This window comes from Fastidiosibacter lacustris, from assembly GCF_003428155.1.
Lineage (GTDB): Bacteria > Pseudomonadota > Gammaproteobacteria > Francisellales > Francisellaceae > Caedibacter > Caedibacter lacustris.
This window is the reverse complement of the sequence record NZ_QLIR01000013.1, coordinates 1-49,916: the sequence shown is the minus strand read 5'-3', so window position 1 is coordinate 49,916 and position 49,916 is coordinate 1. Positions and strand designations below refer to the sequence as shown.

General features: G+C 36.5%; 50 protein-coding genes and 1 pseudogene. 25 read left to right on the top strand and 26 right to left on the bottom strand.

What is annotated here, in order from left to right:
- Window positions 1–209: 209 nt before the first annotated feature.
- On the bottom strand, window positions 210–563 hold the full coding sequence (locus DNJ77_RS07140; protein WP_116964308.1) for a hypothetical protein: 354 nt from the start codon (window positions 561–563) through the stop codon (window positions 210–212).
- A 92-nt stretch (window positions 564–655) separates the two neighbouring features.
- Window positions 656–1,081: pseudogene (locus tag DNJ77_RS10105) on the bottom strand (glycosyltransferase family 2 protein).
- Window positions 1,082–1,175: 94 nt separating this feature from the next.
- On the opposite strand from DNJ77_RS10105, the gene DNJ77_RS07125 reads away from it, so the two are divergent.
- The 4 genes from DNJ77_RS07125 to DNJ77_RS07110 all read left to right on the top strand — a co-directional run bounded on the left by DNJ77_RS07125 (window position 1,176) and on the right by DNJ77_RS07110 (window position 5,348).
- Window positions 1,176–2,429 carry an O-antigen ligase family protein gene (locus DNJ77_RS07125; protein WP_116964305.1) on the top strand — a complete coding sequence of 418 codons (1,254 nt, stop codon included), beginning with the start codon at window positions 1,176–1,178 and terminating at the stop codon, window positions 2,427–2,429.
- A gap of 74 nt (window positions 2,430–2,503) precedes the next feature.
- Complete coding sequence (gene murC / locus DNJ77_RS07120) at window positions 2,504–3,898, top strand: UDP-N-acetylmuramate--L-alanine ligase (RefSeq protein ID WP_116964304.1); 1,395 nt, start codon at window positions 2,504–2,506, stop codon at window positions 3,896–3,898.
- The gene (gene rsmI, locus DNJ77_RS07115; protein ID WP_116964303.1) at window positions 3,895–4,776 is read left to right on the top strand and encodes a 16S rRNA (cytidine(1402)-2'-O)-methyltransferase; all 882 of its coding nucleotides are present in this window, start codon (window positions 3,895–3,897) and stop codon (window positions 4,774–4,776) included. The genes murC and rsmI overlap by 4 nt, the downstream gene beginning before the upstream one ends.
- 5 nt (window positions 4,777–4,781) lie before the next feature.
- On the top strand, window positions 4,782–5,348 hold the full coding sequence (locus DNJ77_RS07110) for a YqeG family HAD IIIA-type phosphatase (RefSeq protein WP_116964302.1): 567 nt from the start codon (window positions 4,782–4,784) through the stop codon (window positions 5,346–5,348).
- Between the two features lie 41 nt (window positions 5,349–5,389).
- Here the strand turns inward: DNJ77_RS07110 and hemC are convergent, their stop codons facing one another.
- Window positions 5,390–6,310 carry a hydroxymethylbilane synthase gene (gene hemC / locus DNJ77_RS07105; protein WP_116964301.1) on the bottom strand — a complete coding sequence of 307 codons (921 nt, stop codon included), beginning with the start codon at window positions 6,308–6,310 and terminating at the stop codon, window positions 5,390–5,392.
- Window positions 6,294–6,977: an alpha/beta hydrolase gene (locus tag DNJ77_RS07100; protein ID WP_116964300.1), complete on the bottom strand. Its 684-nt coding sequence runs from the start codon at window positions 6,975–6,977 to the stop codon at window positions 6,294–6,296. Before DNJ77_RS07100 ends, hemC begins: the two co-directional genes overlap by 17 nt.
- A 212-nt stretch (window positions 6,978–7,189) precedes the next feature.
- Here DNJ77_RS07100 and DNJ77_RS07095 point away from each other — a divergent pair, with 212 nt between their 5' ends.
- On the top strand, window positions 7,190–7,768 hold the full coding sequence (locus DNJ77_RS07095) for a LemA family protein (protein ID WP_116964299.1): 579 nt from the start codon (window positions 7,190–7,192) through the stop codon (window positions 7,766–7,768).
- Between the two features lie 4 nt (window positions 7,769–7,772).
- A complete protein-coding gene (gene htpX, locus DNJ77_RS07090) occupies window positions 7,773–8,834 on the top strand; it encodes a zinc metalloprotease HtpX (RefSeq protein WP_116964298.1) in 1,062 nt (353 codons plus the stop codon).
- A 4-nt stretch (window positions 8,835–8,838) separates the two neighbouring features.
- Here htpX and DNJ77_RS07085 read toward each other — a convergent pair whose 3' ends face one another.
- Both DNJ77_RS07085 and DNJ77_RS07080 read right to left on the bottom strand, forming a co-directional pair.
- Window positions 8,839–9,498 carry a 4'-phosphopantetheinyl transferase family protein gene (locus tag DNJ77_RS07085; RefSeq protein WP_116964297.1) on the bottom strand — a complete coding sequence of 220 codons (660 nt, stop codon included), beginning with the start codon at window positions 9,496–9,498 and terminating at the stop codon, window positions 8,839–8,841.
- On the bottom strand, window positions 9,491–9,880 hold the full coding sequence (locus DNJ77_RS07080; RefSeq protein WP_204723376.1) for a hypothetical protein: 390 nt from the start codon (window positions 9,878–9,880) through the stop codon (window positions 9,491–9,493). The genes DNJ77_RS07085 and DNJ77_RS07080 overlap by 8 nt, the downstream gene beginning before the upstream one ends.
- A gap of 242 nt (window positions 9,881–10,122) precedes the next feature.
- On the opposite strand from DNJ77_RS07080, the gene lpxC reads away from it, so the two are divergent.
- Complete coding sequence (gene lpxC / locus DNJ77_RS07075) at window positions 10,123–10,983, top strand: UDP-3-O-acyl-N-acetylglucosamine deacetylase (RefSeq protein WP_116964296.1); 861 nt, start codon at window positions 10,123–10,125, stop codon at window positions 10,981–10,983.
- A 97-nt stretch (window positions 10,984–11,080) separates the two neighbouring features.
- Here lpxC and DNJ77_RS07070 read toward each other — a convergent pair whose 3' ends face one another.
- Entirely contained in the window at window positions 11,081–11,440 is a 360-nt protein-coding gene (locus DNJ77_RS07070; RefSeq protein WP_116964295.1) for a DMT family protein, read from the bottom strand.
- A gap of 499 nt (window positions 11,441–11,939) precedes the next feature.
- On the opposite strand from DNJ77_RS07070, the gene DNJ77_RS07065 reads away from it, so the two are divergent.
- The 3 genes from DNJ77_RS07065 to DNJ77_RS07055 all read left to right on the top strand — a co-directional run bounded on the left by DNJ77_RS07065 (window position 11,940) and on the right by DNJ77_RS07055 (window position 12,970).
- Window positions 11,940–12,206, top strand: coding sequence for a type II toxin-antitoxin system RelB/DinJ family antitoxin (locus tag DNJ77_RS07065; protein WP_116964294.1), 267 nt, complete (start codon window positions 11,940–11,942; stop codon window positions 12,204–12,206).
- On the top strand, window positions 12,193–12,474 hold the full coding sequence (locus tag DNJ77_RS07060) for a type II toxin-antitoxin system YafQ family toxin (RefSeq protein ID WP_116964293.1): 282 nt from the start codon (window positions 12,193–12,195) through the stop codon (window positions 12,472–12,474). Before DNJ77_RS07065 ends, DNJ77_RS07060 begins: the two co-directional genes overlap by 14 nt.
- Before the next feature lie 85 nt (window positions 12,475–12,559).
- The gene (locus DNJ77_RS07055) at window positions 12,560–12,970 is read left to right on the top strand and encodes a hypothetical protein (protein ID WP_116964292.1); all 411 of its coding nucleotides are present in this window, start codon (window positions 12,560–12,562) and stop codon (window positions 12,968–12,970) included.
- A gap of 8 nt (window positions 12,971–12,978) precedes the next feature.
- Here the strand turns inward: DNJ77_RS07055 and DNJ77_RS07050 are convergent, their stop codons facing one another.
- The 8 genes from DNJ77_RS07050 to DNJ77_RS07020 form a co-directional block, all read right to left on the bottom strand.
- A complete protein-coding gene (locus tag DNJ77_RS07050) occupies window positions 12,979–15,429 on the bottom strand; it encodes a conjugal transfer protein TraG N-terminal domain-containing protein (RefSeq protein ID WP_157966637.1) in 2,451 nt (816 codons plus the stop codon).
- A gap of 160 nt (window positions 15,430–15,589) precedes the next feature.
- Window positions 15,590–16,756 carry a M20 metallopeptidase family protein gene (locus tag DNJ77_RS07045; protein WP_116964290.1) on the bottom strand — a complete coding sequence of 389 codons (1,167 nt, stop codon included), beginning with the start codon at window positions 16,754–16,756 and terminating at the stop codon, window positions 15,590–15,592.
- A 10-nt stretch (window positions 16,757–16,766) separates the two neighbouring features.
- On the bottom strand, window positions 16,767–17,963 hold the full coding sequence (locus DNJ77_RS07040; protein WP_116964289.1) for a cation:proton antiporter: 1,197 nt from the start codon (window positions 17,961–17,963) through the stop codon (window positions 16,767–16,769).
- A gap of 156 nt (window positions 17,964–18,119) precedes the next feature.
- Complete coding sequence (gene lolA, locus DNJ77_RS07035; RefSeq protein WP_116964288.1) at window positions 18,120–18,782, bottom strand: outer membrane lipoprotein periplasmic chaperone LolA; 663 nt, start codon at window positions 18,780–18,782, stop codon at window positions 18,120–18,122.
- 2 nt (window positions 18,783–18,784) lie between these two features.
- Window positions 18,785–21,280, bottom strand: coding sequence for a DNA translocase FtsK (locus tag DNJ77_RS07030; protein WP_420810629.1), 2,496 nt, complete (start codon window positions 21,278–21,280; stop codon window positions 18,785–18,787).
- Between the two features lie 117 nt (window positions 21,281–21,397).
- On the bottom strand, window positions 21,398–21,526 hold the full coding sequence (locus DNJ77_RS10165; protein WP_275667774.1) for a hypothetical protein: 129 nt from the start codon (window positions 21,524–21,526) through the stop codon (window positions 21,398–21,400).
- Between the two features lie 132 nt (window positions 21,527–21,658).
- Window positions 21,659–22,018: an IS1-like element transposase gene (locus DNJ77_RS07025; RefSeq protein WP_116964286.1), complete on the bottom strand. Its 360-nt coding sequence runs from the start codon at window positions 22,016–22,018 to the stop codon at window positions 21,659–21,661.
- A gap of 84 nt (window positions 22,019–22,102) precedes the next feature.
- On the bottom strand, window positions 22,103–22,357 hold the full coding sequence (locus tag DNJ77_RS07020; protein ID WP_157966635.1) for a helix-turn-helix domain-containing protein: 255 nt from the start codon (window positions 22,355–22,357) through the stop codon (window positions 22,103–22,105).
- 256 nt (window positions 22,358–22,613) lie between these two features.
- On the opposite strand from DNJ77_RS07020, the gene uvrB reads away from it, so the two are divergent.
- Entirely contained in the window at window positions 22,614–24,632 is a 2,019-nt protein-coding gene (gene uvrB / locus DNJ77_RS07015; RefSeq protein ID WP_116964284.1) for an excinuclease ABC subunit UvrB, read from the top strand.
- A gap of 534 nt (window positions 24,633–25,166) precedes the next feature.
- On the opposite strand, the gene DNJ77_RS07005 is transcribed toward uvrB, so the two are convergent.
- Window positions 25,167–26,438: a citrate synthase gene (locus DNJ77_RS07005; protein ID WP_116964282.1), complete on the bottom strand. Its 1,272-nt coding sequence runs from the start codon at window positions 26,436–26,438 to the stop codon at window positions 25,167–25,169.
- 349 nt (window positions 26,439–26,787) lie between these two features.
- Here DNJ77_RS07005 and DNJ77_RS07000 point away from each other — a divergent pair, with 349 nt between their 5' ends.
- From DNJ77_RS07000 to DNJ77_RS06955, 10 genes are all read left to right on the top strand, one after another.
- Window positions 26,788–27,171, top strand: a complete 384-nt coding sequence (locus DNJ77_RS07000; protein ID WP_157966634.1) for a hypothetical protein — start codon at window positions 26,788–26,790, stop codon at window positions 27,169–27,171.
- Between the two features lie 6 nt (window positions 27,172–27,177).
- Window positions 27,178–27,798 carry a phosphoribosylanthranilate isomerase gene (locus DNJ77_RS06995; protein WP_116964280.1) on the top strand — a complete coding sequence of 207 codons (621 nt, stop codon included), beginning with the start codon at window positions 27,178–27,180 and terminating at the stop codon, window positions 27,796–27,798.
- Window positions 27,799–27,806: 8 nt separating this feature from the next.
- Entirely contained in the window at window positions 27,807–28,154 is a 348-nt protein-coding gene (locus DNJ77_RS06990) for an ApeI family dehydratase (protein ID WP_116964279.1), read from the top strand.
- Complete coding sequence (locus tag DNJ77_RS06985; RefSeq protein WP_116964278.1) at window positions 28,151–28,897, top strand: glycosyltransferase family 2 protein; 747 nt, start codon at window positions 28,151–28,153, stop codon at window positions 28,895–28,897. The genes DNJ77_RS06990 and DNJ77_RS06985 overlap by 4 nt, the downstream gene beginning before the upstream one ends.
- Window positions 28,887–29,834 (top strand): LpxL/LpxP family acyltransferase, encoded by a 948-nt coding sequence (locus tag DNJ77_RS06980; protein WP_116964277.1) that lies wholly within the window; start codon window positions 28,887–28,889, stop codon window positions 29,832–29,834. The genes DNJ77_RS06985 and DNJ77_RS06980 overlap by 11 nt, the downstream gene beginning before the upstream one ends.
- Window positions 29,824–30,243 carry an acyl-CoA thioesterase gene (locus DNJ77_RS06975; RefSeq protein WP_192877946.1) on the top strand — a complete coding sequence of 140 codons (420 nt, stop codon included), beginning with the start codon at window positions 29,824–29,826 and terminating at the stop codon, window positions 30,241–30,243. The genes DNJ77_RS06980 and DNJ77_RS06975 overlap by 11 nt, the downstream gene beginning before the upstream one ends.
- A 1-nt stretch (window position 30,244) precedes the next feature.
- Window positions 30,245–30,874 (top strand): outer membrane lipoprotein carrier protein LolA, encoded by a 630-nt coding sequence (locus DNJ77_RS06970; RefSeq protein ID WP_116964276.1) that lies wholly within the window; start codon window positions 30,245–30,247, stop codon window positions 30,872–30,874.
- A 78-nt stretch (window positions 30,875–30,952) separates the two neighbouring features.
- The gene (locus DNJ77_RS06965) at window positions 30,953–31,468 is read left to right on the top strand and encodes a hypothetical protein (protein ID WP_116964275.1); all 516 of its coding nucleotides are present in this window, start codon (window positions 30,953–30,955) and stop codon (window positions 31,466–31,468) included.
- 134 nt (window positions 31,469–31,602) lie between these two features.
- Complete coding sequence (pilB, locus tag DNJ77_RS06960; RefSeq protein WP_192877945.1) at window positions 31,603–33,309, top strand: type IV-A pilus assembly ATPase PilB; 1,707 nt, start codon at window positions 31,603–31,605, stop codon at window positions 33,307–33,309.
- A 33-nt stretch (window positions 33,310–33,342) separates the two neighbouring features.
- Window positions 33,343–34,557, top strand: coding sequence for a type II secretion system F family protein (locus DNJ77_RS06955; RefSeq protein ID WP_116964274.1), 1,215 nt, complete (start codon window positions 33,343–33,345; stop codon window positions 34,555–34,557).
- A gap of 22 nt (window positions 34,558–34,579) precedes the next feature.
- Here DNJ77_RS06955 and DNJ77_RS06950 read toward each other — a convergent pair whose 3' ends face one another.
- On the bottom strand, window positions 34,580–35,380 hold the full coding sequence (locus DNJ77_RS06950; RefSeq protein ID WP_204723375.1) for a M15 family metallopeptidase: 801 nt from the start codon (window positions 35,378–35,380) through the stop codon (window positions 34,580–34,582).
- Between the two features lie 335 nt (window positions 35,381–35,715).
- Between DNJ77_RS06950 and DNJ77_RS06945 the strand changes: the two genes are divergently transcribed.
- Together DNJ77_RS06945 and DNJ77_RS06940 are read left to right on the top strand one after the other, a co-directional pair.
- Window positions 35,716–35,967 (top strand): hypothetical protein, encoded by a 252-nt coding sequence (locus tag DNJ77_RS06945; RefSeq protein ID WP_116964273.1) that lies wholly within the window; start codon window positions 35,716–35,718, stop codon window positions 35,965–35,967.
- 36 nt (window positions 35,968–36,003) lie between these two features.
- Entirely contained in the window at window positions 36,004–37,746 is a 1,743-nt protein-coding gene (locus DNJ77_RS06940; RefSeq protein ID WP_116964272.1) for a proline--tRNA ligase, read from the top strand.
- Between the two features lie 6 nt (window positions 37,747–37,752).
- On the opposite strand, the gene DNJ77_RS06935 is transcribed toward DNJ77_RS06940, so the two are convergent.
- The 4 genes from DNJ77_RS06935 to gpmI all read right to left on the bottom strand — a co-directional run bounded on the left by DNJ77_RS06935 (window position 37,753) and on the right by gpmI (window position 42,040).
- Window positions 37,753–38,169, bottom strand: a complete 417-nt coding sequence (locus tag DNJ77_RS06935) for an acyl-CoA thioesterase (protein WP_116964271.1) — start codon at window positions 38,167–38,169, stop codon at window positions 37,753–37,755.
- 211 nt (window positions 38,170–38,380) lie between these two features.
- Window positions 38,381–39,013, bottom strand: a complete 633-nt coding sequence (locus DNJ77_RS06930; protein ID WP_239986770.1) for a flavodoxin family protein — start codon at window positions 39,011–39,013, stop codon at window positions 38,381–38,383.
- A 192-nt stretch (window positions 39,014–39,205) separates the two neighbouring features.
- A complete protein-coding gene (gene serS, locus DNJ77_RS06925; RefSeq protein WP_116964270.1) occupies window positions 39,206–40,483 on the bottom strand; it encodes a serine--tRNA ligase in 1,278 nt (425 codons plus the stop codon).
- Between the two features lie 15 nt (window positions 40,484–40,498).
- Window positions 40,499–42,040 (bottom strand): 2,3-bisphosphoglycerate-independent phosphoglycerate mutase, encoded by a 1,542-nt coding sequence (gpmI, locus tag DNJ77_RS06920; RefSeq protein WP_157966633.1) that lies wholly within the window; start codon window positions 42,038–42,040, stop codon window positions 40,499–40,501.
- A 198-nt stretch (window positions 42,041–42,238) separates the two neighbouring features.
- Here gpmI and DNJ77_RS06915 point away from each other — a divergent pair, with 198 nt between their 5' ends.
- On the top strand, window positions 42,239–43,096 hold the full coding sequence (locus DNJ77_RS06915; protein ID WP_116964269.1) for an FKBP-type peptidyl-prolyl cis-trans isomerase N-terminal domain-containing protein: 858 nt from the start codon (window positions 42,239–42,241) through the stop codon (window positions 43,094–43,096).
- A 63-nt stretch (window positions 43,097–43,159) separates the two neighbouring features.
- On the top strand, window positions 43,160–43,927 hold the full coding sequence (locus DNJ77_RS06910) for an exodeoxyribonuclease III (RefSeq protein ID WP_116964309.1): 768 nt from the start codon (window positions 43,160–43,162) through the stop codon (window positions 43,925–43,927).
- Window positions 43,928–44,042: 115 nt separating this feature from the next.
- Here the strand turns inward: DNJ77_RS06910 and DNJ77_RS06905 are convergent, their stop codons facing one another.
- From DNJ77_RS06905 to DNJ77_RS06885, 5 genes are all read right to left on the bottom strand, one after another.
- Complete coding sequence (locus DNJ77_RS06905) at window positions 44,043–45,059, bottom strand: bifunctional UDP-4-keto-pentose/UDP-xylose synthase (protein WP_116964268.1); 1,017 nt, start codon at window positions 45,057–45,059, stop codon at window positions 44,043–44,045.
- Between the two features lie 39 nt (window positions 45,060–45,098).
- Window positions 45,099–46,082, bottom strand: a complete 984-nt coding sequence (locus DNJ77_RS06900; RefSeq protein WP_116964267.1) for a glycosyltransferase — start codon at window positions 46,080–46,082, stop codon at window positions 45,099–45,101.
- An 18-nt stretch (window positions 46,083–46,100) separates the two neighbouring features.
- Window positions 46,101–47,252 (bottom strand): DegT/DnrJ/EryC1/StrS family aminotransferase, encoded by a 1,152-nt coding sequence (locus DNJ77_RS06895; RefSeq protein ID WP_116964266.1) that lies wholly within the window; start codon window positions 47,250–47,252, stop codon window positions 46,101–46,103.
- Window positions 47,253–47,296: 44 nt separating this feature from the next.
- Window positions 47,297–47,668, bottom strand: coding sequence for an EamA family transporter (locus DNJ77_RS06890; protein WP_116964265.1), 372 nt, complete (start codon window positions 47,666–47,668; stop codon window positions 47,297–47,299).
- A gap of 937 nt (window positions 47,669–48,605) precedes the next feature.
- Entirely contained in the window at window positions 48,606–49,580 is a 975-nt protein-coding gene (locus DNJ77_RS06885) for a KpsF/GutQ family sugar-phosphate isomerase (protein ID WP_116964264.1), read from the bottom strand.
- Window positions 49,581–49,916: the final 336 nt, after the last annotated feature.

Genomic DNA, 49,916 nt, shown 5'->3' with positions numbered 1-49,916 from the left:
GATGAATTTATTATTAGTATCCAACATGAGGTTGCTCCTGTTTTTGATTTATTTTGTTTCACGTTTATCAAAACAGGCAACCTCATCTAAGTCAAGATGAATGTCAGATTATATCTAGACTAATACAATTAAAATTTATTTATAAAAACTTATCTCCTTGTTCACTGGTGTTAAAACTTAGGATCATACATTATAAAAATTTACTGTCATCACTTTAACTCGTAGCACAAAACACGTGGTATTAACTTAAGCATACTAGGATTTCTACACAGCATTTGCCAAAACAATGTTCGCGCAGCACTTTTATTCTTTAACCGATAATAAGCAAACAAAAGTGACTTAGCATAATGCTCCCACGCAAGACGACTCTCCCTCAGAAAAGATGCGTTTTTAGTGAGTATCTTTTGATAACTAAATACTCCCTTTGTGGCACTAAACTGCCTACTCAAGCTCACTATTGATGTGTCAATATATACATCTATCAAAATTTTCTCTATTGGAGCATATTGAGCCCCAACGCCGAGCATTCTAAGTAAAAGGTCAATATCTTCTGCTATAGTCATCTCTATATCTAGTAGCCAATCTGCTCAAATAAGCTTTTTTTAACCATAAACCCCAAGTTATTCGACCAATAATTAAGCATTGGGACGTCGTATTACCCAAGTTTCTCGGGTAACTTATAAATAAACTGCTCTATCTTATACAAATTACCATCTTTATAGAGTTTATTTTGTTTTCCACACCATAAAAAATCAAGATTTCTATGTTTTTGCAAATACAAATCACATTCGCTAAGATACGAAGAACGTAATTCATCATCGTCCAAAAAGGCAATATACTCACCTTTAGCAGCTTTTATACCAGTATTTCTTGCTGCAGAAACACCTTGGTTAGTTAAATAGCGGATATAGTGAATTCTCCTATCTATCAAGCACTAAATATAATCCTCATATGCTTCATTTGACGCATCATCAACAATAATAATTTCATATGGTTCATTATATGTTTGTTGTAATGCGCTATGTAGTGAACGTTTAAGCAAATCTAATCTGTTAAAGCTTGTGATGATAATAGAAAACATATACTAAATTAAATTTGTGTGAGTTTTGGCTGTAATTATAACGCTTTCTAAGTATATAATCCCCTATGTTTTTATGCCAAACAAGGAATAAATCTTGCGAGTTAATAGTAACACGATTACACGCACTAATCTAACGGATAAAATTTACTTTACCTTGGTCTTTTTTTTAGGTATATCAATCTCCATATCCACGGCTTTAACCAGTGTATTTGCAGTAGCTTTATTGCTTACATTTAGTTTAAGTGGCGATTATAATTCAAAATTAAAACTCATTAAACGTTTTTATATTTGGCCTTCACTTACTTTTATTTTGCTTGCCTTTATAAGCTGCTTTTATTCCAGTATCCCTTTTACTGAAGCGTTAACATGGGTTGGGAAGTTCTATAAATTACTGATTGTTTGGGTAGTGGCTTATGTTTGTTATAAGAACCCTCAGATAATCAATAAGTTGCTATTAGCATTTTTTATCGGTGTTGTTTTTAATGTCGTTGCTATCTTTATAAACTATTACTTTTTAAATCCTGAAAATGCGATTGTTTTTAGTGGAGCCACGTTCCCTGCTGCACAATCACACTTTGTCACAGGATTTATTTTTGCTGTTGCCGCCTTTATGCTATTTTCAATGGCTTTGACCTGTCAAAATAAAAAGAAACGTATCTTTTTTATAATTCTTGGCGTTATTATTATTTGTGCGGAGCTTGGACTTAACACAAGTCGAACTGGATATTTAATTGAATTCTCAGTTCTTGCTATAGGTTTTTTAATGAAGTTTCGCTGGAAAGGAGTACTTGCTGCTATTGTTATTGTCCCTAGTATTTTTATCGCTTTTTACCATTTCTCACCTAGCTTCAAAATGCGTGTTACTGAAGCTTATAACAGCACAATCAACTATTACAATGGAACTGAGACTGAAACATCAGCAGGAATCCGTCTAGGTTTTTACCACACTGCCTTGGGTATTTTTGAACATAAACCTCAGCGTATTTTCTATGGATGTGGAACAGGCGAACAAACTCAATGTAGTATGCACTTTATTAATTCTGAAATCTCACAAGAAGATAAAAAATACTATCAAGTCATTAATAACCCACATAATCAATATATATACTTTGCAATACAATCTGGCATTTGGGCATTAGCCCTTTTTGTTTGGTTGTTAATAGCAGCATTTTACTACGCTAAAGATTTACCAATTATGATGCGAAATAACACTCGCATATTTATTATTGCTTTTGCGGTTGGTTGTTTAGTTAACTCTTGGATATTAGATATTGGTCCTGGCTTTATCTTTAGCTTTTTACTACCAGTGTTATTTGCACAACGCTATCAAAACAAGATTCAATCATAAACGCCAAATCTCCCCAATCTTTTTAATCAAACTTATATTAAGATAGTCGTCAATTTTAAATATTGACTACGATCATGAATATTATAAATACCTCCCATATAAAACCACATTACCATTTCATTGGCATTGGCGGCATTGGTATGTCGGCTTTGGCAATTTTTTGCTTACAAAAAGGTTATAGCGTATCTGGTTCAGATGTTCAGTCCTCAGAGATTACAGAAAAGCTCATTCAATTAGGGGCAAAAATTCATATCGAGCATCACGCTGATCACCTTATTCATGCAGATGCAGTTATTTATACATCTGCAATGACAAAAGATAATCCCGAATATCAACAGGCAATTGCCAAAGGGATGAAAGTTTATCATCGTGCTGAATTTTTAGCGTTTCTAATAAAGAACTACTCAGAAATTATCGCTATCACTGGAACACATGGTAAAACAACAATCACGAGTTTAATTGCTCATATTATGTCGGAAGCTGAATTAAATCCAAGTTATCTTATTGGTGGTATTGCTCATAATCTTAAATATCATGCGTACGCTAGCAATTCACCCTTTGTAACCATAGAAGCAGATGAGAGTGATGCTTCATTTCTTAAACTCAATGTCAAACATTTGATTATCAGTAATGTTGATTTAGATCACATGCAAACCTATGATCATAAAATAGATGAACTCATCAATAGCTTTGCACAATTTGCGACACGTGACACCATAAGTGGTGAGATCCTTATAGGTAGCGATACTGAAAATGCTAAGCGTCTAATCAACAAAATCTCATTTATAAAGCCGCAAGTGCGCCATTATGGCTTTAATCCAAACATGGATATTTATGCTTTAAATTATCGGCAACTTAACCAACAAACCATTTTTGATATCTGTTATCAAGGTCAATTGATTCAAGATTTTCGTTTACGACTTCCAGGGAAACACAATGTTGAAAATGCACTTGCAGCGATTGCTCTATGCTTAAAGCTTAATATTAGCCTTGGAATCATAAAAAAAGCACTTACAAGTTTTACAGGCATCTATCGTCGTTTTGACCATTATGAACACACTTTAAACCATAAACAAGTCGATATTATTGATGATTATGGACATCATCCAGTTGAGATTAATAGCACACTTGAAGCTATTGAGAAACGTTTTCCTAACAGACGATTAGTTCATGTATATCAACCACATCGCTACACTCGTACTCGTGATTTATTTGATGATTTTATTGACTGCTTAGCTACAGCAGATATTGTTATCTTGATGAGCACCTATGCGGCAAGTGAAGCTACTATTGAAGGTGCTGGAGCGCATGATTTATTTAATGCCCTTTGCAAGAAGCATAAACAATGCTTTTACGTTGAAAGCATTGAGGAAGCAAAAGTTAAGCTTGACCAACTCATAACAGAAAATGATGTTATACTGGTGCAAGGTGCTGGTGACATTGCTAAATTAATTGAGCATTTAATATGAAAAATCAAATTGAATGCGGTGTACTTTACGTCGTTGCCACACCAATTGGTAACTTACAAGATATTACTTTGCGTGCATTGGAAACGCTCAAAGCAGCAGAAGTCATCTTTGCTGAAGATACACGTGTGACACGAAAGCTACTTGAGCAATATGGGATTACGCCACCGACCTTAATTTCCTGTCATGAGCATAATGAAAGTAAGCGTATAGAACAACTCATGCACTACTTGGATTTAGGCAAAATCACCTTGCTTGTAAGTGATGCTGGCACGCCTCTTATTAGTGATCCTGGGTTTACCCTGATAAAAGAGCTCAAGGCTTGTGGCTATAAAGTCACGCCTATTCCAGGTGTAAGTGCATTAATCACCGCTCTTTGTGTAGCAGGCTTAGCAACAGATAGTTTTCAATTCAAAGGTTTTTTACCTGCCAAAAGTAGTACTCGTAAAAGTGTCTTAAAAACACTACAGCAGACAACAATCACAACCGTTTTTTATGAGTCCACGCATCGTATTGTTGGAACGCTAGAGGATATTGCGGCAGTGTTACCTATGCACAATATTGTAATTGCAAAAGAGCTTACCAAACAATTTGAACGCTTTTCAAGTGGCAAGGCACACGAGATATTACAACAGTTTCAAACCGACCCATATTTGGTAAAAGGAGAATTTGTGGTACTGATAGAAGGACAAAGTGTTATTGAAACAGCACAAACAACAATTGATGAGGATAAGTTGCTTCATCTACTATTAGCGGAATTGCCAATTAAAAAGGCAGTTGCGATTGCAGTTGAGCTCACTGCTGGTAAGAAAAATGCACTGTATAAAAAGGCACTTACCATTCAGGAAACACAAAGCATTACGCATACAACAAATGGATGATGATAATGGGAAGATTTAGTTTTACAATCAAAAACAGTATCTCACAACGAAAGAAAATAAAAGCCATTTGCCAGAATAAACACCAAATCGATCAAGTGACTCAACTTAACCCAAATAAGCTCAAAGTGCTTGGCATTAAATATATAGCTCTTGATTTTGATGGCGTTCTTGCTCCGCATGGACAACCTTTGCCAGATGAACATATTTTTGATTGGTTAAAAGTTTTATCCCAAAAATATAGTCAAAAAAACGTCTTTATCCTCTCAAATAAACCAACTCTTGAACGAGCAGAATATTTTGCAAATAATTTCCCGAATATCCGTTTTATCAATGATGTTGCAAAAAAACCCTATCCTGATGGTCTTATTAAAATTCAACAACTGGTAAACTGCAAACCTCGTGAGCTTGCCCTTGTCGATGATAGGCTATTAACTGGTTGTCTTGCGTGCATTTTAGCAGGTAGTTTCCCAATCTTAGTTACCAAGCCTTATACCAACTATTTAAGGCGTCCTTTTCAAGAAAGTTTTTTTAGCTTCTTACGTTTCATCGAAAAGTTGATATTCTTAAAATGACAAATAAATTTGACCAAATAGTATCTAGATTTAAAATTAAATCAATCACTAAGCAATATTTTTTTAGCGCCCAATTCAATCATTTTCTCTGCCAATTCAATACCAAGCGCTATAGGATCGTGGCCTATTATGCAATGTTTTAAGACTCTTGTACCACCACTGTTAGCCACCATTGCCATTAATTTCAGTCTTGTTGTATCTAATAACTGACAAAATGCTGCAATTGGTACATGGCAACCACCTTGTAAACGCATATTAAAGCTACGTTCTGCTTCGGCCATTATTTGACTGGGTTGATGATTAATTGCAGTTAAAAGTGTTTTTAGTTCGTCATCTTGTTGCAAATACTCAACGACCAAAATTCCTTGACCGACTGCTGGTAGCAAGGTATCTACTGGAATAAGCTGTTTTACTCGATCATCTAAGCCTAAGCGAATCAGCCCTGCTGCGGCTAAAACAATTGCATCATAGTGACCTTCATCCAGTTTCCTAAGTCGAGTTTGGACATTGCCACGCAAATCACGAATATCTAAATCAGGACGATATGCTAACAGTTGTGCCTTACGACGTAAACTCGATGTTCCAACAACTGCTTTTTGTGGAAGTGCGTCCAAGTGCTGATAGTGATTTGATACTAAAGCATCTTGCGGATTCTCACGTCCACAGAATGCACCTAAAGCAAAACCTTTAGGTAACTCATATGGCACATCTTTTAAAGAGTGAACAGCAATATCTGCCTTACCTTGTTCAATCGCAATTTCCAACTCTTTCATAAAAAGGGCTTTACCACCTATCTCATTTAACGGTCGATCCAGTATCTTATCGCCTTGGGTTTTCATTGTGACAATGTCACATACCAAGTGTGGATACGCCTTTTTCAGCAGGTCTTTTACGTAATGTGTCTGCCAAATTGCAAGTTGACTATCACGTGAGGCAATGGTAATTTTAGTACGCGCTACCATTTATTAACCTAAACCGTTTCTTGATAAATTCACTGATGTCATTAATCTCCTGTAAACAAACACTATGCTCCATTTGATAGCGGTGAAAATTCGTGGTAAAACCTCCTTCTGTTAATATTGTATTTACAAGCTCACCCGCAGCAAATGGCACAATCGGATCTTGCACACCATGACCAATGAAGAAAGGCATTTTCTGATTTTTCTTTATAATTTTGGTTTTAAAATAGTCCCAATCTGGTAAGTAAGTGGACAAAAGTATCACACCAGTAAAACAATAAGGTGAGGTTAAAGCCACAAGTGCAGCAATGACTCCTCCTTGTGAGAAGCCCGCCAACATGATATTTTCTACGGTTATGCCTTGATCGATTTGTTCCTTAACAATTGACTCAATACGCACCAACGACGTTTCTATTCCTTTTATATCAACGTCTCGTTTGATATCATCTATCTGCTTAATATCATACCATGCACGCATCTGCATACCCATATTGATCGTAATAGGTAAAACAGGGGCATGTGGAAAAATAAAGCGAATATTGGTAGAGGTTGGCAAATTCAATTCTGGCACAACAGCCTCAAAATCATGCCCGTCTGCCCCCAAACCATGTAACCAAATCACAACATGAGTTACTGAACTCTGAGGCTCTATCACAATGGAATTAAGCATAGTAATATCTCAAATAGCTTATTTCTAAAATAGAGCACATTATGAAACACATTATGCTTGAATGCCAGCAGCATAAATGGCAAATTATGATTGTTTGGGAATAATTCATCCCTATTATGAAACACTTTACACCTTTTCTGATTTAGCATAAAAGTTGTAAAAGGTTTAGAATCGGTATATACAACAATCATATTTTTATAGGAGCTTACATCATGGTTGCCATGATCATTATCATTGTCATCTTAGCCGTTATATTTGGTTATGTTTTAATGACTTATAACAGCCTCATCGCCGAAATTGAAGCAGTGAAAAACTCTGAACGCCAAATCGATGTCCAACTTGATCGCCGTGGCAAAGTGTTTGACTCGCTCATCAACGTTGTCAGAAAATACATGAATTATGAGCAAACAACGTTAAAAGATGTTACTGCACTTCGTAATCAATCTAATCAAGCTAAAGCACAAGGCGATATTCAAACTCGAATGGCTGCCGAAAATGAAATCTCAAGAATTGCTGGTAGCCTAAACGTTCAATTTGAAAACTACCCAGACTTAAAGGCAAACCAAAACGTAATGCAATTGCAAGAGGAAATTACCTCTACTGAAAATAAGCTTGCCTTCTCAAAACAAGCCTTTAACGACAGTATTGAAAAATACAATGCACATAAAAAATCAATGATTGCCAGCATTGTTGTCAACATGTTTAAAAATAAGCTTGATGAAAACTTTATTTATTGGCAGGTCAGTGACGATAAACGTCAAGTATTAGAAGACAGTCGAGTTGAGTTGTAAAAGCATGGCTGCACTTGATATCAACAGCGTTGATTGGCGTGAGGTCGTCAAAAAGAATACTCGTAAATCTTATATCGTCATCACGTTTTTTTTGATTATTTTTTTTGCGTTGGGCTTTTTAATTGATCTAATTTGGCGTTATGTTCAATATAGCAGCCTCATAACTTATAGCGGGCATATGGTTGATTTAAGTGATATTGCTTATTTGATTGTAAGTTTAAAGCTTACACCGTGGGCAACTATCATTTCAACGGTAATTGCTTTTGTTTGGCTTATGGCAACATTTAGCTATTACGACAAAATCATGCTCGCTGGCACTCAATATAAAGAAATATATCCAAACGATCCTGATCCCTTATGCCAACGCATTTATAATGTTACCGAAGAGATGAAAATTGCAGCTAACATGTCGTATATGCCGAGAGTCTATTTGATTGAAGCAAATTACATGAACGCATTTGCGTCGGGTTTTTCAGAAAAATCCTCAATGGTAGCAGTTACTCGAGCTTTGGCTAATCGCTTAACTCGTGATGAACTACAAGCGGTGATGGCACATGAATTAACACACATTCGCAACCAAGACATCAAATTGAATTTGTTCTCTATTGTATTGTCGAACATGTTGATGTTTATGGTTGAATTCTTATTTTATTCCACTTTATTTGGTGGGAACCGCAACCGTCGCGATAACAACAATAGTGGCAATATTATGACGGTTATCTTTATGTTACTCATGCTATTACGATTTGTCTTACCGATTATTACTAGTCTTATGACATTGTTTTTAAGTCGGACAAGAGAATATATGGCTGATGCCGGAGCTGTGGAGCTTATGCGCGATAATAAACCAATGGCCAATGCGTTGATTAAAATTAGTCAAAATCACAGTGAGCCACAAAGCGCACAAAGCTACGCGCATAATGCAAATGAGCGCATGCGTCGTGCGTCTTATCTTTATGATCCAGCCAGTGCTAAATTTTCCACAGGCAATGTGGATGATATGTTTTCCACCCATCCTAGCCTTCAAAAACGTTTAGAATCAATTGGGGCAAGTATTCGTCGATAACTCTTCAAAGCCTCAAAATAGTGTACTTTGCGGCACTTTGTTCATATGCGATACACAGCAAAGTATCATGATCAAGTTTCATTGAATAATAAAAAAGTTTTTTTGTTACTTCAGGCAATAACTCTAAAGGCTTCTCTTCTTTATTACCCATCGTAAACTTAAACTCACTTAACCCATTGGCAATACCGTCACCTGTAAGTTTTAAGCTTGCTTCCTTATACGTCCATAACCAATAGAAACGTTGAAGTTGTTGATCTTCGTTTAATTGACAAAGCCATTGATATTCACAGTCACTGAAATAATGTTTAGCAATACTCAGTACATCTATCTTTTCTTTCATTGTTTGAATATCTATCCCAACACGCTGCCCTTTTGTAAGTGCCATCACCACGTAGTGTTTGCTATGGCTGATATTAAAGTCAAGCTCTGGGTAATCGCTAAGATAAGGACGACCCTTTTGGGTATAACTAAATTGCAGTAATTTCCAATCGCATGCTAAGTATTCACTTAATACATGGTATCTTAGCCATTGAGATGCCAGATATTCCTTGCGTTTCTTTTCTAGCTTAAAATTTTCTGCTTGATACCTGATAGCTTTTGGAAGCAGACGATTCGTTTTTTCATAATCAAATTTGTTTATATCAACAATATATACATTAATCATAATTTAGGTCTTTGGGGTCCAGATCGATATAATCAGGATCGATATAATATTTAAACTGCACGGCATAAATCATCTTATGCCCCAGTATCATTGCTTTACATACTCTGTGCATACCATCCATTATCTTGCCCTGTTGGCACAAAATAATTGGGTAATTTAGGTCAGATTCTTGGATGATTTTTGCATGCTCTGTAACACTTCTACACGTTGGTTGATCGCCGCCTGGTTCATACCAATAACATTCATCCACCTCTGTGAGGTCTGATATTTTCACAAGCCTTTTATCAAGGGATTGTGCTTGAGTAATAAGCTTACGAACATCCCAAATCAAAAGCCTACCTTCTTTTGATCGCCTAAAATGGTATTGAGGTCTGATGTTCATTATTATACTTTCAATATAAAACCTACAAATAGTATATGCTAATTCTCATTCCCTAGCATGTAAAGAATTTCAGTACAATGCAGCACCTTACTTTATAGCCACTACAAGTTATTTTATAGTCTTTGGTTTCGTAGTTATAGTAAAGTGACGATCAATTTATTCAATATTAATGCTTTCTTAGAGTTGCTGAGTATAGGTGGATAAGCAATAATGGCTTCATGTTATAGCAAATGGACATAAATATGTATCAACACACAATTTCTGATGTGATCATGCTTTCTGGTATTGGTATTCATTCAGGGACAAAAGTGAATATGCGTTTACTGCCTGCAGACACAGATATGGGTATTATATTTAAACGTGTCGATTTTACCCCAGCCAAAGAGATTAAAATCACGCCTTTTAATATTACTGAAGCGATTATGTGCACTTTATTGGCTTCTCCAGATGACAAAAATGTCAGCATTTCAACCATAGAGCACTTAATGTCGACATTATGTATATTTAGAGTTGATAATATTATTGTGGAAATTGATGCTCCTGAGCTTCCAGTTATGGATGGCAGCAGTATTGAATTCGTTAAAGCCTTAAAAAAAGTTGGAGTAAAAGCACAAAGCAAAGCACGTAAATCTATAAAAGTGCTAAAACCCGTACGAGTCCAAGAAGCTGATAAATTTGCAGAAGTATTACCTACAGAGTCAACTCATTATCGGTTTGAAATTCAATGGGATCATCCTGTTATTGCCAATACACCTTGTGTTGTGGAATTCTCTGGAGAACAACAAGATTATATTGAACGTATTTCACGTGCAAGAACTTTTGGTTTTGTCGACCAACTGGAGTATTTGCATACCAATAACCTTGCCAAAGGAGCATCCCTTGACAATGCAGTTGGCATTACGAAAGACGGCATCGCCAATCCAGAAGGACTTCGTTATCCTGATGAATTCGTTAAACATAAACTCTTAGATGCAATTGGTGATTTTTATGTTGGCGGTCATATTATCGGTTACTTTAACTGTTATAAATCTAGCCATGCTTTAAATAATAAACTACTTAGAGTTTTACTTACCGATAAAAGTGCATGGAGAATCGTGGCTTAACAAAGCTCGATAGTAATGCTAATCTATTATGAAAGCATAAATATTTATATGTTCTTAATTTCTTATTCATTACCCATTGTGGGGGACTTTTTCATCATCACACCCATTTATGAAAGATAAAGAAAGCGCCAAGCGCAATGAATGCAAACCCTGCAAGATGGTTCCAGTGTATATTCTCGCCCAAATACAAAACTGAAAACGCCATAAAAACAAGTAATGTAATTACTTCCTGAATTGTTTTCAGTTCAACGGCGGAAAAATGACCATGCCCGATCCTATTGGCAGGAACCTGTAGGCAATACTCAAAAAACGCTATCCCCCAACTTATCAAAATTACTATAAATAATGGTGCAGTCTTAAACTTAAGATGCCCGTACCATGCGAAAGTCATAAATATATTTGAGGCAGTTAGCAGCAAAATGCTGAGTATTGGTGGTGCATAAAGTATTTGAAGCATAGTTTTTCCTTATTTATTAACAATTATTCGTAATTCTGGCAGTTTTATCAGAAGGTTTATAATATTCATTTCACCTAGTCCGGTTTGATTTTCAGAGGTTTAGTGCCAAATAGGGCGCTTATGACGTTTAATTTATCCATATGACTAGATATATAGATATGTTATAATGATGTCAATTCAATAGACTTTGTACAAGAAGCAAAAAGTATACAATACTAACTGAAGCATTACTTTATTTTTCTTGATTTGCTATAACAATCTCATAAGTTAAAACCTAGGCAACACAAAGCAAGGTTTTGGATATTTACTTTATGTACTTCTTATATTAATTAGTCTTGACTGAAAGCGCTAACAATGATGCTGCCATTGATGCAGTTATTGATAATTTTAGGATTTTTCCCTTTTCTTTCATGTTTTTTTCCTTATTGGTTGGTTGAAAATTTGCTTTGTAGTCACAAATGGACTACAATTAAAAGACAAGTACACATTGGAGACGGTAATGAGTACAAACAATACCTATGTACGGGCAAGAATTGACATGAATACTAAAGAAAGAGCAGCCGAAGCATTGCAAGCAATGGGACTGTCTATTTCTGATGCTATTCGCTTACTTATGCTCAGGGTTGCGGATGAACATCGATTGCCCTTTGAAATTAAACTGCCAAATAAAAAAACACTTGATGCCATTAATGAACTAGAGTCTGGAAAAGGCAAAAAGTTTCAATCCATTGACGCATTAATGGATGATCTGAATGCGGACGATTGAACGAGCAAATACATTCAAAAAAGACTACAAGCGTGAGTCAAAAGGCAAGTATCGGACTCAACTCAGTCAAATATTGCCCATGATTCTAAATTATCTGGCTAATGATCTCCCGCTTGAACCTAAATTGCTCGACCATGATCTAATCGGCAATTGGCAGGGTTATCGAGAATGCCATTTAAAACCTGATTTGCTTTTAGTTTATCGTAAAGAAGGTGATGATATTTTAAAACTCGCAAGGCTTGGGTCGCACAGTGAAATTTTTGGTTAGCTAATCATTGCCAATGATTGTATTTTACCCCATTTTATGTTAGGTTGCTCAAAGAGCAAAAGTTAATAAAAACAAGGACAATGCTATGAATGATAAGCAAAAAGAAAGACTATTAAAAATCGCTGAAACTCACCCTGAATTGGCTAAGGAAATGGCTAAGGAAATGATCGATATTTTCAAAACTGAAAAATCAAACAATCAAGAACCCATTGCCGTGAAAATGGTGAAGTCAGAAGACGATAAAATAGAAATCACGCCTGAGCAGAAGAAGTATGCGATTTTTGCCGTGATTGCTATTGCTATTGCAGTAGTTTCAATCTTTTTACATGTTTTCAACTTTATAACAAATATACATACAATAAGTTTTGAAGAAGCAAAAACAGCTTTTATAACAACAGGTATTACCTTTTTTATATGTATTGCTTCTTTTTGGTTTTGCGCCTATAAAGCAAGTTTCCCAGTTATAAAACAATTCATGATGAAACACTTTAGATAGAGTTCTCTCTATTTTTTGAAAAGATTATTCCACGCCTCTTTTCCAAGTTTACTATTCTCAATAGCAGAATTATTATTAAGTTTTTGTATATCATAAGCACCATCATCTCTATCTGGAATAATTGAAATACCTTTATCTATTTTTGCTTGCACATTTTTAGATAGCGATTCCTTGTCATTTTGCAGTCCTCCTGATTGAGTATTGATTTGTTTGTTTACTTGATCAATTTTAATCATATCTGGTCGGTCAAGATCAAATGGATTCTTAGGCTGATCAATCACTAGTGATTGGTTAGTCGTTAATCCTAGCTTACGCATTTCCGCTAAGGTAGCTTGATGTAACCGCTCATAATTACTCATTGTTGATTGCATTGTTTCTCCTCTTCGCTCATGTATGCCTTGCTCAAGTTCAGCTTGGATAATGGTATGCCCTTTTTTGACTGTCTGATCATTATCGGCACGAGATTGGTGTACCAAATTTTTACCTTGATCTACATCATGCGATAAACCATCAATGCTTGTCTGTCCTCTTGCATTAATGCTTTCAGCGTTTTGTTTGTACCAATCTAAATAAACATCACTATTGGCTTGTACAAAGTCAGCTTGTGCTTGCTTAAACAGTGGATCATTCTGCTTACTTATATCACCCAACCAAGATGTTGCCTGATCTTTATAATTATTGTGAATATAGCTATTGAAATCAGGCATTTTATTTTGACTAAAACCAAAGTCGTTGTTTTTGGCATAGTTTGCCGCTTCACCTGCTTGTGTTGCTAACTCAAAGTTGCGTTGCGCAGATTCACTATAAGCCTTTGCTTTGTTAAAGTTAGCTTGTAGGGATTGACCATTGTCTAAGCCAATCACTTTATCAAGCGTGGCAAAATCAGTTTTACTTCCACTCATGACAACGTCTTGTGCTTCACGATAAGCTTTTGCTTGATCTAAAGTTAAACCGACAGAATTATTGATGGTATCTGAACCACTCGAGTTCCATCCTGCCCTTTTGTAACCATTTAAAGAAAAAAACTTAAAAAGCTCTCCAGTACCTAATTTAGCCTCCCCACCCAGTTCGTTACTCCAACCTTCCATAGCACTATTAATCTGATCCTGACTAAACCGATTATGAGTATCCGTCATTGTCGACAGCGCCTTAGCTAACTGTACACTTGATACACTACTATTAGTTGAACCAATATGATCTTTTAAGGCTTTTGATACATTTTGCTGGCTAATATCCGAAATACCGGCTTGATAGGATTCATTAAATGCTTTGGCATCAGATTGACCGAGCTTCTCATACATTGCTTGTGTTTGCGACAAGCCCGTAGACACTGTTTGCCCACTTCTAAAATCAAAAGGCTGTTGATCAACAACACCAGCATTATTGTAAGTGATGCCGTTAGCAGTTTGCATTCTTGATCCTCCTGCCATTAACGATTCACGCTCACCGCCATAAGTCGTTGTCGGTTGTAGCATCGTTTGATGACCTGTTACATTATTCATTTGATGTTGCGCAACCGTCGTATTAGCTAAATCAAAACTCCCCTCACTTAATCCTCTTGCACCTTTTTCAGCATCAGTAGACAACTGTGAAGTCATACTTGTCGCAACACCCATCATCGTAGCGCCTGCACCCATAATCAGCATCCTTGATAAATATGGCACAAACATCAGCATCCAGCCAGTCAATGCCGTATATCGCCATGCCAATGCACTTGCGCCATCAATGGTCGATAAGGTTAATCCACCTAAGCCACCTTCTTGCACCGCTAAATGTACAGCCATGATTGTTGTCATAATGAAATTAATGAAAACAAAAAACAAAGGCCATGTGCCTAACCAAATGAAGCTACCAATATATTTACCAATGAGTTTAAAGAAAAACCCTGGAAAGAAGCACATATACACCACAGGAATGAAAGCACAACAAACAATCAACATTAAAATAGTATGCAACATAGGCACATACTCTTGTGCCATAACACCGACTGAAATCCACGAAGCTGTACGAGACATTTCACTTTGTGTTTTTGCATAATTTAATGATGCCGCGGCAGGATTACGACTTATCTTGACATTATCCCAACCATCACGCATGGCATTGATTGCCAAGTTCTGCATCATGATATTTTGTGAGCTTGCCGACATGTTAAAAAAGTGACTATAGACATCTTGAACACTTTGCTGCATCTTAATAACGGTATCTGTCATTGCGTTTGCATTAAACTTATGTATATTAACAAAACTTAACAGAGATTCTTTTTTAAATTGACTTTCTAGCCAATCAAACGCAGTACCACAACGCGGGTAATCTTCTGCTCCTGTTTCACCTAAATTTGCATTTGGAATGTGAACACGTGCAAAACCACCATTACTACGCCTAGAGCTTTCTTGTTGTTTTAAAAAAGCCAATATATCTGACTGTTGACTTAAATCTTCTAAAGTGTATTTTTTTCTCAACTTAAATATCAGGCCACGTAGCAACCTATCCACCAGAAAATCATGCAGTAAAAACTGTCTGTCTATGCCGCTCCTCATGGGCAAGCTCAGGCAAGTAGTGTGGCATAGTCCAAAGATCAAGGCAAAGAGTGCGAGCGTGGATGTTAATGATATATAGAAACTATTGCCCCAAACACAAAGCTAAATAATAGACTACACCATAAACCATTGCGTTGAGACTTAGATCAAAAGTTGGCTCATGTACCATAGAAGTATAGCCTTGAGACTCATTACGTACGCCTAAAAATACGTAGCAAGCGGGGATCTTATGGGCAAAATAAGAGAAATCTTCAGATGCCATCCAAGGAATATTGGAAACAAGAACGTTGCCTTTTCCAAGTGCCGATTGTGCAGCTTGAAATGATTTTTGTGCGCAGGTGCCATCATTACGCGTTTCAGGGTAACCATTATGATAGCGTATTTCCACTTTACCAGCGTAAGTTACGGCAATCCCATTAGCAATTTCATAGAGTCGCTTTTTTACAATTTCGCGAGCATCTTGGCTTAGATAACGAATGCAGCCTTTAAGTTCTGCTTTATCTGTAATGACATTATAAACACTACCAGCGTTTAGAGCAGTGACTGATACAACCGCCGGATCAAAGCTGGATAAGTTACGCGAGACAATGCTTTGCACTTGGTTGACAAATTGTGTTGCCATGATGATAGGATCATTAGTGGTAAAAGGTGTACTAGCATGTCCACCTTTACCTAAAAAATGGATATCAAACAGATCAACCCCCGATAGCGCAACAGGTTGGCAGATTTGGATCTTCCCTTCATCAATTGTAGGCAATACATGAATGCCATATATTTCAGATACTCCATCAAGAGCGCCATCTTGAATCATGATCGAGGCTCCACCTGGGAGCACTTCCTCAGAAGGTTGAAATAGAAAGCGTATGTTTACTTTAAGCTGATTTTTTATTCTTACTAGAGTATGTGCTGTAGTTAAAACGATTGCACAATGTGCGTCATGTCCACACATATGGGCTTTGCCATCAATGGTGGATCTATACTTACAGCTGTTTTGCTCATGAATGGGTAAAGCATCCATATCTGCGCGTAGGGCGATCATTTTATAGTTTGGATTGATGATTAAATCAGCAATTAATCCTGTTTTACCGATATTGCGTTTCACGCTTAAGCCTAATTTTTCAAGCTTAGAAGCAATAAAGGTAGCTGTATTATACACGTCAAAACCAAGCTCAGGATACATATGAATATGTTCGCGTACCTGTTGCAGATAGTTAGTATCGATTTGATCTATAATAGAGTCTGCTAACATGAAGTTATCCTTATTTCGTAAATTGGTTTAATGTTCTTGCAGTAACGGTTGACGAGACCAAGCAACTAACTAAAATCAACAAAATTGTACTGTTTAAAATGGCATTATCTAGAATTTCGGTTTTATATCCCACTAAAATGATGGCTAACGTTGCAGCTGCATGCGCACTACTTAAACCAAAGATAAGTTTGCCATCAATGGTGCTCAAGCGTAAGCACCATTGAGTAAGTTTGGCTGCTAACCATTTTGATACCAATGCAACAGTAATCAAAGTAATTGCTATGGTAGCAACATTATGGATGTCTGTGAGAACGTGCAAGTTAACAATCATACCAACGCTGATCAGGAAAACAGGGATAAAAAGTGTATTACCAATAAAATGAATCTCAGTTTTTAATTTCTGCTTTTTGGTTACAAAACGATTTAAGGCGAGTCCTGCAAAAAATGCACCAATAATGGCATCAACGCCAATGATTTCGGCAAAAACGGCAAGGACAAAAACGGTTAATAGTACAAAAGTGTAGTGGAGACTTGTTTTGCGTGCAAAAGCATAGAAAAACCTTTTAGCGATATAAGGAATGATGATAAAGGCAATAAAACTAAAAACAATAAAACTAAAGATAAGGGTAATAAACATCGCAATATCATTTTTATCATGGTGTATGCCTGTGATAATTGCTAAAATAAGTAATACTAAGGTATCTGTTATAATTGTTCCACCAACGGCAATAGCCACTGCTGGGCGCGTAGCATAGCCTTTGATACTCACCATTGGATAAGCAACAAGCGTATGCGTTGAGAACATGATCGAAATTAGAATGCTAGCACTTATGCTGTAATCAAAGCCATAATGGAATACTATAAAACCAATACAAAACGGGATAAGGAAAGTAAGTGTCCCAAACAACAAACTTTTGTTTTTGTGTAACTTAAATTCCTTCATCTCTAATTCTAGACCAGCCATAAACATAATGTACAAAAGCCCAGTTGTTGCAAAAATAGTTACAGCCAAATTTTGATCAAGAATATTGAGTGCATGGGGACCTGCTATGACACCAGCAACAATTAGACCAACAATGCTCGGAATACGAAGGTAATGGCAGATGATTTTAGTTGCAATAATCAGGAGTAATACAAAAGTAAATATACTAACAGGGGTGTTTAAAGGTAACTCAGCAATATGTTTTATATTCTCTAATATGTGCATTTATTTCCCTTAGAAGAAACTTGACTTATATAAGTTTTTCGCTTATGTCGTTTTTACCATTTAGCCTTGTTCTTTTTTCTGAGGATTGTTCTATGTGAAGAATATATTACACATAGGTTTTATACTTACCACTTAATTTTACATAAAAGTATAAAGTTATCCCAATACATCAACTCCTTGAGGAGGTGTGAACTCAAAGACACTTTGAGGAATAAGTTGAGTTGATATATTTAAGAGTTCAATGTTGGTAGATTGCCCAGTTTCTGTTTCAATAACCATATGTGTAGGAATATTGCCTTTAAAAGTCATATTGATGTATTTTATTAAGGATTGATCTTTGACTTTTGGCGTTAAGCGATAGGTGTTATCGTTAAGTCGTTCAATAGTAAAAAGCTGATTAAGTGTTTTGCTATCACCTGTTAAAAGTAGAAGATAAGGTGCTTGAGAGATGCTTTTAGGAACTTCGTTAATAGTGATTTGTTCAAGTTCTTCGTCGTAATTCCAAAGTTGTTTACCGTTGGACAATAGCATTTGTTTTTGTGGGCTTAGCACCTGCCATTTAAAGAAGCTAGGTTTACTGACCCAAAGTTCACCTTGGCTTTGTTGTTTAAGCTTTTGTTGTGGGTTAAGTATAGTTTGATTGAAGCTTGCGTGCATGTTTTTAAGCTTGGCAAGTTTATCAAAAAGGCTTTGTTCAGAATAATTTATCTCAGATGGCTGCGAGACGGTATTATTGTTAGCAAAGCATAAATCAATAGCAAAAATGCTAAATATGATAAAGAGCGTGTCTTTGAGAATATTTTCAAATTTTTGCCTCATTGTTATGACCTTTTGATTAAAACTTCACGCATGCCATTAGACTGCATTTCACTCACAATACCCGCAACTTCCATTTCTTCAATCAGTCGTGCGGAGCGGTTATAACCGATACGTAAGCGTCGTTGGATGTTTGAGATCGACGCGCGTTGTGTCTCAAGCACAATCTTAACGGCCTCATCGTAGAGTGGATCATTACTATCACCTTCAACTTCACCACCTTCAACCTCTTCGTCACTTGCGGTTATATCATCAATATATTCAGGTTCACCCATTTCTTTCCAAGCACCTACTACGCGATGTACTTCGTCATCATCAACAAAAGCACCATGAACACGTGTTGGCACTCCAGACCCAGGTGGAAGATAAAGCATATCACCATGACCTAATAATTGCTCAGCACCTTGTTGATCTAAGATCGTGCGAGAGTCAATTTTTGAAGAGACCTGAAAGGCAATTCGCGTAGGGATGTTTGCTTTGATTAAGCCTGTGACTACGTCGACGGATGGACGTTGAGTTGCAAGGATCAAGTGAATTCCTGCGGCACGTGCTTTTTGTGCTAAGCGCGCAATAAGCTCTTCAACCTTTTTACCAACAACCATCATCATATCGGCAAACTCATCAGCAATCACGACAATGTAAGGTAGTTTCTCAAGTATTGGTGCATCTTCTTTTGGATCTGGGCGAAGTTTTAACCATAGTGGATCTTTTATTGATTCGCCTGATTTTTCAGCTTCTTGAATTTTCTCATTTAATCCTGCGATATTTCTAACTCCTGCTGCTGCCATAAGTTCATAACGGCGATCCATTTCTTTCACACACCAACGAAGTGCATTAGCTGCTTCGTTCATATCAGTTACCACAGGAGTTAATAAATGTGGAATGCCTTCGTAAATAGAAAGCTCAAGCATCTTAGGATCGATCATAATAAAGCGCAGATCATCGGGTGCAGATTTATATAACATGCTAATAATCATCGCATTAACACCCACTGATTTACCTGATCCAGTGGTACCAGCGACAAGCAAATGTGGCATTTTAGCAAGGTTAACGGTTTCGGGAATCCCAGCAATATCCACTCCAAGCCCCATCGTAAGGGGTGAGCTAGAGTCGATGAATTTTTTATGTGATAACACTTCTTTTAAGCGCACGATTTCACGTTTTTGGTTTGGTAATTCAATACCAACATAAGGTTTGCCTGGAATAACTTCAACCACACGCACACGTGCCGCCGAAAGTGAGCGTGCCAAGTCCTGAGCAAGTCCGCTTAACTTACTCACCTTAACACCAGGAGCAAGTTCAATTTCAAAGCGCGTAATTACAGGACCTGGATAGCTAGCAATAACCTTGACTTGAATACCAAAGTCGGCAAGTTTTTCTTCAACAAGGGTTGCCATTTTTTGTAAAAATTCTTTTGATATCTGCTCCTTTTGGTTTTTGGGATCATCCAAAAGGTCTAAAGAAGGGAGACCTGTGATTTTATCAGTTTTATGTTTTATTTTTTTAGATTTGGAGGGTTTAGTAATAGATGGGGTGGTAATAGGTAGCTCTTCTTCCTCATAAAAATTATCGTCCAAATTTGAAACAAGGGTGAATTGATTATCATGTAGTGTGTATGGTAACGCTATCTTAGGGTCATCTTGGATCAGATTAGGGTCGTTGAATGCTAAAATGTTGATATTATCATCGCTATCAAGTTTTTGCTGTTTGTCAGCTTCCTTTTGCTCTTTTTGCAGTTGTTTTTGTTCCTGCTTTTGAGCTCTTAAGACTTCTTTTTCTATTTTTCTTTGAGCACGTTCTTTTGCTTTTTGTGCTTTTTCTTCGGGTGTAGAGGTGAAAAAATTTTTAATCTGTAATGCTAAAAAGCGAATAAGTGCCGCAATAGACCTTAGCCAAAAACCACCCGAGAATAAAGTTAAGCCAAGTGCAAATGCAGCAATTAATGCAAATACACCACCTGTGGTGCTAAGATATAAAACCGTATATTTTGCAACTTCTTGACCTAGAATACCTCCTGAGCCTTCAGGCATATAAACGGTAAAAACAGATAATGTAATTTCGGCGATACCACTACCAGAACCAATTAGTAAAATGATGCCAACAAAGCGAGCAAGCATCAAAAGTGTACTACTTTCAGAAAAATTTTTGTGTTCCAAAAATAGCTGCCATACACCATATACCAGAATAAATGGGATCAGAAAGCCAAATACACCACAAATAGCTAAAATAACATTGGCGGTGTAGGCACCAACAATACCAGCATAGTTGTAAATATGAAGTTGTGATTGAACGATTGTCCAGCCTGGATCGCTACTGTTGTATGAAAAGAGTGATAATAGTAAAAACAAGGCAATAGCCCCCATTAGTATCAACCATGCAATACGTAAACGATCGACTAATAATTGATTAATTTCTTTTTTAGGCTTTGCCTGGTTAGCAGCTTGTTTAGTTGCCTTTTTATCTATTTTTGGAGTATTAGCTTTTTTACTACGCTTAAGCACCACTATTTTTCCTCGTATGTAAAACGTATCAAACCTATGATAACAGGGAAAAGCAAGCGATCAACTCGTTTTGCCAGATTGTTTTGTTCTAAAAGGGTCAAGGTTTAATCTACTTTTTTACTCTAAAGCCGTTGACATTTCTTGTTTATCTGTAAAAACGCCAATAAGATAAATTGGTAAGCCAGGACGTTTGGACTTGTGACTATATTGCTTTGCTTCTACCAAGCGCTTGAGCATCGTTGCCATGCTTTTCATAAAAAGTAATTCAGAGCTTTCATGCGTACGCTTACCAAAATAATAGGCAACAATTTGACTTATCTTATGGCAGATAGCTAACCAAAGCTATCGTTGGTTCTTTTTGTTTCCAAAATATGACCATTACTCATCAAGCTCAAGCATAAGTGGCATCACAACAACTGAGCTTATATTCATTAATAAGTTCCAGTTACATTTCAACAATCTACAGGCTTTTTTTATCGTATTAATCACGGTTTTTGTGCTAACTTTTAAAACACGTGCTGTATCTCGTATACCACTACTATTGCTACACATATCAATAATTCTTTCTTTTATCTTGGGCAGCCGACCTAGTGCTTTATATTCAAGTTGAAAGTATTTGCCACAATCTAGGCAACGGTACCTTTGCGCACCACTTGGACTAGATTTCAATTGGTTTTTACCTGCTTTAACTGTTTTTATTGAGTTGCAATTCCTGCAACATACATCAATTTTCGCCATTTTTGATTGAATATCTTACATATTTTTATGACAAAATAAAACACTATCCATAATAATGAGCCTCTGTAAAGCAGCGAATATTATTTAGCTTGAGAAGTCTAACATGAATATACCATATTTTTTAATTTTGGCTTTGAGCGTAGCACTGCTAATACCTAACACTTCAGCGGTATTAGTAAGATGAAAGCCAGTATAAGCAAGAGTTGCTTCAATTAAGCCACGTTCGACTTCTTCTGTAACAATACTTAATGTAAAGCGTGGTTGATCAGTTGGGTCTTTTCTTGCATTTTCGTAACGTGCTTCAGCTGTAGCGTAGATGAATTTTTCTATGTGACTCATGATAAATATCCTTATTTTCCCTTTTGGTATTTTTAGCATAGTTATTTATTGCATTTTTCTATATGGAGAAAAACGTTTTTTTAATGTAAAAAATACTGAAATAATGTAATCAAATCGCCATGATGATTTTTTAATCAATAAAATGACAAAAATGTAAAAGCTTGGTAATCCAAGCTCAGGAAGCTATAAAATACTTACTAATGTGTTTATTATGATCTGTTTAATATGATTAATTAGATTGTAATGGTACGAAAGAATGGAAGAAGATATAAAAAAAGTATTTAAATTAGTAGCAACTTATCCACCTGCTGGTGATCAACCTAAAGCGATTGCCTCATTAACAAAAGGGTTACAAAATGGTTTGAGGCACCAAACGTTGTTAGGGGTAACCGGTTCAGGTAAAACCTATACCATTGCGAATGTTATTCAAAATGTACAGCGACCTACTTTGATTTTGGCACACAATAAAACATTAGCTGCTCAGCTTTATGCTGAAATGAGACAGTTTTTTCCCCATAATGCTGTGGAGTACTTTGTGTCATATTATGACTATTATCAGCCAGAAGCCTATGTTGCAACATCAGATACCTATATTGAAAAAGACTCATCAATCAATGAACATGTTGAGCAAATGCGCTTGTCGGCAACTAAGTCAATCTTGGAGCGTCAAGATGTGATTATTGTCGCAACAGTTTCAGCTATATATGGATTAGGTGATCCTGAGCAATATATGCAAATGTTATTGCATTTAAAATTGGGGGTGGAAATTGATCAACGTAGTATTTTAAGGCGTTTGAGCGATATGCAGTATCAGCGTAGTGATATGGATTTTACGCGTGGAACTTATCGTGTGCGAGGCGAGGTGATCGATATTTTCCCAGCGGATTCAGATAAAGAAGCCGTGCGTGTTGAATTATTTGATGATGAAATTGAGAGCTTAACGATTATTGATCCGCTAACAGGCAAGAAAATTCATTCAGTCTATCGAACAACGATTTTTCCAGGTACACACTATGTCAGTTCAAAAGACAGACAAAAGAGTATGGTTGAAGAAATAAAAGAAGAGCTAAGAGAGCGTATTGCCTATTTTCAAAAGGAAAATCGTTTGATTGAAGCACAAAGAATTGAACAACGTACACTTTATGACATAGAAATGATCAATGAATTGGGTTATTGCACGGGGATTGAAAATTACTCGCGTTTACTCTCAGGGCGTGCGTCAGGGGAACCCCCACCGACGCTATTGGATTATTTACCTGAAAATGCTTTTATTGTAATCGATGAGTCACATGTGACAATTCCACAATTTGGTGGCATGTATAAAGGTGATCGCTCACGTAAGGAAAATTTGGTAAATTATGGTTTTCGATTACCATCAGCCTTAGATAATCGACCGTTAAAATTTCATGAATTTGAAGCTTTAGTGCGACAGGCGATATATGTCTCAGCAACACCTGCGGATTATGAACAAAAGCATCAGCAAAATATTGTTGAGCAAGTGGTGCGCCCAACGGGTTTATTGGATCCTACGGTTGAAGTACGACCTGTTGCGATTCAAGTAGAAGATGCGTTATCAGAAATCAATAAGGCAGTTGTTCAAGGCGAGCGTATACTGATTACGACCTTGACTAAGCGCATGGCAGAGGATCTAACCGATTATTTAGCCGAGCATGGCATAAATGTGCGCTATTTACATGCGGATGTAGATACGGTTGAGAGAGTTGAAATTATTCGCGATCTACGAATAGGAGTTTTCGATGTTTTAGTTGGAATTAATTTATTGCGTGAAGGTTTAGATATGCCTGAAGTTAGTACAGTACTCATCTTTGATGCTGATAAAGAAGGATTTTTGCGTTCAGAACGCTCATTGATTCAAACCATAGGACGCACGGCAAGAAACGTATCTGGCAAAGCCATTCTCTATGCTGATGTGATTACATGCTCAATGCAGCGTGCAATGGAAGAAACGCAGCGACGGCGTAATAAGCAGCAAGCATACAATCAACAGCACAATATAATACCAACGACTATTCGTAAAGGTGTTAGTGATATGCTGGGGTTCTCTCCTGAAATAAACAAGAAAACAGCTGAAAGTAGTATGCGTAAGAAAGTCAAAGATCTCCTATTAGATGAGGTGCTAGGAGTTAAAGAAGCCTTGAGTCTTGTTAAAAAACTTGAGCGTGTGATGAAAGAGCATGCCCGTAATTTAGAATTTGAGCAAGCAGGTGAAGTGCGTGACCAAATTAAGTCAATTAAAGATAAATACTTGTTTTAATCATTAAGTTGAATGCTTCTTACAATAAATTCATATTATTTCAGTTCTGTATTGGCTGTTAAAGAATCAGAAAAATAATGCTTTAAGGTCATTTTTAAGCTATTATCTATCCATAATTAAGAAAAAGTGTATGTGATTGTGGTTAATCTCTCACAAGATTGTGATACAATCGCCTGTGTCATCAAAACAGCTTGATTTAGGGCAAATATGAAATTTAAGGTTTGGCTTTTTCTAGTCATAGGGTTTTATGCAAATATGGTTTTTGCGGTTGAAAGACTGATTACAGAGGTGTGTGTTCCAAGCACATTATCCTTTGTTCCACAAATTGTAGAGGACCATCCATTTATTTCAGTTGCTATTATCGGTATTGTCGTATGGTACTTAATTATACGGATTCGTCAATTCCTTAAAAGCAAGTGAAAGTCTTTTTTAGTATATGCTTTAGTGCCTTATCCCTTAAATGGGCAATATATTATGATAATTGATATGGGTGGTGATTGTTATTTAATTTAGTAGCAAGTTATTATATTGAAATTAAGGAAGATTTCTTTGTGCTTCGCCGATATATAGCTGGCGTGGACGACCAATTTTCATTTTTGGATCATTGTACATCTCAAGGTATTGAGCTATCCAGCCAGATGCGCGAGCTAAGGCAAAAATAGACGTATACATATAAGTTGGAATGTGTAGTGTTTTTAAGATAATACCAGAGTAGAAATCAACATTAGGGAAAAGCTTCCTATCGATAAAGTACCTATCATTAAGTGCGATTTCCTCTAATTTTTTAGCAATCACCAATAGTGGATTATCGCTATCGCCCAGTTGATTTAAAATACTTTCACAGGCTTTTTTCATAGCAATGGCACGTGGATCAGTATTTTTATATACACGATGACCAAAGCCCATTAATCTAAAAGAATCATCTTTGTTTTTAGCGCGTTCAATAAACTTATCAATATTACTTACATCACCGATTTGTTCAAGCATTTTGACAACGGCTTCGTTTGCACCACCATGTGCAGGTCCCCAAAGGGCGGCAATACCAGCAACAATAGCAGCATATGGATCAGTGCCAGTTGAACCAGCAAGGCGCACGGTTGATGTGGACGCATTTTGTTCGTGATCTGCATGCAGAATAAAAATTGTATCCATCGCACGTGCGGCAATTGAATCAGGTTGGTAATTTTCACTATCTGCAAACATCATGTATAAGAAGTTCTCAGCGTAAGAAAGCGATTTTTTGGGTGCCATAAACGGCAACCCGTTGCGATGACGGTAAGTCATTGCAACGATAGTTGGCATTTGAGCAATCAGTTTTTCAGCCATTTGAGTTTGCTGAGTAAGATCTTTTTTATTCATCGTTTTTTGGTTTTCACCTGCCATTACACTTACCGCTGCCATAAGTGGTGCCATTGGATGCACATCTTGTGGAAAAGCTTTGATGGTCTCTTGAATGTGTGTGCATACAGGCATATCATTTAGAATTCGAGTTGAAAATTCAGTAATTTCATTTGTTAAGGCAAGTTTATCATTTAAAAGTGCATAGCATAAATTCATATAATGAGATTTTTCAACCCACTGCTCAATAGGATAACCACGGTGTAATAAAACGCCTTTACCACCATTGATATAGGTGATTTTTGACCAGCATGCTGCTGTGGATAAAAATCCTGGGTCGTAGGTAAATAAGCCTTCTTTAACTAAAGAAGAAACGTCAACAGTTTGTTGTCCTAAAACAGGGGTATAAATAGGTAGCTCTAGCAATAAATTTTTATCTGGAAGGGTTAAGATTGCAGTTTCAGACATGTTGTTCTCCATGATTATCGCACTCTAAAATTTATAAAAAATATCACTCTAAACTAAATAGACCTTAAGTTTTATAAAGTGACTTAAACCCCGTTGAGTGCGGGTAGCTAAAATTAATGTGGCATATTTAAGCCTATATCCCCAGCATTGTCAAACGTAGATAGCCTCGCCTAGAAAAAAGAAGATAAAAGCACGTAAAATACAAACTTAAGGAAACCTGTAAAATGATTTAATTATTGATATATAAAAAATTTTAGTAGTTCTATTTAACGAATAAAACACAGTTAGTGGATAGATGCTAAAGCTATGGTATACTCAACTAACTTTAGTTATAGAACATGAAGTTTTTATGCACACAAATGAAATTGACTCACGCTTAAAGCTTATTTTATCTGCACAAGTAGATACATTGGATGAGCTTGAAAAAATTTGGATGTTTGGTTACGTCCATGGCAAAAAAAACAAGTCAGAAACACTTAACCCTTTTCCAGTAAACACGATTGAACATAACTATTGGGCAGAAGGGTTTGAAGCGGGTGAATTTAATGAGCCACCCTTATTTCCACAATACATCTCCATATTAAGCGAGATTGCCGAAAGTGATGACGCTTTAGAAGTGCAAACACGTAAAAAGTATCACCTGGACAAGGTTGATCGCTTACTTGCCACAGCGGGTGTGAGTGTAGCAACTGCATCTATGGTAGCAGCGGCCTTAATTAACTTTATGGCGTAGTAAGGCATGCATAGAACTAAAATTAAAATTTGTGGTATCCGTAACCTTGAAGATGCCCTTTTTGCGCTTGAATGTGGAGTCGAAGGATTAGGCTTTGTTTTTTATACCAAATCACCTCGCTTTATTACTATTAATGAGGCACATAAAATTATTCAAAAGCTACCACCTTTTGTGACGATTTGTGGACTCTTCGTTAATGCTATGCCAGATGAAATTAAAACTGCAATTGCAGCTGGTATTAGTATGATTCAATTCCATGGTGACGAACAACTTGAATTTTGTAACAGTTTTCAGTTTCCATATATACGCGCTTTACGCATTGAGGACCGCTTAACGCTCAACAAAGCTAAACAATATTATCAAAACGCGCGTGCCATATTGCTAGATGCTTATGATCGAAATTTCTATGGTGGCTTAGGTAAAACATTTGATTGGTCAATCATTCCTAACGAAATGCGAAACAGTATCATTTTAGCAGGTGGATTAACGGTTGAAAATGTAACTCATGCGATTGCTGAAATTCAACCCTATGCGGTTGATGTCAGCGGCGGTGTTGAGTCGCAAAAAGGCATTAAGTCTCATGCCAAAATTAAAGCGTTTTGTGATGCTGTTAAAAGTACATATTAAGGAAATTCATGCGCTATCCTGAAATTCTTGAACATTCAATTGAAAAACGACAAAAGTCTTCAGTTGTGAAGCTTAAGCTGCTGTTTGATGAAAAATTGATTTTTTTTAAAGGTCATTTTACCGATAATCCTATTTTGCCAGGGATTGCCCAAACAGATTTTGTTATTGAGTTTAGCTCTTGTTTTTTAATGCTTGACAAGAAGCAAGTACGTCATATCCCGCAGCTTAAATTCAGCCAAGTGATTTTACCTAATAAGGTGCTCAATTTGCAGATAGAATTATCTGAACATCAGCTGCAATTTGAATATACTGATGATGATCAAAATCGCTATTCAAGTGGAAAAATCCAGTTATGACCAAACCTTGTTTTCTTATTCCAATTTATAATCATGGTGAGACACTTGTGAGTGTTGTTTCTGAGCTTGCAGTTTATGGTATCAATTGCTTAATTGTTGATGATGGTAGTGATCAAAAAACCAAAGCCGTAATTAACCATATATGCCAGCAATACTCATGGGTCAAGTCTATTTCGTTGGCACTTAACTCTGGCAAAGGTGCAGCGATTATGAATGGCTTTCAGTATTTGTATCATCATCACTATACACATGCAATTCAAGTCGATGCCGATCACCAACATGATTTAAACGACTTATCAAAGTTTCTGACACTATTTCAATATCACCCCAATAGCCTTATTTCTGGCAAGTCAATTTATGATAAAAGTGTGCCTAAAGCTCGCTTACACGGTCGCAAAATCACTAACTTTTGGGTGGCGATTGAAACGTGGAGCACAAGACTTGTTGAATCAATGTGTGGCTTTCGCATCTACCCCTTAAATCCTTTACAAAGCGTATTACCAAAAGTATCTGGTAGGCGAATGGAGTTTGATATTGAAATCATGGTAAAAGCTTATTGGCAAGCGATTGATGTGAAATATATTCCAACGCAAATTAACTACCCTAAATCTGGGCAATCTCACTTTCGTCTATGGAAAGATAACGTTCGGATCTCATGGTTGCATACTCGACTTTTTTTTGCGATGTTTTACTATATGCCACGCCTCCATCTAAAAAAATTAATAAATAGACATGACAAATAATCAAGGTCGTAGCCAGCATAAACACTGGTCAAAGTTACCTGAAAAAGGAAGCATAATAGGACTTAAATTCATGCTTATCTGTTTTAAACTGCTTGGTAGACGGGTAACTTATGTATTGATGTTCCCTGCTATAGTTTATTTCTATCTTTTTTCACGTGGTGCGCGTAAAGCTTCTTGGCAATATTTTATACATTTACAACGTTACGCTGCACAAAAAAATATAGTCATAAAACCACAGCCTTTTCGCCATTTTATGAGTTTTGGTAAAAGCTTAATTGACAAGGTTGCAGTATGGAATAAAATCATCACGCGTCATGACTTACACTTTCCAAATCGTGAGCTTTTACTTGATCTGGTTAATAAAAAACAAGGGGCTATTATTTTTAGTGCGCACCTAGGCAATATTGAAGTGATGCGCGCATTGTCTGGTTTGATACCTAAACTTAAAGTTAATGCCTTAATCTTTAATCAGCATGCTCAGAAATTCAATACGTTGTTGACCCAAGTTAACGCTGATTCGCAATTGAGTTTAATTTCAATTGAGCATATCGATCTTGTTTTTGCCATTCAGTTACAACAAAAAATTGACCAAGGTGAGTTTATTATCATAGCCTGTGATCGCATCTCTGTTAATCATCCTAATCACACTATTTGGGTTGAGTTTTTAGGTGAAAAGTGCATTTTGCCACAAGGACCTTTCATACTTTCAGCAATTTTACAAGCACCGGTCTATACGATGCTATGCTTAAAACAAAAAAAGCGTTTTAATGTTGTTTTTGAGTCATTTGCTCAAAGCATTAAGCTTCCTCGTCACAATCGCCAGCTTATATTAAACCAATATGCACAACAATATAGTGATTTTATTGCTTGGCATTGCATACAATATCCAACACAATGGTTCAATTTTTTTGACTTTTGGGGTAGGAATGATCAGTAGCAAAACCATTTCACATTTAACTGAGATACGTGTTCCATTTTATGATATTGATAGCTTACATATTGCTTGGCATGGTCATTATGTAAAGTACTTTGAAGTCGCTCGATGCGAACTTTTGAATGAAATAGGTTATAACTATAATGATATGGCAGCAAGTGGTTATATGTGGCCAATCGTCGATTTACAGATTAAATATATTCGACCTGCTGTATTTGGGCAAACTATTCAAGTTGTAAGTAGTATTATTGAGTATCAGAATCGCCTGAAAATTGCCTATCTTATTGTCGATAAATCAAGCCAACAAAAACTCACCAAGGGACATACTACTCAACTTGCTATTGATCTTAAAACCCAACAACTACAATTTGTTTCACCCTTGTGTTTAATCGAAAAAATAAAGAGTTTTTAACATGCAATTCCGTATACATATCACTTTCCCTACTTTAATTTTTATTTTTTTCTTTAATGGGAGCTTGGCTGCAAGCAAAAACAGTATTTTTTATCATCCTTTATCTGCGAAAAATGAAGTTGCTTTTATGAAAGTGCAAAATGCCCAGGCTAAAATTGATAATGTTTATGGTGATTTTACCCAAACACGTTATATGAAGCTTTTATCAAAGCCACTTATTTCCAGTGGTGTTTTCCATCTTTCCAAAACTGATGGTTTACAATGGTTGCAACAAAAACCCTTTAAATCAATACTGATGATCACAGAAGATAAAATTCAACAATCAATTGAAGGGAAACAGGCAATGGTCATTACTAAAAAAGAACAACCGATTGTATTTTCTTTTACCCATATTTTTTTATCGATTTTTAAAGGCAATACAGAAGCATTAAAACAATATTTTGATATCTACTTTATCGAATGTAATAATAATTGGCACTTGGGCTTAAAACCCATTGACTCACCTTTAAATAAAGCTATTGATAGCATTGAGATTATAGGTGAGAAGTACGTCACGCGTATATTAGTCAATGAAGCACAAGGCAATCACATGTTAATTCAATTTTCGAATATCTCTGACAAGCAAAAGTAAAGTTTATTTTATCGCTCACAAACTATTTTTGCTATACTCCTTACATCAAGGACAGGCAGTATAGGAGTGTGTGTCATCATGCACACAATATATATTTATTTTGGATACAGCTATCGCGCAATAAGTTATGGTATTCGCTGGGTAACGCGCTCTCATTTTTCGCATGTTGAAGTACAAATCGATGGTGAATGCTATAGTAGTAGCGGCTCACTCGGTGTCTATAAACGTTCGTATGAGAAGCTAAGAAAATCACAAGATGTGCTTGAAACATGGGTGACTCAAATTAACGATCAGCAAAAAGCGGCTTTAATTGATTTTCTTATTAGACAGTGGGGTAAAAAATATGACTATATTTCTGCTTTAGGACTTGGGCTTTGGCGACGTAATTGGTTGAATGACCATAATAAATGGTTTTGTTCTGAACTGATTGATGCTGCTTTTAAAAGTGCACAAGCACCATTAACCAACAATGATTTTGCTTCCCATCGTTTAACTCCGAATGACTTAAGGACATCGTTAGCTATTAAACGTGAAAAAGTTGAAAAAAACATTCATAACAAGGCTTGGTGGCGCAAGCTTATTTTGTTTGGCTAACTCAAAAGTAACTTTGCCCACTACCACAAAATAATTCGAGATATCCCTGGGCTTGGTATATCTTCTTAAATTTACATAGAAAATTCGATAGTTTATGCCTATACTGAAGCATAAATGGACCATTGATAATACCTATGAGTCAGCACGGAATTAGTAGTTTTCTATTGAGTCAAAATCTTATTGCAAGTGAGGTGCTTGATGAAGTAATCAAGGCTGCCGATAAAGCAGATGAGCGCCTGATTAGTCATTTGGTCAGCAATAAGTTACTAGATAGTAAATTGTTTGCGATTGAAGCTGCTAAATTTTTCAATCTTACTTTATTTGATTTAAATGCTTATGACTTGGAATTCTTCCCGCGCAAGTATCTAAATGAACGATTAATCACCGAATGTCATTGCTTGCCGCTGTATAAGCATAAAAAAATGCTATTATTGGCCACTAGTGACCCATTAAATTTAAATGCAATAAGAGAATATCGTTTCTTTAGCAATTTGGATATCGAGCAAGTCATCGTTGAAGAAGGCATGTTGAGTAAATTAATTAAAGAGGTCACAGAAAATACAACTGATGATGCGCTTAAAACTCTTGAAGGTATGGAGCTTGAAGAAATTGACCTTGATATTGTCGAAGGGGATGAGTTTAAAGAAGACGATGATTTTGGCGATAATGATGAACCCGTTATCAAGTACGTTAATAAAATTATTGTTGATGCTATCAATAAAGGTGCATCAGATATTCACTTTGAACCTTACGCTACGAATTTTCGCATTCGCTACCGTATCGATGGGATGTTACAGGAAATTGCTTTTCCACCACTTAAAATCTCTGCCCGTACGGCCTCTAGAATCAAGATTATGGCTCAGCTAAATATTGCTGAGAGACGCATTCCACAAGATGGGCGCTTTAAACTCAAAATTTCAAAAACACATGTGATTGATTTTAGAGTCAGTGTTTGTCCAACTGCTTTTGGTGAAAAAATTGTACTTAGGATTCTTGATCAAGCCAAGACATATTTGAGTATAGATAAACTTGGTCTTGAGTCTCATCAACAAAAGATCTATTTATCTGCGCTTAACCAATCTCAGGGTATGATTCTCGTTACAGGACCAACTGGAAGTGGTAAAACGATAACGCTTTATACAGGCTTACATATCATCAACACGGTAGAAAAAAATATCTCAACTGCAGAAGATCCAGTCGAGATTAACGTCAATGGTATCAATCAAGTGCAAATCAATAACAAACAAGGTTTGACTTTTGCACGTGCCTTGAAAGCATTTTTACGTCAAGATCCTGATATTATCATGATCGGTGAGATTCGAGACTTCGAAACGGCTGATATAGCAATTAAAGCTGCACAAACAGGTCATTTAGTGCTATCAACCATTCATACTAATAGTGCTCCTGAAACCCTTAATCGCTTATTAGATATGGGAATCCCGCATTATAATATTATTTCTTCAGTCTCACTCATCATTGCTCAACGCTTGGCTAGAAAACTTTGTCCCCATTGCAAAAGACCAGCCCCTGATGTTACACGTCAGTTACTGCTTGATATGGGTATTCGCCCACAACATCTTGAAAAAGACTTTACTGCTTATCGCAGTAATCCTAATGGTTGTACACGTTGCTTTAAAGGTTATAGAGGACGTATTGCTATTTACGAAGTGATGCCACTGAGTTTGGCCATGAGTCGCTTGATTGTTGAAGGGCGAAGCACACTAACACTAGCTGAGCAAGCACAACGTGAAGGTATCGATAACTTACAGCAATCTGCTTTAATAAAAGTTGTTCACGGCATTACTTCGATAGAAGAAGCGCATCGTGTGACCTCAACCTAGGTTAAAAATAAAATGCAATAAAGGGTTATAATCATGAAGGCAGGTGTTAAATTAAAGAAAAAAACTTTTCTATGGACAGGTTATGATAAGCGGAATATCAAAACTAACGGTATTATTGAAGCCATTAATATTGATCTTGCCAAGGCTCAAGTTGAACGCAATGGATTTAAGGTTTTAAAAATCAAAAAACAACCACTCGAACTTTTTCCACAACGGATTAAAAGTGAAGAGGTCACCCTTTTTTCACGTCAGCTTGCTACAATGTCGCAAGCTGGTGTTCCTATTATTCGTGCGCTTGACACTATTATGGAATCAAGCAATAACAAAAGCTTTAAAAAACTGTTAATTCAGATTAAACAAAGTGTTGAAAGTGGTAATTACTTTAGTGATACATTACGCAATCACCCTAAGTATTTCGATAAATTATTCTGTAGCTTATGTGCAGTGGGAGAGGAATCTGGGACTTTAGACGTTATGTTAGATCGTGTTGCTAGCCACAGGGAATCGTTGCACACTATCAAAAAAAAGGTGAAAAAAGCCTTAACATATCCAGCGATGGTGATTGGCGTTGCTATTTTAGTGACTTGGATTTTACTGAATTATGCAGTGCCTGCTTTTGCCAATATTTTTATATCATCGGGAACACCCTTGCCAAAGATCACCAAGATCACCATTGATTTATCCGAATTTAGCCAGAAATATTGGTGGGTGCTTGTTTCGTTTATTATTGTATTCATAGTTGGATTTAAATTTTCCAAGAAACGTTATCCGAAAATCAATGTTTGGCAAGACTATTTGCTATTGAAGTTGCCTGTTATCGGTAAGGTGATCCAAAAGTCTTCATTGGCAAGGTTTGCACGTACATTAGAGACGACTTCCGCAGCAGGAATGCCTTTGCTTGATGCTTTAACTACTGTTGCCAACGCTACAGGGAATACCAAATATGAAAAAGCGACGTTATTTATTCGTGATGAAGTTTCAAAAGGGCGTTCGATGCTATATGCTGCTTCTGAAACGGGGGCTTTCCCAGGGATGATGTTACAGATGATTTCTGTTGGTGAAGAGTCTGGTCAAATAGAAGAGATGCTGGCAAATATTGCTAAAATTTACGAAGAGGATGTTGATGTGTTGGTTACCAATTTAAGCAGTGCACTTGAACCTGTTATCATGATTGTACTTGGCTGTATTGTAGGTTTCTTAGTTGTTAGCATGTATATTCCAATGTTCAAGCTTGGTGAAGCACTGTAATTAATCTAAATATGTAAGAGTGCTATTGAACAGGGAAATCAAAATAGATCTTTGGATAAGGTTCCTCTTTTAACGTGAAATGCCACCATTCTGTTTCTAGTGGTTTAAATCCTGCCTCTATCATAAGCGTACGAAGTAATAGTCTATTTGCTTTAATTTGAGGAGACAAATTTTGATAGCTAGGATGAGACATTGGACTGAAACAATCAAAACCTGTTCCAAAATCTAAACTATTATCAGGTGAACGTAAATGTTGAGCTGAGGTACAAGGAGCTTGTTTTTTCTTAGGATCGTATATGGGGATTTTTGAATCTAACGGAATTATAGTCAAATCCACTGTACTTCCTCTACTATGACCAGAGTGATAATCGATATATCCCTCTTTGAATAAATTAGATTTATCTACTGTTGGATAATATTCGGTTCTCATTTGTGTTTCATTAAGGTTTTCTGCCCAATCAGCAAAATCATTAACAGCAGTTTGAGGTCGATAGCAATCATACACTTTTAATGAAAGCCCCATTGGAAGGAGTTGATCTTGAACTTTTTTAAGTGCTAAAGTGGCTTTTTTTGTTAAAAGACACACGGGAGTCTCATAACCTTTTATTCTTCTTCCAACAAAATTATTATCAGTATAATATCTTACTGATACTTGAATAGTTGGTATAACACTCTTAATATTGATAAAGTCACTAGGCTTTTCTTTGATGATTGTAGTCTGATTTGCAGAAGTTTGATGATAGAAAAAACCACCTCCCAATGCTACTAACAAAAATATTATTTTCCTTGTTTGGTTCATTTTATATAACCCATTACTAAACATATTCCATAACGTTTATTTACATAATTTTAATGTTTTTCGCTATAGCTATTAAGTTTTTTTTGGTTGCGTTTTTTTTATTTTTGTAAATGATTATATTGTTTAAATTGATCTATCTGAATAATTATGCCTAGACACAATCACATTTCGTACGTATAAGACAGATTGTTGTTTTGTATATCACAACCAAAAATTCCAAAAATAATTCAGTATTAACTTTTTTGCACGCCTGCTGTAATTTTACTTTCTAGTCTATTTTTAATCTTTAAAATGCTAGACATAAATTACCCATTTATTCTGAAGTAAAGTATTTTCCAATTAATTCAGGAGGTTTCACCATGAAACAAAAGCTACGCTATGTTGCCGATACTATTTTCTTTCTTTCCTGCATTGCCTTTATTGCAACGCTAACGATCGTTTTTTATTTCAATAACTTCAGCATTATTGTCAAAGGACATGCCATTTATTGGGTATATCTTGCACCACTTCTCATGGTGTTATATACCTTCTTACGCAACTTGCTATTTACCAATAAACCAAAATCGACAAATTCTGAAAATACCCTTGAACCAAACCATAAAACCAGCTAACGTAAGCATACTTATTGCCTTTTTGACAAATCAATTATGAGAGTCTCACAAACCCTACTTGCAACCGAGAAAGAAATACCTAAAGATGCTGAATTGATTAGCCATCAATACATGTTAAGAGCAGGTTTAATTCGTAGACTTGCTTCGGGGATTTACCAATGGTTACCCACCGGCGTGAAAGTACTACAAAAAGTACAAACCATTATTCGTGAAGAAATGAACAAAGCAGGCGCTAGTGAGATTTTAATGCCGAGTATCTTACCTGCGGAGCTTTTACAAGAAACGCATCGTTGGCAAAAATTTGGTCCTGAGCTTTTGAAAATGCAAGATCGTCATAATCGTGATTTCTGCTATGGTCCTACACACGAAGAACCTATTGTTGATATTGCCCGCAAAGAAATCAAAAGCTATAAGCAACTCCCTCTTAATCTCTACCAAATACAAACTAAGTTTCGTGATGAAATTCGTCCACGCTTTGGGGTTATGCGTGCACGTGAGTTTATTATGAAAGATGCCTATTCTTTTCACAATAGCTATAAATGCCTAGAGGAAACTTATCAAAAAATGCACGCTGCTTACTGCAATATCTTGAAGCGTATTAACCTTGAGTTTCGTGTCGTTAATGCCGATGCAGGTGCCATTGGAGGAAGTAAGACTCATGAGTTTCAGGTACTAGCTAGAGTGGGTGAAGATATTGTCTGCTATAGTGATCAAAGCGATTATGCGGCAAATATTGAAATGGCAGAATATTTAAAGCCAGATTTAACAAAGCGAGCAAAGTCAGCAGAAGAGTTAACAAAAAAAGCGACACCAAATTTAAAAACAATCACTCAACTATGCGAAGCTTTTTCTATTTCAGCAGCACAAGTAGTTAAAACAATCGTGATAAAGGATAGCCGTAACAAATTCTTTGCTTTAGTGCTCTGTGGCGATCATGATCTCAATGAAATTAAAGTAAGCAAACTTCCGCAAATCACGGCACCTTTTAATTTTGCAACTGATGCTGATATCCAGCATGTATATGGTGCAACTACAGGTTCACTTGGTCCTGTTAACTCGCCTATTACTGTTATCGTTGATTATAGCGCGGCTATGTTAAGCGATTTTGTTTGTGGTGCAAATGAAGATGGTTTTCACTTATTTGGCGCAAATTGGCAACGCGACGTCAACGATTATGTGGTAGAAGATATTCGTAACGTTGTGATAGGAGATCTCTCTCCTGATGGGAATGGTAGGTTACAGCAAACAAATGGCATTGAAGTGGGTCATATTTTTCAATTAGGCGAGCATTATTCCAAAGTAATGAATGCAAGCATTTTAGATGAAAATGGCAAAAAGCAAGATTTGATTATGGGATGTTACGGCTTTGGTATTTCACGCGTAATTGCTGCTGCTATCGAACAATCACATGATGAAAATGGAATTATCTGGCCACGAGAGATTGCCCCATACGATATTGTTATCATTCCTATGAATATGCACAAATCAGGACGCGTATTTGAAGAGGCAAACAAATTGTATAATGATCTAAGAGCAGCAGGTTTTGAGGTTTTGTTTGATGATCGCAAAGAACGCGCGGGGATTATGTTTGCTGATGCGGATTTAATTGGTATTCCGCATCAGCTTATTATCGGTGAGCGTGGCCTTGAAAACAACGTAATTGAATACAAATGCCGCAAAACGCAAATAAAAGAAGAAATTTCATGTGCAATTGAAAGTATTCTACAAAAAGTTTGTATTAAGCAAAGTAGTATTTTTCAAAAGGCTCCTTGTTACTGAGTACTGTTAGTTACTTTCTTTCTTTAGTTTTGATATGCCTATAGGTTTGTGGTTATCATCAATTCTCACAAAAACAATATTAGCAGTAACCGCTAATTCATTTATACTTGTTCGACTACTTACAAAAACATAAACATCGAAAGTTACAGAAGTGTTACCAACTTTTGATAATTTTGCATAAATATCAACTTGGTTATGAACGTGGATAGGTTTAATAAAGGTAACCTTTTCTACAGCCTTCGTAACAACACGCCCACTACTGTAATGAATTGCCGCAAGGCTTGCGCCTATGTCTATTTGACTGAGTATCCAACCACCAAAAATAGTGCCACCATGATTACAATCAGATGGCATTGGTACAGTTCTAATAACTAAATTCCCATAATTTTCCAACACTTTGAATGCAGTTGTATGATCATTCATGCTTTATATCCTTCGTTACCTTATTTTGGGTTAACCTTTCTAATTTTTTTCTGGTTCTTAAAATCAAGAGGTGGTTTTGTACAGAAACAACCCTGATACCAAAACATGAGTCAACCATCTCAAAACCAATATGCTGTTCAATACTAGTATGGTAGCTACTTTATGCAAAGCAAACAACAACAAGCATGGCTAAAAAATATTAAGTATTTGACTATAGTTTTATTACATAATGTGCAATACGTTGTCCAAATAATTCAGCCGTACGCTTATCTCCAATTGGAGGGGTTACTTCTGGTGAGTCATTTTCAGATTGTGTCATGAGTCCCAAAGATCCTCCCATGCGATTTAGTGCCTCGATATGACCTGTACTAAACTCATTTTGTCCTGAAGTATTGTCAATACCTAGCGATAACCAAAGCATGCCATGTTGGCAAGCAAAGGTGCAAAGCTGCATCAAAACGTTAAATTTATCACCACTTAAAGCACCAGAATTGGTGAATCCCGCGGCAAGTTTATCTTTCCACGCCTTCTTAAGCCATACTTTAGAAGCATCATCCATAAATTTCTTAAATTGATAAGGCACAGAACCCATATAAGTTGGCGCACCAAAAACAATCGCTTCATAGTCATTTAATGCATCCACATCTTGTAACTCATCCACATTTATTAAGCTTGCATATACTTTTGTACTTTGTTCAATGCCAATTTTAATATGCTCTGCTATCTTTTTGGTATGACCATAACCACTAAAATAAACAATTGCCACATTCTTCATCAAACAAATGAGACTCATTCTTAACAAAATTAAGCTCATTGTAACATGAGTTAATTTAAAACTAAGCATACAAACACAATAAAAAGTGTTTCCAGCGTTTAGCTATAAATGTTTGTACTATGACGTGCATCCCAGCATTTGTACATTATCACATGCAATTGTAACACGCTGTGTCTTGCAGGAAATTATTAACAAAATAATGACTGTTGTTAGATCCAGCATAAGGTCCATACACAAAGATCTATTGTCGAAGATCTCGTATTATCCCTTAATAACGTGTAATCCACCCATATATTTACGCAGTACTTCTGGTACAACCACTGAGCCATCTTTTTGTTGATAGTTCTCAAGCACAGCAACTAATGTGCGTCCAACGGCAAGTCCTGAACCATTTAAAGTATGCAAAAGCTCTGGCTTAGTCATATCTTTTAATTTAAATCTTGCCTGCATTCGTCGAGCCTGAAAATCTCCACACCAACTACATGAAGAAATTTCACGATAGATATTTTGTGACGGAATCCACACTTCTAAGTCATAGGTTTTGCGTGCACAAAAGCTCATATCTCCTGTACATAGCGCAAGCACGCGATAAGGGAGTTCTAATTTTTGTAATACCGTTTCTGCATGTGAAGTTAACTCTTCAAGAGCATGTAAGCCTTGTTCTGGAGCGACAATTTGTACTAACTCAACTTTTTCAAACTGATGTTGGCGAATAAGTCCACGTGTGTCACGCCCATATGAGCCAGCTTCACTTCTAAAGCAGGGCGTATGTCCAACAAACTTAAGTGGTAAGCATTCACCATCGATAATTTCATCGCGCACCATATTGGTAATTGGTACTTCTGCTGTTGGAATCAAGCTAAATGGGAATTGCCCTTGAATATGAAACAAATCTTCTGAGAATTTAGGAAGCTGACCTGTGCCAAATAAAGACTCTTTATTAACAAGATAAGGAACGTAAACCTCCGTATAACCATGTTCACTAATATGCAAATCAATCATAAACTGTGTCAAAGCTCGTTGTAAGTGAGCAATTTCCTTACGCATAACCACAAAACGGCTACCAGTTAACTTTGATGCCATCTGAAAGTCCATACCACCTATTCGCTCACCAAGGTCCACATGGTCTTTAATCTCAAAATCAAATCCTCTTGGTTCCCCCCATTTTCTGATTTCAATGTTTTGTGTTTCATTATTACCGATTGGAGTGTCATCTGCTGGTAAATTTGGCATTTCCGCGATGATTGCTGTGATTTTATGTTGCAGTATTTTTAATGCTTCTTCTGACGTTTTTAGCTCATCACCTAAATTTGCTACTTCTTCTAGTAACTCACTTGCATCTTGTTTTTGTGCTTTAAGCATACCGATTTTTTTTGATGCTACATTGCGCTGTGCTTGTAAGTCTTGAGTTCTTTGCTGAATGGTTTTTCGCTCTTCTTCTAGTGCATTAAATGCTGAGATATCGAGTATATAACCTCTTGTTGCCAACTTTTGAGCCGTTTGTACAATATTGCTTCTTAATAGTTTTGGATCAATCATTTCTCTACCCTTTACTCAATTTGCAAACTTAAAAATTGCTCTGCCAGTCATCTCTTTTGGTTGAGTAATCCCCATTACCGCTAAAATCGTAGGTGCAATATCCGATAATTTCCCTTCTTTAATTGTAACTTCCGCATGGTGTCTACCTTGATAAATAAAAGGAACAGGATTAGTAGTATGCGCAGTATGTATTTTGCCCGTTTCAGGATCAACCATTTGATCAGCATTACCATGATCAGCTGTGATAAACAAGTTACCATTTATTTCTTTAACTGCTTGTGATACCTGCCCTAAGCAAATATCTAAAGCTTCAATAGCTTTTACTGTGGCATCGTAATTGCCAGTGTGTCCAACCATATCTGAATTGGCGTAGTTACAAATAATCACATCATACTTTTGGGATTTGATAGCACTAACTAACTTATCAGTAACTTCATAAGCACTCATTTCAGGCTTAAGGTCATAGGTTGCCACTTTTGGGGATGGTACTAAAATACGATCTTCTCCTTTAAAGGGTCGTTCTTGACCTCCATTAAAGAAAAAGGTCACATGTGCATATTTTTCTGTCTCAGCAATGCGCAATTGGGTAAGTCCCTTTTGCTCTAGCACATCTCCTAGTATATGTGTTAACTTTTCAGACTCAAAGGCAACTGACGCCTTAATATCGTCGGCATATTTTGTTAAGCTTACAAAATGAGTTTTTGGAAAGCGTTTACGCACAAACCCTACAAAATACTCATCTGTAAAAGCATAACTCATTTGCCTTGCACGATCTGCTCTGAAATTCATAAAAATAACTGTATCACCATCTTCAATCGTTACTTTATGCTTATTTTTTTGAATGGCTGTGGGCTGTACAAATTCATCACTTTCATTGCGATAGTATGCCATCTCTAATGCTGCCTGCGCACTATTTGCGTAAAATTCTGCCTGACCATTAATTATTGCATTGTAAGCTTTCTCCACTCTATCCCAACGGTTATCACGATCCATAGCGAAGTAACGTCCACTGATTGTGGCAATATAACCCACACCTAAATCTGATAACAATTTGTCCATCTTTTTAATCGATAACTCAGCTGAGCGTGGTGGCATGTCCCTACCATCTAAAAAAGCATGAACATATACTTTTTTAGCACCTTTTTGTTCAGCAAGTTTCACCATTGCTTGAATATGACTTTCGTGTGAGTGAACGCCACCTGGTGATAACAATCCCATAATATGAACAGCTTTATTTGCCATAACAGCTGAACTTACTGTGTAATTCAATACCTTATTGTGATAAAAAGATTTATCTTCAATTGCTTTATCAATCCGCGTTAACTCTTGATATACCACTCTTCCTGAACCGATATTGATGTGTCCTACTTCAGAATTACCCATTTGCCCTTGAGGTAAGCCAACCATTAATCCGGATGCATTAATTAAGGTGTGTGTTGAATGCTGCCAAATATTATTCCAGTTTGGTTTGTTTGCATTATTAATTGCGTTATGTTTGTTTTCTTCACGATATCCCCAACCATCCAAGATAACAAGCACCGTTGTGTTTTTTGCCATTACTATCTCCACAAAAATCAATGCTAACATTGTATACTCATCACAAACCATTTTACAGACTTTCTGCTATCTGAAATCTCAGGAATTTTGCACACTTTTGGTGCATACACTTATTGACTTCTGCTAAAGCAATTCCTAGGATGTGTTGTCCTAATAATTTAATTTTAAAAGCGCTGATAAATTTTTTAAGGAGATAGTATGAAAAAAATTATTGCTTTAACAACTGCAATGTTTCTAGCTGGTTCGATGACAACTTATGCTGCTGATCAAGTCGCAAACTCTGCAACAAAAAACAAGCCAGTTGCTGAAAAGAAAGCTGAACTCGCTAAAGTCGATATGGATGATGTTAGTTATATCATCGGTTATGAAATGGGTAAAGGCTTTAAATCTCAAGACATTAAGTTGAATATCAAAGATCTTAACTTAGGATTAAAAGCTGGTTTATCTGGAAAAGAGTCGAAAATTAGTGAAGACAAATCTAAAGAAACCATGCAAGCTTTCCAAATGGAAATGATTGAAAAAGCACAAGCTAAAATGAAAGCTGAAAGTGAAGCAAACTTAAAAACATCTGATACGTTTATGGCTGACATTGCTAAAATGGCAACCGTCAAGAAAGCTGCTGATGGTATTTATTATCAAATTATTACTAAAGGTAAAGGTGAAATTCCTTCTAAAACTGATGTAGTGACTGTTAATTATACTGGTACTACTCCTGCTACTGACTACGCTAAAGATACTAAAGATGCTGCTGCTAAGCTTGTCAAAGGCGAGCTTCTAGGTAAAGTGTTTGACAGTTCTGAGAAGGCAGGTAAGTCTGTTACTTTCCCCTTAAATCAAGTTATTCCATGCTGGACAGATGCACTTAGTCAAATTCCAGTTGGTTCTACAGTTATCTTATACTGTGCGCCAGCACAAGCTTATGGTGAAATGGCACCACCACAAATCGGACCGAACCAAGTATTAAGTTTTAAAGTTGAACTAATTAAAACTGAAAAAGCAGATACTGATAAAAAAGTAGAAGACAGTTACGACTCCAAGGAAAACACAAGTAAATAGTTGAATATTCACTTATTTATAGCTCGCATTGCGGGCTTTTTTGTTTTATTTGGGGACAGAAATATGAAAGTAATATCATTTAATGCTAATGGTATCCGTTCTGCTATCAGAAAAGGCTTTTTAAACTGGTTCAATTACCAAGATGCTGATTTCTTATGTATCCAAGAAACTAAAGCTCAATTCCACCAACTAGCAAATGAGTCAATTTATTTTCCTAAAGGTTACCATTATGCTTTTACGGATGCGATCAAAAAAGGTTACAGTGGTGTAGCTATCTATGCCAAACGTAAACCTAATAAGGTCATTCAGCAACTTGGTATTGATTGGGCTGATGATGAAGGGCGTTATATCCAATTTGACTATGACAATTTAAGTATTGCTTCAATTTATATACCTTCTGGGTCTAGTGGTGATGAGCGCCAAGCTTATAAGATGGATTTTTTGAACAAATACCAAGATATACTTATCACACAGATTAATCAAAAAAAGCCTTTTATTATCTGTGGTGACATTAATATCGTTCATAAAGAAATTGACATTAAAAACTGGAAGCAAAACCAACAAACATCAGGTGTACTACCTGAAGAACGTGCTTGGCTTGATCATGTTTTTAACAACATTGGTTGGGTAGATGCATTTAGGGTTATTAACCAAAAACCTGATCAATATACCTGGTGGTCAAATCGCGGTCAAGCACGTGCTAAAAATGTGGGTTGGCGCATCGATTATCAATTTATTTCACCTTGTTTGAAAGAAAAGGTTATAAGTGAATACATCTACACGGATGAATGGTTTTCAGATCACGCACCTCTTGCGATTTGTTATCGTTAAGTTTTAAAGTTGCCCCATTAGCTTGAGATGGTTTTGAGTTGAGACGTATCCAATTTCTTAACTGCATAATAACGCGATCGTTAATATTAAAAATTCTAAGAGACTTTCTTTTTCGTTAGCCCAAATGGTAATCCAACGTTCTTTGTAACGCTTCTTCCATTGATACTTTTGGTGACCAATCAAGGTATTTTCTTGCATTTTTAATTGAAGGTACACGGCGCTCGACATCCTGATAACCATTCCCATAATAATTACCTGCGGTTGTGGCAGTGATTTTTACTGATGCTGCAAGTGCCTTATATTCAGGATAACGCTTCATTGCTTCTATAGTCATTTCTGCCAATACTTTAATCGAATACTCATTATCTGGATTGCCAATGTTAAAAATACGTCTATGTGCTTCATTATTACGTTTTTTTACAATCTTAATCAAAGCATCGATCCCATCATCGATATAGGTAAAACAACGACGTTGATTCCCTCCATCGACAAGTTGTAAATCTTTACCATCAATAATATTCGAAACGAATTGTGCCAATACACGAGCACTACCTTTTTGGGATGACTTGATTTCATCCTGCTTGGGTCCAATCCAATTAAATGGTCTAAATAGGGTATAATTTAAGTTTTCTTGCATACCATAGGCATAAATTACACGATCTAAAAGCTGCTTAACACAAGAATAAATCCAACGTTGTTTATTGATTGGACCAGTTACTAACGAGCTTGTCTCTTCATCAAAAGGAATATCTTTACTCATACCATAAACCTCAGAGGTAGATGGAAAAACAAGATGCTTTTTATGCTTAACACAAAGCTTAACGATATCGATATTTGATTCATAATCTAGTTTATAAACAAATAATGGATCAGACACATACAATGCAGGATTTGCAACAGCAACTAATGGAAAAATTACATCACACTTTTTGATATGCTCTTCCACCCATGGCATATTCTCTAACACATTGTCTTTAACAAAATGTAGACGTGAATGACCAAGAAATGCCTTAACTTTATGATCGGATAAATCCATACCATAAATTTCCCAATCCGTTTCTTTCAAGATTTTTTCTACCATACTACTGCCAATAAAACCATTGACACCTAAAACTAATAACTTTGTCGACATTTATTCTACCTTGCTTTATTTAACAGTATTTTTGCTTGTTTATTCGTGCTCATTTTTTAAAGAAATTGATTTTTCTTCAGCTGGATCAGATTTTGGCATTAAGTATTCCTTAATAATGAAGCGAGGGCGTTTACGTACTTCCTCATAAATTCGCCCGATATATTCGCCAATGATACCAAGTCCCATCAAGAGTATACCAATTAAAAAGTACATGATCGCAAAAAGCGTAAACACTCCATCCGCATCAGGTCCTACAATCAAACGCTTTATAATCAAGTAAACAAAAAGCAAGATACTTAAAAGTGAAACAAGGAGTCCTGATATTGTGAAAAATTCAAGTGGTGCTTTTGAAAAGTTAGCAAAAAAGTCGAAATTATAGCGAATAAGTTTATATAGATTGTAGTTTGATTTGCCTTCTGTGCGAGCAGCATGACGTACCCCTACATCAGTTGGGTTAGATGAAAAACTATGTGCCAATGCTGGCAAGAAAGTAGAATTTTCGCCTGTGGCAACCACACGATCAATTACTTCACGCGTATAGGCTCTTAACATACAACCTTCATCCACCATATCGATACCGGTTAGTTTTAAGCGTAATAAGTTATGCAATTTAGATACAAATAGACGCCATTTTTTATCTTGGCGATCCATACGATAACCGCCAACTACATCATGTCCTTGATCAATCTTTTCAAGCAATAAAGGAATGTCTTCAGGATAGTTTTGTAAATCAGCATCCATCGTAACAATTACTTCTCCATCGACATGTTCAAAGCCCGCCATAATTGCCATATGCTGACCAAAGTTACGATTAAAGTTAATCACTTTTACCTGAGATGGTCGTTCACTATGTATTTTACGGAGTAGCTCTATTGATTTATCTTTACTGCCATCATTGGTAAAAATCACCTCATAGCTTTTACCAATGCTATCCAATGCTGAAAATAAGCGCGAAAACAACGTTGGTAGCACTTCCTCCTCGTTATATATTGGAATAACTACACTTAAATAGGGTTTTATCATCGCGCTTCTCCTTCGACTTTAATTAAATATTGTATATAAAGCTTCTAAAACATCATCTTGTTCACGCTCTGTCATGTCAGGAAACAAAGGTAAACTAACTACATTTTCACCAATGGCTTCTGCATTTGGAAAATCACCTTTCTTGAACCCATATTTATTAGCGTAATAGGGATATAAATGTACAGCTTCATAATGAACACTACAGCCAATATTCATCTGTTTTAATTTGCTCATGAACTCATCACGTGAGATTTTGGCAACATCTGAATTTAAAGTTGGTGCAAATAAGTGCCACGCATGTTTATGCACATATTGAGGTTGCTTAGGCAAAATAAGTGGATCAAAACCAGCAAGCTTTCGGTAATAACGCTTGACTAGCTTAGTACGTTTTTCAATAAATACATCTAAAAATGGTAATTGATGAAGACCAAGGGCGGCTTGTAAATCCATCATATTGTATTTATAGCCAGGATAGACAATTTGATAATGGGCACTACCTTCTTTGCCAAAACGATTCCAGGCTTCACGATCCATTCCATGAAAGCGCGTTAACGAAATATGTTTAGCAACATCATTATCTCTTGTTACCACACAGCCACCTTCACCAGTGGTCATATTTTTATTTGGATGAAAACTAAAGACCTGTATATCACCGAAACTACCAATTTTTCGCCCTTTATATTCAGCTCCAATTGAATGTGCTGCATCCTCTATAACGGTTAAATTATACTTTTGAGCTAATGAATAAATTGGATCTAAATCAACAGGGAGTCCTGCAAAATGCACTGGCATGATTACGCGAGTTTTATCCGTAATTGCCGCCTCAATGTTATTGATGTCAATATTGTAAGTTCCTCTATCAACATCAACAAGTTTGACTGTTGCACCAACGATTTCGATCACATTTAAAGTCGCTGCAAAGGTCATCGGTGTGGTAATAACTTCATCACCCGGTTTGAGCTCTAATGCCATTAAAGCTAACTGTAACCCCGCTGTGGCAGAGCTTAGACATAGCGCATACTGTACCTTATGATATTCCCGCAGCATGGCTTCAAATTTTTTAAGCTTAGGACCTGTGGTCAACCAGCCTGAGCGTAAGCTATCAACCACCTCTGAAATTGCTTCTTCTGACAAGCTTGGCTTGGCAAACGGTAAAAAGGTTTCTCTCATTTTTTATCTCGTTTTTTTTTTACAAACACTTGGCCACTTTCTATCTATGGTTTTGCAACCAAATAAACACCCAAAATAATTACAAAAATACCCGCTATGCGTGTTGCAGTTAATGGCTCCCCTAATAAAAAGTATCCTGCTATGGCCGTGATAATATAACCAATTGAAACCATTGGATAAGCTAGTCCAACCGGCACGCGAGATAAAACCATAAGCCACACGATTACACTTATGACATAACACGCTAATCCTAAAATGACAAAATAGTTTGTTGCTACTTTCCAACCAATTGGCCAAACGTTAGCAAGTGTAAAACTAAATGTACCAATACGCTCCATGCCAAATTTCAAAAATAGCTGTGCGCACGCATTTAAAAACACGCCAAACAACAGCAAGCACCAAATAATGATTGTCATGTCCTACCTAATCATGAACTTTTAGAGTATCTAAGTCTAGCATTGTAATGTCTTTCACTTTTAAAGACAAATGGCGTCACAAAGTTTCTTTGGTTTTGGCTTGTTCTTTTACAATTATAACACTCCTTGTATTACTAACTCGGGCAACCTCCACTGCCTTTGCATTTGTGGTCAAGTGTTTGTTTGATTTCTATTAACAATTCGGAGGATAAGTGAGGTTTTTTTGTTTTAGTGGCTGATTTTCTTAAGACAAAATTACCTTTAAGGTTTTAAGTACTTGAATAAATCATATTCTTACACGTTTCTATTTTCTTAACTTCAGTTCAGCATAAATGTTTACAATACGATCAACTAATTGGTCTTTTTAACCCGCATAATTATTTCCGAGGTTGTTTGTTTATCACATCTCTAGAGATACCGTCTAGAGTAAACATTTATGCCGAACTGACGTTAAACAGGCCTATGCTTTATGCAACACGTAATACAGATGCTACTTTAATGCTCCTGTGATTTTGGTAGCTGGGATTGACCATATTATCTTTACAGGAATATTCAAAACACATATGAAGGTATTATTACTGATGAGATGAGTCCTCGCATTCGAAATGCTAGGGTGTATAAGTTAGACCTTATAGAATCTGATTATTTATCAGTATGACCAGCAGGTAAGTTTCTGGTTGATAATGATTGATGTCGCTATGGTTGTAGTGGTTTTGCTTATTATACTCATCTATTTGAAAGTTGTGAACTTTTAGTGCAGGTTATCTCAATTTCCCGTTAGTGCCAACAGAAGTAATAAAAGGCTATCAAACGTTAATTTTTCCTTTAGAAAATTTAGAGAATCACATATACCTCAAAAATACAGGAAAAGTAAGCATAGCGTCCGCATATGACGACCTGTAAAATAAGGCTTGATATAGTAGCGATGTAACTCTGCTTATGCTATACCTTCACGGATAAGGTCGTGCATATGTATCACTCCAGCAATATGTTGATCATCATCAACGGCAGCGAGCGTTGTAATTTTTAACTGGTTCATCAGTTCAAGTGCTTCAGTTGCCATTGCGTGTTGATGGATCGTTTTGGGATTTTTGCTCATGACCTCGGAGATGGGAATATCTTTTTGATATAAAGAATGTTGAAAAACACGCCGTAAATCGCCATCGGTAAAGATGCCTTGCAGCTTTTTGCCATCTTGAGAAATTAAACACATACCCAAACCTTTGCTGCTTATTTCTAAGATAGCATCTTCAAGTCCACTTGAAGGGTCAACAATTGGAAGGTTTTTTCCTACTTTCATCAGATCTGAAACTTTGAGGAATAAACGTTTTCCTAATGAACCGCTAGGGTGAGAAATAGCAAAGTCTTCAGCAGTAAAGTTTTTGGCATTTAATAAAGCAATTGCAAGCGCGTCTCCAAGTACGAGTGCTGCGGTTGTGCTTGAGGTTGGTGCAAGGTTGTGTGGACATGCTTCCTTGGTAACCCCTAGGTTTAATGAAATATCAGCAGCTTGTGCAAGTGGTGAATGAGTTTTGCTTGAAATTGAAATAAGAGGAATATGTAAACGCTTAATCATAGGAATTAGTGCAGTTAATTCAGGAGTGGAGCCTGAGTTAGAGATACCAATGACGATGTCTTCTTTGGTAATCATGCCGAAATCGCCGTGACCTGCTTCAGCTGGGTGAACAAAAAAGGAAGGGGTCCCTGTACTGGCTAGGGTGGCTGCAATTTTAGAGGCAATGTGACCAGATTTGCCCATACCAATGATGATTACACGCCCCTTGCATTTAAGTATTGTTTCACAGGCCTTAATAAAGTTATCATCAATATATTGTTTTAGGTGACATAGACTTTCTATTTCCAAAGAAATCGTTTGCAGTGCGTCAATAACAAAAGGGTGGTTTAGAGTCATAACGTTATAAGTTAGTATGGAAAATCAAATGCCTGTATTGTATGGAAGTTTTTAAACAAAGTAAAAATGAAAACAGCTGTATGACGATTTTTCAAACACGATTAAACAAAATTAAAAAAAAGTTAAAAAAAGCGCTTGCGGGGAATTGATGTGTGTGTATAATGGCGACTCGTTGTCACTGAGAGTGTTTGGTGAGAGGGCTCTGGATAAGGGTTTTAAAGGATGTTTGAAAGAGATATGAAGTGTAGATACTTGAATACTTTGAGCGATAGATTTTGTGGATTGTAGTTAGTGTAATGGAGATGGAGTTAGGATGTAGATTTTAATTTCATTGAG

Excerpts from the sequence above, each read along its gene's own strand:
- DNJ77_RS07100 (WP_116964300.1), bottom strand. The coding sequence starts at position 6,977 with ATGCTTAATTCCATTGTGATAGAGCCTCAGAGTTCAGTAACTCATGTT.
- DNJ77_RS06950 (WP_204723375.1), bottom strand. The coding sequence starts at position 35,380 with ATGTTTAGTAATGGGTTATATAAAATGAACCAAACAAGGAAAATAATA.
- DNJ77_RS07070 (WP_116964295.1), bottom strand. The coding sequence starts at position 11,440 with ATGCTTCAAATACTTTATGCACCACCAATACTCAGCATTTTGCTGCTA.
- DNJ77_RS06915 (WP_116964269.1), top strand. The coding sequence starts at position 42,239 with ATGAAAAAAATTATTGCTTTAACAACTGCAATGTTTCTAGCTGGTTCG.
- DNJ77_RS06970 (WP_116964276.1), top strand. The coding sequence starts at position 30,245 with ATGCAATTCCGTATACATATCACTTTCCCTACTTTAATTTTTATTTTT.
- DNJ77_RS06975 (WP_192877946.1), top strand. The coding sequence starts at position 29,824 with ATGATCAGTAGCAAAACCATTTCACATTTAACTGAGATACGTGTTCCA.
- DNJ77_RS06955 (WP_116964274.1), top strand. The coding sequence starts at position 33,343 with ATGAAGGCAGGTGTTAAATTAAAGAAAAAAACTTTTCTATGGACAGGT.
- DNJ77_RS07045 (WP_116964290.1), bottom strand. The coding sequence starts at position 16,756 with ATGTTAGCAGACTCTATTATAGATCAAATCGATACTAACTATCTGCAA.
- DNJ77_RS06890 (WP_116964265.1), bottom strand. The coding sequence starts at position 47,668 with ATGACAATCATTATTTGGTGCTTGCTGTTGTTTGGCGTGTTTTTAAAT.
- uvrB (WP_116964284.1), top strand. The coding sequence starts at position 22,614 with ATGGAAGAAGATATAAAAAAAGTATTTAAATTAGTAGCAACTTATCCA.
- DNJ77_RS06985 (WP_116964278.1), top strand. The coding sequence starts at position 28,151 with ATGACCAAACCTTGTTTTCTTATTCCAATTTATAATCATGGTGAGACA.
- DNJ77_RS07140 (WP_116964308.1), bottom strand. The coding sequence starts at position 563 with ATGACTATAGCAGAAGATATTGACCTTTTACTTAGAATGCTCGGCGTT.
- lolA (WP_116964288.1), bottom strand. The coding sequence starts at position 18,782 with ATGAGGCAAAAATTTGAAAATATTCTCAAAGACACGCTCTTTATCATA.
- DNJ77_RS07095 (WP_116964299.1), top strand. The coding sequence starts at position 7,190 with ATGGTTGCCATGATCATTATCATTGTCATCTTAGCCGTTATATTTGGT.
- rsmI (WP_116964303.1), top strand. The coding sequence starts at position 3,895 with ATGAAAAATCAAATTGAATGCGGTGTACTTTACGTCGTTGCCACACCA.
- DNJ77_RS07085 (WP_116964297.1), bottom strand. The coding sequence starts at position 9,498 with ATGATTAATGTATATATTGTTGATATAAACAAATTTGATTATGAAAAA.
- DNJ77_RS06940 (WP_116964272.1), top strand. The coding sequence starts at position 36,004 with ATGAGAGTCTCACAAACCCTACTTGCAACCGAGAAAGAAATACCTAAA.
- DNJ77_RS06895 (WP_116964266.1), bottom strand. The coding sequence starts at position 47,252 with ATGAGAGAAACCTTTTTACCGTTTGCCAAGCCAAGCTTGTCAGAAGAA.
- DNJ77_RS07020 (WP_157966635.1), bottom strand. The coding sequence starts at position 22,357 with ATGAGTCACATAGAAAAATTCATCTACGCTACAGCTGAAGCACGTTAC.
- DNJ77_RS06900 (WP_116964267.1), bottom strand. The coding sequence starts at position 46,082 with ATGATAAAACCCTATTTAAGTGTAGTTATTCCAATATATAACGAGGAG.
- DNJ77_RS06965 (WP_116964275.1), top strand. The coding sequence starts at position 30,953 with ATGCACACAATATATATTTATTTTGGATACAGCTATCGCGCAATAAGT.
- DNJ77_RS06995 (WP_116964280.1), top strand. The coding sequence starts at position 27,178 with ATGCATAGAACTAAAATTAAAATTTGTGGTATCCGTAACCTTGAAGAT.
- DNJ77_RS07005 (WP_116964282.1), bottom strand. The coding sequence starts at position 26,438 with ATGTCTGAAACTGCAATCTTAACCCTTCCAGATAAAAATTTATTGCTA.
- DNJ77_RS06885 (WP_116964264.1), bottom strand. The coding sequence starts at position 49,580 with ATGACTCTAAACCACCCTTTTGTTATTGACGCACTGCAAACGATTTCT.
- pilB (WP_192877945.1), top strand. The coding sequence starts at position 31,603 with ATGAGTCAGCACGGAATTAGTAGTTTTCTATTGAGTCAAAATCTTATT.
- DNJ77_RS07025 (WP_116964286.1), bottom strand. The coding sequence starts at position 22,018 with ATGGCGAAAATTGATGTATGTTGCAGGAATTGCAACTCAATAAAAACA.
- DNJ77_RS06910 (WP_116964309.1), top strand. The coding sequence starts at position 43,160 with ATGAAAGTAATATCATTTAATGCTAATGGTATCCGTTCTGCTATCAGA.
- DNJ77_RS07065 (WP_116964294.1), top strand. The coding sequence starts at position 11,940 with ATGAGTACAAACAATACCTATGTACGGGCAAGAATTGACATGAATACT.
- htpX (WP_116964298.1), top strand. The coding sequence starts at position 7,773 with ATGGCTGCACTTGATATCAACAGCGTTGATTGGCGTGAGGTCGTCAAA.
- DNJ77_RS07000 (WP_157966634.1), top strand. The coding sequence starts at position 26,788 with ATGCACACAAATGAAATTGACTCACGCTTAAAGCTTATTTTATCTGCA.
- DNJ77_RS07110 (WP_116964302.1), top strand. The coding sequence starts at position 4,782 with ATGGGAAGATTTAGTTTTACAATCAAAAACAGTATCTCACAACGAAAG.
- DNJ77_RS06990 (WP_116964279.1), top strand. The coding sequence starts at position 27,807 with ATGCGCTATCCTGAAATTCTTGAACATTCAATTGAAAAACGACAAAAG.
- DNJ77_RS06930 (WP_239986770.1), bottom strand. The coding sequence starts at position 39,013 with ATGCTTAGTTTTAAATTAACTCATGTTACAATGAGCTTAATTTTGTTA.
- hemC (WP_116964301.1), bottom strand. The coding sequence starts at position 6,310 with ATGGTAGCGCGTACTAAAATTACCATTGCCTCACGTGATAGTCAACTT.
- gpmI (WP_157966633.1), bottom strand. The coding sequence starts at position 42,040 with ATGGCAAAAAACACAACGGTGCTTGTTATCTTGGATGGTTGGGGATAT.
- DNJ77_RS07080 (WP_204723376.1), bottom strand. The coding sequence starts at position 9,880 with ATGAACATCAGACCTCAATACCATTTTAGGCGATCAAAAGAAGGTAGG.
- serS (WP_116964270.1), bottom strand. The coding sequence starts at position 40,483 with ATGATTGATCCAAAACTATTAAGAAGCAATATTGTACAAACGGCTCAA.
- DNJ77_RS06945 (WP_116964273.1), top strand. The coding sequence starts at position 35,716 with ATGAAACAAAAGCTACGCTATGTTGCCGATACTATTTTCTTTCTTTCC.
- DNJ77_RS07060 (WP_116964293.1), top strand. The coding sequence starts at position 12,193 with ATGCGGACGATTGAACGAGCAAATACATTCAAAAAAGACTACAAGCGT.
- DNJ77_RS06980 (WP_116964277.1), top strand. The coding sequence starts at position 28,887 with ATGACAAATAATCAAGGTCGTAGCCAGCATAAACACTGGTCAAAGTTA.
- lpxC (WP_116964296.1), top strand. The coding sequence starts at position 10,123 with ATGTATCAACACACAATTTCTGATGTGATCATGCTTTCTGGTATTGGT.
- DNJ77_RS06935 (WP_116964271.1), bottom strand. The coding sequence starts at position 38,169 with ATGAATGATCATACAACTGCATTCAAAGTGTTGGAAAATTATGGGAAT.
- DNJ77_RS10165 (WP_275667774.1), bottom strand. The coding sequence starts at position 21,526 with ATGGCAACGATGCTCAAGCGCTTGGTAGAAGCAAAGCAATATAGTCAC.
- murC (WP_116964304.1), top strand. The coding sequence starts at position 2,504 with ATGAATATTATAAATACCTCCCATATAAAACCACATTACCATTTCATT.
- DNJ77_RS07040 (WP_116964289.1), bottom strand. The coding sequence starts at position 17,963 with ATGCACATATTAGAGAATATAAAACATATTGCTGAGTTACCTTTAAAC.
- DNJ77_RS07055 (WP_116964292.1), top strand. The coding sequence starts at position 12,560 with ATGAATGATAAGCAAAAAGAAAGACTATTAAAAATCGCTGAAACTCAC.
- DNJ77_RS06905 (WP_116964268.1), bottom strand. The coding sequence starts at position 45,059 with ATGTCGACAAAGTTATTAGTTTTAGGTGTCAATGGTTTTATTGGCAGT.